Source organism: Idiomarina sp. 29L (assembly GCF_004123135.1).
Taxonomy (GTDB): Bacteria; Pseudomonadota; Gammaproteobacteria; order Enterobacterales; family Alteromonadaceae; genus Idiomarina.
Genome location: NZ_SDJS01000005.1, coordinates 228,538 through 285,841 on the forward strand (window position 1 = coordinate 228,538; position 57,304 = coordinate 285,841).

The following is a 57,304-nucleotide window of genomic DNA, read 5'->3' on the forward strand; positions in this document are numbered from 1 at the left end:
AGTTTCTGAAAGATGTGTTTTATTCATAAGTTATAAGCATATCAGTTTGCGCTTGTATTCAAAAACAGAAATAATACTATTCTATATTTCCACGCGAAAGAATTTAGCGGAGAGTACCATGAGTGACGCAATTGTTCAGCTAAGCGATGACAGTTTTGATGAAGATGTCATCAAATCCGATAAACCTGTACTGGTCGACTTCTGGGCCGAGTGGTGTGGGCCGTGTAAAATGGTCGCGCCAATTCTGGACGACATTGCCGAAGAGTACAAAGGTAAGTTGGTTATTGGGAAGCTGAACGTGGATCATAACGAGCAAACCCCACCGAAATTTAATATTCGCGGCATTCCTACATTGCTGCTGTTTAAAGACGGCGATGTCATTGCAACGAAAGTGGGTGCACTGTCTCGTGCACAGCTGATCGAATTTTTAGAACAGCACATTTAATCGGTATCAAAAAGCGGCGCATTATGCGCCGTTTTTGTTAGCAAAACTGGACGAATTCTAATTTTGGTGATACCTTCTGTTTATTAACTATTCAAGCAGGCTTGCCAACTCCACCGGCGCGCCTTGTTAAGTAAGAGAAACTTCTGTTTCTGACTTCGCAACTCGCGAAATCCGAACGTTCCATTTGTTTTAATATTCTAGAGTCAATAAAAAGGCTTTGTGTTCAATCGATAACTCGAAAACCCTCCTATGAATCTAACTGAACTTAAAGATAAACCCGTAAACGAGCTCGTTGAGCTCGCGGACTCAATGGGCCTTGAGAATATGGCCCGTCTGCGTAAGCAGGACATCATTTTTGCTATTTTAAAAGCCCACGCGAAAAGCGGTGAAGACATATACGGCGGTGGTGTGTTGGAAATATTGCAGGACGGCTTCGGCTTCTTGCGATCGGCCGACTCGTCATATTTGGCCGGTCCCGATGACATTTATGTATCGCCTAGCCAAATTCGTCGCTTTAACTTGCGCACGGGTGACACGATTGGCGGCAAAATTCGCCCGCCGAAAGACAGCGAACGTTATTTTGCCCTCCTGAAAATTCGCGAAGTCAATTTCGACAAACCTGAAAACTCCCGTAATAAAATTCTTTTTGAAAACCTGACACCATTGCATGCAGATGAGCGTTTTCGTTTAGAGCGTGGTAACGGCAGTACGGAAGATATTACGGCGCGTGTTCTTGATTTGTCGGCCCCGATTGGTAAGGGGCAGCGTGGTCTTATTGTGGCGCCACCGAAAGCGGGTAAAACGCTATTACTACAAAACGTTGCGACGTCTATTGCGGCGAATCATCCTGAAGCAGAGCTTATTGTACTGCTTATCGATGAACGTCCGGAAGAAGTAACGGAAATGCACCGTTTGGTACAGGGCGAAGTGGTTGCTTCAACCTTCGATGAGCCAGCCAGCCGCCACGTACAGGTCGCTGAAATGGTTATCGAAAAGGCGAAGCGTTTGGTTGAGCACAAAAAAGATGTCGTCATCTTATTGGACTCGATTACTCGTTTGGCGCGTGCTTACAACACCGTTATCCCAAGCTCAGGTAAAGTCCTGACCGGCGGTGTGGACGCTAACGCGCTACACAAGCCAAAACGTTTCTTTGGTGCAGCACGTAACGTTGAAGAAGGCGGCAGCTTAACCATTATTGCAACCGCGCTTATCGACACCGGCTCAAAGATGGATGAAGTTATCTACGAAGAGTTTAAAGGTACCGGTAACATGGAATTGCACTTGAACCGTAAGTTGGCAGAGAAGCGTGTTTTCCCTGCAATCGACTTTAACCGTTCAGGTACACGTCGTGAAGAATTGCTGACGTCTCAGGACGAGCTTCAGAAAATGTGGATCCTGCGGAAAATTATGAACCCAATGGGCGAAGTTGAAGCCATGGAGTTTTTGATTGACCGTTTGCAAATGACTAAGACCAACGACGAATTCTTCGAATCGATGAAGCGTCAACGCAACAGCTAAGCGGCGTATGAAATATCAAGATCTGCGAGATTTCATCGCGCTCCTCGAGGAGCGCGGTGAACTTAAACGCATCCAGCAAGAAATAGACCCCTACCTTGAAATTACCGAAATATCTGACCGTACGTTAAAAGCAGAAGGCCCGGCCTTATTGTTTGAGAACGTGAAAGGTCATGACATGCCGGTGTTGACGAACCTTTTTGGTACGCCAGAGCGGGTGGCTTTGGGTATGGGGCAAGAGTCGGTCACAGCGCTACGCGATGTTGGTAAGCTTTTGGCTTTTTTAAAAGAGCCGGAGCCACCGAAAGGCTTCCGAGATGCGTTGAATTTGTTGCCTACCTACAAGAAAGTGCTGAGTATGTCGCCGAAAAAACTGAAAAAGGCGCCGTGTCAGCAGGTCGTCATGAGCGGTGACGAGGTCGACTTAACTAAGTTACCTATTCAGCATTGTTGGCCGGGCGATGTAGCGCCGTTAGTCACATGGGGGCTTACGGTGACTCGGGGACCACATAAAGAGCGCCAGAACTTAGGTATTTATCGCCAGCAACTTTTGGGACCGAATAAGCTCATTATGCGTTGGCTGTCGCATCGTGGCGGCGCGCTGGACTTTCAGGAGTGGTGCCAGCAGCATCCTGGGGAAAAGTTCCCGGTTTCCGTTGCATTAGGCGCTGACCCCGCCACGATTTTAGGTGCGGTGACGCCCGTACCGGATAGCCTTTCTGAATACGCCTTTGCTGGCTTGCTGCGCGACAGTAAAACCGAAGTGACACAGTGCCTAAGCAATGATTTACAAGTTCCGGCGCACGCAGAAATTATTCTGGAAGGTTACATTGAGCCGGGTGAAACAGCGCCCGAAGGGCCGTACGGTGACCATACCGGCTACTATAACGAAGTGGATGAGTTTCCGGTGTTTACCGTGACTCATGTCACCCATCGTAAAGACCCGATTTACCACAGCACTTATACCGGTCGGCCGCCAGATGAGCCCGCAGTATTGGGTGTGGCTTTGAACGAAGTTTTCATTCCGTTACTGCAAAAGCAGTTTCCGGAAATTGTCGATTTTTATCTGCCGCCGGAAGGCTGTTCGTACCGTTTAGCCGTAGTTACTATGAAGAAGCAGTACTCAGGCCATGCCAAGCGGGTGATGATGGGCGTCTGGTCGTTCTTGCGTCAGTTTATGTACACCAAGTTCGTGATTGTGTGTGACGACGATGTGAATGCACGTGACTGGAAAGATGTAATTTGGGCAATGACGACCCGAATGGATCCGGCGCGTGACACTACATTGGTTGAGAATACGCCAATTGATTACCTCGACTTCGCCTCTCCGGTGTCGGGTCTTGGCTCAAAAATGGGCATGGACGCAACCAACAAATGGCCCGGTGAAACTGACCGCGAATGGGGCGAGCCTATTGTCATGAGTGAAGAAGTTAAGCAGCGTGTCGACCAGCTGTGGGACGAACTGAACATTATGGAGTCGTGAATGAGTCAACAAATGACCTGTAAAGCCGAAATTTCGCGCCAGTTAGCGGACGCTGTGTGGGAAGTGCGTTTGCAGTTGCCGCAGCCGGTTGAGTTTAAAGCAGGCCAATATATGATGGCGGTTATGGGCGAGAGAGATAAGCGACCTTTTAGTATCGCATCATGCCCATCGAAGGAAAGTGAGTGGTTACTTCATGTAGGAGCGACGCCAGACAACGCCTATGCGATGGAAGTGTTGGATAAAATACGCGCAGAGGGAGAGCTGGAAGTCGACGGACCCGACGGCATTGCGTTTTATCGACAAGACAGCGATAAGCCTGCTGTCATCATTGCCGGCGGTACGGGCTTTTCTTATGCTTATTCAATTTTACAGCAACATTTACGAGCAACGCCGGAGCGTCCATTAACGTTATATTGGGGCGCAAAGAGCCTGGCCGATTTGTACCTGCATGACGAGCTTGAGCAATTAGCAAAACAATATGAACACTTTGACTATCACCCGGTGGTTGAAGACGCCGCTGGCGACTGGCCGTATTCTATTGGGTTAGTCCACCAGGCGGTAATGGCGCGTCAACAGGACTTGCAAGACTGTGAAGTTTACATGGCAGGCCGTTTTGAAATGGTGCGCGTTATTAGAGACGATTTTGTCGCTCAAGGCGTACTGTTAGAAAACCTTTACGGTGACGCTCTGTCGTTTATTTAAAGACAATTTGTTAATGCAATAAGCTGCGTTATACTGACGCCGCTTTACCAAGGGGTGCCGGCAACGGCTGAGATGCGAAAGCGAACCCTTTAAACCTGATCCGGTTAATACTGGCGTAGGGATGGTAGAAAACCCGTCTAATACAGCCTTACCGGATCGTTTCTGACTTTGTTTTGAGGAAATGATCCATGCAAAAATTCACATCTTACTTAGCAGCCAGTATTGGCTTAGCATTATTACAAACGCCGGTTCTGGCTTATGGTCAGGATAACGCCAGCGATTTCGAAATCATTGAAGTCAGCGGCGACTTTCACAAACGCACGCTGAATGAAACCACCAGCAGTGTGTCAATTATGGACCAAAATGCGATGCAGCAGCGTAATGCGCAGCATTTGCAGGATACGCTCAACAGCTTTGCCAACGTCAACTTCTCCGGGGGGACATCGACCGCACGCTTTATCCAGATTCGCGGCATGGGCGAGCGTTCTCAATTTGTTGATCCGATTAGCCCGTCTGTCGGTCTTATTATAGATGGTATTGATTACAGCGGCTTAGGTACGGCCGCCTCGCTTTTCGATATCAACCAGGTTGAGGTATTTCGAGGGCCCCAAAGCGGTCGTTTTGGCGTGAACGCAATGGCAGGCTTGGTGTTGATGGATAGTGTACAGCCCTCGGGTGACTTTAGCGGTCAGTTTGAGTTGTCAGCCGGCAATTACGACGAACGCATGGGGGGCTTAGCATTAGGCGGGCAACTGGGCGTACTGGGTAAGGCTCGCTTTTCTGTCAGTCAGTTTAAGCAAGACGGCTACATTGAGAATACCTATTTAGATCGAGACGACACGAACAATCGGGATGAACTTGGCGTACGGCTTTTGTTGAACACCGAATTTACCAAGAACTGGACGTTAGACACCGTCCTGCACTACAACGATGTTGATAACGGTTACGATGCCTTTAGCCTTGATAACAACCGAACGACGTTGTCAGATGAGCCGGGGTACGATCGCCTGGAAAGTGAAGCGGTAAAAACGACTCTGAATTATCTAGGCTGGGATAACAGCCGGCTTGAGTTGTCAGCCAGTGTTTTAAACGCAGATACTGCTTACGCCTTTGACGAAGACTGGACGTATGTTGGGATTGCTCCTGGTTGGGAGTACTCGTCATTTGATGCCTACCTTCGAGACAGAAAAGACAAAACAGCCGAGGTTAGTTGGTTATCAATCGATCCTGAAGCGTTATTTGGGGTAGCCACTGAGTGGGTAGCGGGAGCCTATTACTATGAAAAAGACGTAGCGCTGACGCGTGATTACTTTAATTGGGACTTAGGCCAGCCGGATATTTTCCAAAGTGATTATCGCAGTCAACATGCCGCGGTCTATGGCGAATTAACGCAGCACTGGAGTGAGAAATTCTCCACTATTAGCGGCTTGCGTATTGAACAGTATGACAATGACTACACCGACAGCCGTAATATAGACGCGCAGCCGGAAGATACCATGGTGGGTGGTAGTTTTAGTGCACGTTACCAGGCAGCACCAAACAGCTATTGGTATGCGACCGTGTCACGAGGCTATAAGTCCGGTGGTGTTAATGGCGAAGCGCTGGGTAAAGCGGACGACCAAGGCCTGGACGAACTCAAAGACTATCTGCTTGAGCGCGCGACTTTTGAGCCTGAAATTCTATGGAGTGCTGAGTTTGGTGTTAAAGGGAGCAGCCCAAGTGGGGACTTAACCTCGCGAGTGAGTACTTTTTACCATTGGCGTGACGATGTTCAGCTGAAAAGCTGGGTGAACCGTAATCAATCGTTTGTCGGTTATATTGAAAATGCCGCAGAAGGTAAAGGTTATGGCCTTGAGGCTGAAATCCGTAACAAACTGACGGACTGGTTGACACTATTTGCTTCTGCGAGTTGGCTGGAAACTGAAATAGAAGGCTTTGTGACAGAGGACGGCATGGATATGACCGGTCGTGAGCAAGCTCATGCGCCTCAGTATCAATTCAATGTTGGTCTCGAAGGCTGGTATGGCGAGAATGTTCAATGGGTGCTGCAGGCTGACGGAAAAGATGAGTTTTATTTCTCGAACTCTCATAATCAGAAATCTGAGTCTATGACATTGGTGCACCTTGCCGTGAATTACTACATCGATGACTGGCGTGTGAGTTTATGGGGACGGAACTTAACGGATGAAGATTACGAAGTGCGCGGTTTCTACTTTGCGAATGACCCCAGAACTCAGTACGCGAATGACGAAACCTACGTACAGTACGGTGAGCCGCGTCGCTTCGGTGTCACTGTTAGCAAATCGTTCTAAGGAAAAGCCGTGATAGAAACCCTGTTAGAACAGTTAATGATGAGCTCTTTGTGGGAGTTAGCCGCACTGTTATTTGCGCTGGGGTACCTAGTGCTTGCGGCGCATCAGAAACAATGGTGTTGGCTGTCGGCAACCATAAGCTGCAGTATTTACGCGGTGTTGTTCTGGCAGGGTAAGTTGTATATGGAGTCGGTACTGCAGGCTATTTATGTCGTCATGGCCGGTTACGGCTGGTGGCAGTGGCGCTTCCAAAAGTCTGCTGCCGAAGAAAGCCCCGGTGGTGCTAAATACTCGTTGAAGTGGCATCTTTTACAGTGGGCTTGGCTGATACCTTTGGCTGCTATAATTGCCTATACTCTTTCTGTGTTTACTGACGCCGACGCCGTGTGGCTCGATACTTATACTACCGTGTTTAGCTTGCTGGCGACTTGGCTGGTGACTAAAAAAGCGTATGAAACCTGGTGGTACTGGCTGGTTATTGACAGCGTTTATGTGTATTTATACGCCAGTAAGGGGTTTGTCGCTACAGCATTATTGTTTGTGGTCTACCTGGGACTGGTGTTGTATGCCATGTGGCGCTGGCATCAGGATAATCAACAGCCAGAGCCGGTAAAGAGAGCCGGATGATACCTGCACCTAAAAAAGTCACTCGGTTAACCAGTGGGCAGTCAAACCAAACGCTGCGGCTTAAATCCGATGACTCTGATCTCGTATTAAAGCGGTGGCAAAATGATGGCTTATTTCAGGTTGATAGAGGCCTGGAGGTTGCGGTACAGAAAACGCTTGCCGAAAGCGGAGCTGCTCCTGAAGTGTTGGACTGGAATGAAGCAGAAGGCTGGTTACTGCAGCCTTACTTAGAGGCGCCGTCATTAAATCAGGTAACGTTATCGCCCGCTATTAAAGCGACGGTATTAGCCGAGGTTCTCGCTAAAATCCACTCTTTTAAACCAAGCATTCCTCACTGGCGATTGAACGACAAAGTAGAGCATTACCTGCAGCAGCTTTCCAACTATGAACCTTCCCTGGCTCAGTCTTTTCGTGAAGAGAAAAGCCAGCACCAGCAGGCGATTGATCAATGGCTGGAGTACCCGGTGCTTTGTCACAATGACCTGTCGATGAATCATATTCTTATGACGGCTCCCATTAAAGTCATTGACTGGGAGTATGCGGGAATAGGGCATCCACTGTTTGATATTGCCAATACAATCGTTATGAACAAGCTTGACGACGCTATGGCCGAGCGGCTGCTGACAGACTATGCACGATTAACGCGTTATGACGTCGAGCTTGCTGATATGGCCGAATGGCTTGATTTGGTGGATTGGCTGAATAACTTATGGCAGCATTTACTTTCCTATTCTAAATAAAGTTGAAAGTAGCATGACCGACAAACAGTTGACTGAAAAGGTTTACGGCTATTTAGCGGAAGATGAAGACGCGCGGGTGTGTAAGGACATCCCGGAATCGGCATGTCACCATCAGCCAAAATCGTTTGTGTTAATGCTGCTGTCTCTGACGTTAACCAAACTGGGTGACAGCCTGGTCAGCGCACGTTTAGTCTTGCCTTGGATGTTAAGTTCGTTAGGCGCTCCTGCCATATTCATTAGTGCGTTAGTTCCCTTGCGTGAGTCATTGGCACTATTACCTCAACTATTTGTTGCCCAGCAATTACGCCAACAACCCGTTAGAAAATGGTTTTGGGTTGCCGGCAGCGTGGGGCAGGCTATTTCTTTGCTCTTAATGCTGCTTGCGGTGGCCACGCTGAATAACAGTGCGCTGGGCTGGAGTGTCGTGTTACTGCTCGCGTTATTCAGCTTGTCCCGCGGTATCTGCTCTGTTGCCAATAAGGACGTTACCGGTAAAACGGTGTCTAAAACACGCCGAGGCCGACTATCGGGTGTCGCAGCCTCTTCTGCTGGTTTACTGACATTGTTGACCGCTTTGGTTATTGTTTTTTCGCCAGAAGTGGAAGGTCAACGTTGGCTATTTTTAGCCTTGCTGGGAGCGGGTGTTGTTTTATGGCTTTTAGCGGCTGCTTTGTACGCCGGTATTCCAGAGGTTGCTGGCGCTACCGAAGGTGGTGGTAATGCAGTCTCTGAAGCCGTTAAGTCAATTTCTCTGCTTTGGCGGAACGGTCAGTTTGGGCATTTCGTTTTGACTCGCGCCTTGCTCGTCGCGGCTGCTTTTGCCATTCCTTATATTGTTGTGCTTATTCAGCGCCAGGGCGATACCGAATTAACCAGTCTGGGTAGCCTTATGCTGGCCAGTGGCCTTGCTGGCTTGCTGGCTGGGCGCTTTTGGGGACGTTGGTCTGATTCAGCCAGCCATCATGTTATGGCAGCAGCATCGGTCATGTCGACGTTCGTCATGGCGGCAGCACTGGCTATATTCTATTGGGCACCAAATTGGCTCGGTCTTGAGTGGATTGCTGCTTTATTGTTGTTTGCGTCCGCAGTCGCCCACCACGGTGCGCGGGTTGGTCGTAAAACGTATTTGGTCGATATGGCAAATCAGGATAATAGAGCACAACTGACCGCTGTTTCAAATACCGTTATGGGAGTTGTTTTATTAGCGGGGTTGTTACTTGGCTGGGTTGACTCAGCGTATGGAGCTCATGCTGTTTTATGGGTTCTTATTGCGGTAGGTATACTTGCAACGTTAAGCGCATTGAAACTACCCGACGTGTCCGAAGACACGTCAGCATAGCTTACAAAAACTTCTGCAGATTTTACTTTCCTCGAATGGTGGCGTAGAGACCAATAATTACTGCGGCAACGCCACCAATTAGGTACCAGATGGTGTTGTCTGTTGGTTCATTGGTTGCCATTTCCGATACTTCCGACGCAATGGATTGTGACGCTTCATAAGAGAAGTACAGCAAGATAGCGCCAACGATAATTAAAACAATACCAACTATGCGAGTCATAACGGTTTCCTTTTGTTGCGTTAACAGTTTCTCAATATATCGCACTGTTATTTAAGCGCAAGCCCTCATTTTTTTGTTGATTTATATCATACGGCATATTCCTTAACGATTATTGTAAGTGTAATTGTTAATAAGCGCACCGTTTAAAACTAAAATAACAAGGTTGGGGAAGAACTATGACTAGAGCGCCTTTCAAGCTAGGTTTTTTATCGCTGTCTCTGGCTGCTGCGTTTGTGGCGCCAGGAACGGCTATGGCTCAAGATGCCGTTAATGCCGAAACCGGCGAGTCGATTGAACGCATTGTGACGTTGGGTTCACGCGTAAACGGTCGAACGGCGACCGAATCGGCCTCGCCTATTGATATTATTTCAGCCGATCAGCTTGTTGATACTGGTGCAACTGAGCTGGGTAAAGCGCTGCAAATGAGCGCTCCGTCATTTAATTTCTCATCGACGACTATTTCAGATGGTTCGGATATTATTCGTCCGGCTACTTTGCGTGGTCTGAACCCGGATCAGGTATTGGTGTTGGTGAACGGTAAGCGCCGTCACCAGCAGGCGCTGGTTAACGTACAAGAAACCATCGGTAAAGGCTCTGCCGGGTATGACATTAACGCGATTCCAATTACGGCGGTTGAGCGTGTTGAAATTCTCCGCGATGGTGCAGCAGCACAATATGGCTCAGATGCGATTGCCGGTGTTATTAACATTACGCTGAAAAGCTCAGAAGGCGGTATGATTTCCGCTGAAGTTGGACAAACGTATGAAAAAGACGGTGAAGTGAATACCGTTGGTATTAACTTTGGTAAAGAATTCGATAACGGCTTCTTCAACGGAACGTTAGAATACCGTGACCGCGGTATGACCAATCGAGCCTCGCCGGCTGAAGCATCACTTATTGGTGAATGGCTTTCGCCAAGTGGTGAACCGGTTGTCCGTTTGCATGTTGGCGACGCTGATTCTGAGAACATGTACGCTTGGTTTAACGCTGGCTACAATTTAGGAAATACGACCGAGCTTTACGCATTTGGGGGTATTTCAAATCGTGATGGTGGCTCTTCTGGTTTCTTCCGTGGACGCGGTCATCCAAGAACAATAGAGGCGATTTATCCTGACGGATTTTTACCAAGGCTGGAAACTGAAGCCGATGACCAATCAATAGCGGTGGGTGTTCGTGGTGATTTGCCTAACGCCTGGTTATGGGACGCGAGTGTGGTTTACGGTAAAAATGAGTTTGGATTTAACTCCTCTAACTCGGCGAACGTAAGCTGGTACTACGAGCCACATCCCGATGGCGGCATATACGGTGAGACACCAACCGAGGCTTTCGACGGTGAGTTAGTCTTTGAGCAGACCACATTCAACTTTGACGTCAATGGTACCGTCGACGTGGCTAATGAACTTCTTTATCTCGCACTCGGTGTCGAGCTGCGTCAGGACAGCTACCAAATTAACCCGGGCGATCCAGTATCTTGGGCTTATGGCCGAGCGAATGATCCTGACGTGGAAATTTTAACGCCTTACGGAACCGTCGCAGAAGCAGGCATCCAGGGCTTCCCAGGGTTTAGTCCAAGTCAGGCGGTAGACGCTGACCGTGATAGCTACGGTGCCTATGTCGATGCTGAATACTACGTAACTCCGGACTTTTTGTTAGCTGGTGCGCTTCGCTATGAAGACTATGATATTGCCGGTGACAATATTTCCGGAAAATTGTCGGCTCGCTACGATATTGATAATGACTTCTCCTTGCGTGGAACCGTAGCAACTGGTTTCCGGGCGCCGGGCGTTCAGCAAATATACTACAGCCAAGTTTTGACTAACGTGGTAAACGGTACGCTGGTTGAGACCGGAACCATAGCCAACGACGACGAGTTAGCACGACAATTCGGCATCAAAGAGCTAGAAGAAGAAACCTCAGAAAGCGTCAGCCTTGGATTAATTAAGCGTTTTGATAACGGTTTTGACCTGACGATGGATGCCTACCAAATCAACATCAATGACCGCATTGTTTTATCGGAGTCCTTAACGGCTTCCGTCGGAGCTGAGTTTGGTGAAATTTTGGAGGATAACAACTTAGGTGCCGCACAATTCTTTACTAACTCAGTGGATACCAAAACCACGGGGCTGGATGTTATTGCCTCTTACCCGACGGAATTAATGGAAGGTGAACTAAAACTGACCGCTGCAATGAGCTTCATGAACACGGAAGTTGAGCGGGTGAATTCCGTTTCATCATTGATCCCTGGTGATGAAATATTCAGCGAGACGCAAATCCTGCGTTTAGAAGAAGGTCAGCCAAGTGAGAAAGCAACCATCACTGCAGATTGGACTCGAAATGCCTGGAATGTGAATGTGGCGTTTAACTACTTCGGGGCTGTTGAAGGTCAGGCGTTTACCGGCGTTAAGAAAGAGTGGGGGGGGAAATGGTTGACGGACGCGTCCGTTGGTTATGACTTCACTGATAACCTGAACGTACGTATTGGTGCAAACAACTTGTTTGATACTTACCCGGACGAGTGGGGCAGTGAAGGCTCACCATTCTCCGATGCGGGCTTCAAATACGGCTGGGAAACGCTCCCGTTTGGTATCAACGGTGGTTACTATTACGCGCGCTTGAACTACACATTCTAAAAAATCTTATGTGCATAAAAAACGCCCCTTTTAAAGGGGCGTTTTTATTTGGAGGTTACTGACCGAGACGACCAACACGTTTCATTGTTCCCCAATTGTGTCTGCGCCCTCGTATGAATTGCCAGAATCCCCGTAAACGCCACCAACTGTTCAGTTGCCGGTAGCCAAAGTTCTCCAGTACGGCGGTAAAAATAAGCCACATGAGATCTCTTTTGGATTGATAGGTTCTGAAGGTCAGTTCCTCTAAAATAAGAGAAAATATGGAAATAAAGACACCCAGTCCGAAAGCAGCAAGCAAAAAAGTCAGTGTAAAATTGAGATCAACCAGGCCGGCAAAAAAGAAGTAGGCTGTTAGTAAATAAGCCAATACTTCGATCAGTGGGCCTATTCCCTCAAAAAACAGCATGAAAGGGTAAGCTATCCAGCCAGCAGCTTTGCCGCGCAATGAAAATAAAAGCCCTATGTTTTTTGTCAGGCTTTCCATTAAGCCTCGCTGCCATCGAATGCGCTGGTTTTTTAAGGTGGTTAGATCTTCAGGGGCCTCTGTCCAGCAGACTGGATCGGGTATAAAGGCGATACGGTAAGGGATCTTCTTGTTATTCATATGGTGATGTAGCCGTGTCACTAGCTCCATATCTTCGCCGACAGTATTGGCCTGATACCCGCCACATTCGATGACACGCTGCTTGCGGAACACCCCGAAGGCGCCTGAAATAATGAGCATACCGTTGAGTGGTGACCAGCCCATTCGTCCAAATAAAAAAGCGCGTAAGTATTCGACTATTTGCAGACGGGCGAGCCACGAGCCCGGTAAGCCAACTTTGGTTAGCAGCCCTTGCCTTATGGTTGATCCGTTAGCGACTCGAATTGAACCACCAACGGCAACGGTTTCTGGTTCGTCAATAAAAGGGCGCACAATTCTATCTAAGCTATCCCGCTGTAAAATAGAATCGGCATCCACCGCACAAAATAGTGGGTTACGAGATGCATTTATACCCGCATTTAAGGCATCGGCTTTACCGCCATTGTCTTTGTCGATGACCCGAAGCTGCGGGTGTTTTTTTGAGCGGTAGACTTGCCGGATGGGTTGAGTGGTCAGCTGATTCCGGTACGCCTCGTGATACACCTGGAGATCAAATGCGCTGATAAGCGTTGCCATGGTGTCATCGCGAGAACCGTCATTAATGACAATAATTTCATATTTGGGGTACTCGAGCTGCAGAATGCTTTTAACCGACGATACAATGCCAACAGCTTCGTTATAGGCAGGAACAATGACGGAGACTGGCGGTAGCAACGGACCAAAACTCATGGGTAGTAACTGATTATCATATCGCCGCATATACCGACGGATAACTACAAAACTAATGATGTTGAGTATAAGGTAAACAACGGTTAAGGCGACGAAGTAACCAATAAAACTCAGCTGTGCTATTTCAATCCAGGGTTGCCAATTATCAAGCATCGATTATCTCCAAATTCATTTCGTTCGCTACTTGCATCAACATGTTCCTGGCAAATGGATCGGCCAGTTCAGTCAGTTGTTCTTTAAGGTAGTCTGGCGAAAATTCTGGGTGTGAAAAAATTCCTCGAGCAGCTCGGTAACGAACCCACCAAGCCGAATCTTGCAACAGCTGCCATAGGCGCTCTAAATCTTGTTTGTTACGTGCCAGCTCACCCAACATTCGGGTAGCCTGAACCCTGATGCTCAATTCGGCTGACTGAGTCAAACGTCTAATTAATGGCAGGTGGTGCGGGTGATCAAGCAGAGGTATCAGTTGTGCTGTCGCCTCAGGTTGCGACTTAAAATGGCGAATTAAGGTTTCGGCTTCACTGCTGGAGAGAGGTGCATTCACTCCTTGCAGCACCTTAAGCAGATAAACGGCATGTTCAGCCGTGGTTTCAAGTAGAATTTTCTGAGCCTGCTGAATGAGGTAACGTGAGTCACATTCTTTGGCTATCGTAACCAAACGTTCTGGCGCAACGAAACGTTTCAACTGAAGCAGTATTGGCACTGCAATGGTTTGATCATTACGCATTAGAGCGCGCAGTGCTGTAAGAACAACCATACTGCTGGAATGCTGAGTGAGCTCTTTTAAACGTCTTATGGTAGCGGGAGAAAGCTTTTGCAGATCGCCCATGGCAATCGCTGTTGCAATCAACGTTCTGACATCTTGACCGCGCATTAGCTCGAGCGCCTGACGTTCTAGACGAATGTGTTCGGCTAAGCGTTCAAGGCCATCATCGGCATCGCCGCGGACATAACGATGCATAAGGGACCACAGTTGGATGAACCACAAAAAAGCCTGGGTATCCTGCCACAGCTGCTTTATTTGGGCACGCTCGGGTAATTCTGCTTGTGGATTTGCACAACATTCGAATAGGAATTGGCGCCATTGTCGTTGTAATTCATTGCGCTTTTTCTCATCCTCCTGATGAATAATGCGCAGGATGAACAACCACGACCAAACCAATAGAACGAAAACAACAATAACCAGCAGGGCACTGTGCATCCATTGCAAGAGTTGTTCAGAATCGATAGCGAAGTCCAAGCAACACCCCCCGGCGATCGTAAAAGTCGCCTTGCTGATTAAAGCTCATTGCCCAGCGCAGACCCCAGCTGGGTGAAAGCTGATGTAAACCGTAAACGCTGATGCCTTTTACATTGGTTATCAGAACCTGTTGAGGGGCGATTTTTTCTGCCTCCTCACCTTGATTGAGAGCCAGTGTTATGGCACTCCAGTCATCATAAAAGTAGCTAAGGGTTGCGGCGTGAGACAGAGCTGAGTCACCACCTAGAAGGTGATCCTGACGAATTCGGTAAGACCAGCGCCATTGTGAAAAGTAACGTTCTAACTGAAGACTATAACCTTGAGTGGTGCTTGTCGGCCAGCGGCTTCTGTGAGCCCCTACACTGATAAGGTAACCATTATTCAGCGCGCGGCTGAGTATAATCTGACCTTGTAACTCGGGACGAACCCGGGACGTTCCTGAACCGCCAAGCTCGCCAAATAATTGCCAGTTTTCGTTAAGCTCAGTGTAAAATCCGGTCAACACCTCGTTATCGCTGAGGTCAAAACGGCGGGTTTGGTTAAAACGCAAATAGCCTAGCGTCTCATCTGATAATGACCGTTCATATTGAATGTAAGCACTTTGCCAGTTGTCATAATTACCCGTCAGACTATCGAAACCCACTCCGGCCTCGAGCGCCTGATTATAGGACTGAGCTTGTAGTGGCATACTTAACAAAAAAAACAACGCGGTCAGTACACTGAGCTTCATGAAAAACTCCTTTTCTGACTTTGGATATTAAGCAGTTTACGGAGCCGAGCCTGCAATTCTTTTGGCTGAAAGGGCTTTACCATGTAGTCGTTGGCACCTGAATCCAGAGCGTTGGCAATATCATCGTCGTCTTGTAAGCTGGTTAATACCAAGATGGGAATCGCACGGCTTGGTTCGCGATTGCGGAGCCATTGGATGAGCTGTGCCCCTGATATGATGGGTAATTGCAAGTCAAGGAGCACCAAGTCCGGAGTCGAACCACGTAACCAATCTTGAGCTTCGGAGCCGTTATTACAGCAGTGAGTTTCATACCCTTCGCGCTGTAATAAAAATTCTAATAGTTCACGTAAAACTACGTCGTCTTCAACAATTAAAATTTTGAACTTGCTCATATACGTGTCTCCTCGCTTAATTCAAGCATAAGTAGCTTAGGCGTTGGGAGCAAGGAAAAACCTCTTTAAAGAACAAGCAATAAGTGCTTTACACACAAAAAAAGACCGAGTAATTCTTTACTCGGTCTTGGTTGTTAGCAGTCATTACAGGCGTCGAATTTCTGCCATTAATTACCTAAGTAAGAAGTCAGCATCCACGCTGTTTTCTCTTGCTCTTTAATGTAGTCACTCATCAACGCGTTGGTGCCTTCATCACCGGCTTCTCCTGCGAGGTCTAAAATCTCACGTTGCAGGCGAATCGTTGTTTGATAACTGTCCAGAATATTTGCGACACAAGCGCGACCTTCATGGACGTCTTTTACTTCTTCAATTTCGCTATTCTTAATATAGGTCGAATAAGCGTGTTGAGGACGTTGACCCAAGGTCAAAATGCGTTCTGCAATCTCATCAATCTTCAGCAATAAGTCATCGTAGGTTTCTTCAAACTTCGCATGCAGTTCGAAGAAGCGCTCGCCTTTAATGTTCCAATGGAAACCACGAACGTTCATGTAAAACACTTGATAGTTCGACAACAGCTCGTTCAGCTTGTCGCCAAGTTGCTCGGCTTTTTTCTTGTCTAAACCAATAACGCTTAACTGTTTCATAAAACCCTCCTTTGTCATCGTTATGCATTAACCATAGTCCATTCATGAGGTTAAAGAAAGCGATGAAAATCGATGAAGCTGACAGTTAAATTCGATAACTGTCAGCTTTAGCTTACATCAAGGAGTGCAGTTTTGAAGCGATTTAGATCAACTCAAAGACTCAACTTTACCATCGCGAATGTGCTTTTCGCCGCGCGCTTTGGCAAGCTGAATTTGGCGCTCACGCTCTGCGAAACGCTCTTTTTGTTCTGCGGATGTTTGGTCGAAGCAATGCGGGCAGCTAACCCCTTTCTGATAATGCTCGGATTGCATTTCTTCTTTGGTAATTGGCATGCGGCAGGCGTAACACTGGTCGTATTCGCCTTGTTCAAGCCCGTGCTTAACGGTGACTCGCTGGTCAAAAACGAAACACTCGCCGTTCCAGCGGCTGTTGTCTTCCGGCACCAGCTCAAGGTATTTCAATATCCCGCCTTTTAAGTGATACACCTCGTCGAAGCCCTGCTCTTTTAAATACGCCGTTGATTTCTCACAGCGAATGCCTCCGGTGCAAAACATAGCAACCTTTTTATGTTTCTCCGGGTCGAGGTGTTCTTTTACGTAATCAGGAAATTCGCGAAAGGTGTCGGTTTTTGGATTTACGGCACCTTCGAACGTACCCACCGCATATTCATACTCATTACGGGTATCAATAACCAATACTTCTGGGTCAGAAATGAGGTCGTTCCACTTTTCCGGTTCAACGTAGGTGCCCACGGTATTTTTAGGATCGACCCAGTCGATGCCCATGGTCACAATTTCTTTCTTCAGCTTAACCTTGGTGCGGTAGAAGGCTTGCTCATCACTCGGTGATTCTTTGTGATCAAGATCAGCAAACCGGTCATCTGAACGCAGATAAGCCAAGACCTTATCAATGGCTTCACGAGTACCACAAATCGTACCGTTAATGCCTTCGCGGGCCAGCAAAAGTGTGCCTTTGACGTCGTTGTCGATAAGGGTTTGATAGAGTGGTTCGCGAATTTGCTCATAGTCATTGAGCTCGACAAACTTATACAATGCCGCACAAATATACATATCGTGTTACCTTCTTCAGCGGTTCGGAACGCAAATCCGAAGCCTTGTTTGGAAATAGTCGATTTAAAAATCGAGCGCGAATTATACGTATTGATCCAGATCAGCGCAAACCAGGAGTCGAAGTCAGTGGTCAGTGAGTCGTTATTCTATGGGTTAGTGTTGCTCTCCGCGGCAACGTCTTTATTAAGTGCGGTAGCCGGTGCTGGCGGCGGCGCGGTATTAATTGGCGTTATTGCGTTGGTGTTGCCTGGTAGTGCCGTTATTCCGGTTCATGGTTTAGTGCAAATGGGTTCTAACGTAGGGCGTGCCTCTTTGTCATGGCGACATATTCACTGGCCGACTATTGCTTGGTTTGTGCCTTTTGGGCTATTGGGTACCTTTCTTGGAAGTCTGTTACTGGTTCAGTTACCTACAGAAATACTGCAAATTACTATTGGCCTGTTTCTGTTATGGCTAACTTGGGGGCCCAAATTGCCACAAAGTCTTTCTGGCCGGGCAGGCCTTGTCGGCGGAGGCTTGTTAACTGGGTTTTTAGCATTATTTGTTGGCGCATCAGGACCTTTGGTGGCGGCTTTCGTAAAAGCCCGTTTCAGCGAGAGGATGCAAACCGTGGCTACCTTTGCGGCAGTAATGACGTTTCAACATGGTCCAAAAGCCATTGTGTTTGGTATGGCTGGCTTTGTTTTCAAAGACTGGCTGCCTTTAATTGGGGCAATGATAGCGGCTGGTTTTGCCGGTACCTGGATAGGTTTGCACTGGCTCAAAAAAATTACGAACCAGCGCTTTGATCAACTATTCCGAATCATTATTACCTTGCTGGCGCTGCGCTTGCTTTGGGTCGCGTTTAAGGCGCTTATCCCAGCGCTGTCTGGCGTAGCGGCGTAGGCTGGCAATGTTGTCAGTTTCATCCATTATTGGCGTGCCCAAAATGGTCTCAATAATATCTTCCAGAGTAATAAGCCCTAACCAGCTGCCGTGTTCGTCGTAAACTAATGCCATGTGTTGTCGTGTCGATATCAGGTGGCTCATTAGCGCTTCCACGCTCACGGTTTCGGTGACGACCTCTACCTGGCGAACAATGTCGAGAATGGAGGTGCCTTCGTCGGCATCAAAGACATCGCTTCGAAACAGGATGCCGTAAGGCTCTTCTTCCGAATCTATGACCGGATAACGGGAAAATGGCAGTTCTCGAATTTTTTGGCTGACGTCCATGATGTCTTCGTCAGGTCGTATTGACTCGCAGACGGTTCGTGGCGTCATGACTTCTTTTACCCGGATATCGTGGAGGTCGAGAATGTTTAAAATAACGCGTCTTTCGTCGGCATCCAGGGCTTCTTCCTCATGACCAATGGTTGCCATGGCTTTTATTTCAGAGCGCACGTCAATGTCTTCCTCTGTGCCACCAATGCGTTTCGTTATTTGGTCTGACAGCCAAATAAAGGGCTTAAGCGTTAGAATCATGAGGTTCAAAATTGGCGGAAGCCAGGGCGCCAATGGCCGCCAAAATTTGGCACCAATGGTTTTTGGTATAATCTCGGACAAAATGAGGATGAGTAACGTCATAACTGCCGACGCAACGCCCAGGTAACCATCACCAAAAACCACACCAACTTGTGCGCCGACACCTGCCGCTCCGGCGGTATGAGCGACGGTATTTAAGGTTAAAATAGCGGCCAGGGGTTTATCGATGCCATCTTTGAGTTTACGTAGTTGCTTATGCGTTTTTGGTCTGGATTCTTTTAGGTGAGCAATGTAACTCGGTGTTACTGACAGTATTGCCGCCTCCAGAACCGAGCATATAAAAGATACGCCAATAGCCAAAAACGCAAAAAGTATAAGAAGAGTCATCGGGCTCCGAGTGAATAACTGTTGATTATAAAAACTGTATCAACAATATAACAGAAACCGCAGCAATAAGTATGGACCATCCGGCGGGGCCCGAATAACGTTCCCAGATATCTTCCGCTTGTGGGCCGAGCCAGAACACTAAGGCGGCCAGAATGTAGTAACGTAACGCTCGGGCGATACCGGCAGCTAGTAAAAACAAGGCTAAAGGGTATTTGCCAGCCCCGGCAGCAAGCATCGCCACCTGAAAAGGAACAGGCGTAACGCCAACCAGGAATATTGACCAGAAGCCGTTATTTTCCAGAGTCGATTGAAACTCGTCGTATTGCTCCTGAACGGATAAGTAGTCAATAAACCATTGGCCGATGGTATCGAACAACGCATAACCAATGTAATAACCGCCGACTGAGCCCGCCATGAACCCAGCTAATGCGACGGATGCAATTAACCAAATACGCTCTCGCTCCAGCACCATATAAGGTACCAGGATAAGCTCTAGCGGAATTGGTAAAACAGTCGCTTCTAGTGCCGAAAGAAAGAACAGAAGCACCAGCGCGTGTGGTGAGTTGGCCAGCTTCTTGTACCACTTTTCACGAGTAGATGTTGTCGACATATAAAATGGGTCAAGCAAATATTTTAGATAGCGTGTATCGTTACAGTGTAACCTGATTTTTTTGCAAATAGGGATCGAACCCGTTAAAAATTACGTAAATTTCGCGTTATTCCCAAGCAAAAACAGAATTTTAAGGTAAAAGCAGATGAAATATCGTGGTAGTTCTTCGTTTTCCCACCACCAAGCTGACAAAATAGGTGTGCTTGTCACCAATTTAGGCACACCCGAGGCCCCGACAAAGAAAGCCTTGAAGCCTTATTTGAAAGAGTTTCTGTCAGACCCTCGGGTGGTCGAGGTGCCACGGTTGCTTTGGTCGTTGATTTTAAATGGTGTTATTTTGCGCATTCGACCGAAGCGCTCAGCAGAAGCCTATAAAACGGTTTGGACGGACCGAGGCTCGCCACTATTATTTCATACGGAAGACCAAGCCAAAGGCATAGAAGCAAAACTAAAAGAAACCTGGGGTGAGGACATTGTTGTCGACTTTGCCATGCGCTACGGAAACCCAGCAATTTCCGATGTTATTGAACGGATGCTAGAAAAAGGCGTGCGTAAGCTGCTGGTTTTGCCTCTTTACCCGCAATACAGTGCATCAACTACGGCTTCGACGTTCGATGCGTTGGCGAAAGACTTTACCCAACGGCGTTGGTTACCGGAGCTGCGTTTTGTCACGCATTACCATGACTACCCGCCTTTTATAGAAGCAGCCGCTAAGCGTATTGAACGTCACTGGAATGAACATGGGCGTGCTGACAAATTACTGCTCTCCTACCATGGCATACCGCTGCGTTACTTGAAAAACGGTGACCCGTATCATTGTGAGTGCTACAAAACCTCGCGACTGCTGGCAGAGCGCCTAGGACTGAAACAAGATGAGTATTTAACCACTTTCCAGTCGCGCTTTGGTCGTGAAGAGTGGTTGCAGCCATACACCGACATGACCATGAAAGCCTTACCGAAAAAAGGCATTAAATCAGTACAGGTTTTTTGTCCGGGGTTCAGTGCTGACTGTCTGGAAACTATTGAAGAAATTGGTGAGGAAAACCGCGAGTACTTTATGGAAAGCGGCGGAGAGCGTTATGAGTACATTAGCGCATTGAATGCTGAGCCTGATCATATTGCAGCGCTAACAGAGTTAGTGAATACTCACTTGCAGGGTTGGTCCTTTGAAAAAGTGACTGAACAACGCCAGGCATTAGCGGACAAGGTCGAAAAGCAAACATTGCCTTATAGCCAATAAGGAACTTAGTAATGGAAAAAGAATTTTCAGTATCAATGGAGTTGGTTGATAAGTACAAATTTCTTATCGACTTCGGTGAATTTGGAGAAGTGACATCAGATGAGCCTGAGCCATTAGGTGATGGTAGTGGACCGAACCCCTCTCGTTTGTTGGCGGCATCGGTCGCTAACTGTCTATCGGCTAGCTTAATGTTTGCCTTACGAAAGTTTAAAGACGACCCGGGTAAAGTCAGTGCAATGGTGAAAGGTGAGCTAGACAGAATTGATGGGCGCTGGCGTATTGTTGGTATGAATGTGAGCATTACGCTTGGAAACACGGCTGAACAACTTGAACATTTGGACAGAGCGCTTGAGCAGTTTGAGGATTTCTGTGTCGTTACTCAGAGCGTGCGTAGTGGTATTGATGTTACCGTTACTGTCGAGGACAGTAACGGTAACAAGGTAAAAAACTAAAATGGCAGCCGGTAACTCTTTTGGAAAGCCCTTCATGTTCATTGCGTGGGGGCTGGCAATTGCTCTATTAGTTTGGTTTTTTCAAGATCAGCTTCAGGAGCAGTTTAACCCGAATTCAAACATCCAGAGCCATCGCAGTAGTGGTGAAGTGACCGTTGTTCTCGAGCAAAACCGTATGGGGCATTATGTGGCCAGAGGAAAAATAAATGGTCAACAGGTGACGTTTCTTTTAGACACCGGAGCGACGCTGGTGGCGGTTCCTGAAGAGCTTGCACGTCAATTAGGCTTACAAAAAGGGCGGCAAGGTATGTCACAAACCGCCAACGGCCGGGTTATTACCTATCGAACGGAAATTGATACATTGGAACTGGGTGAAATACGACTTAACAACGTTGACGCGTCTATTACGCCGGGTATGGACGGAAACGTTATTCTTTTAGGAATGAGCGCATTAAAAGAATTTGAGTTAACCCAAAAAAACGATACGCTAAGGTTAACGTATTAAAACGAATCAAATTTATAGGAAGAATAAATCATGCATAAGTTGTTTATTGGAATGGCAGCGGTTGCCTTCAGTGCTACAAGTTTTGCTCAACAGTCAGGATTAGAGGCCTGTGCCGAAATTGAAGATTCGTTAGAGCGTTTGGTGTGTTATGATAATTTAGCTAAGAAAGAACGAGCTGGAGAGCGAAAACGTCAGGACAGAGAGCTTCCGGAGCAGGCCCGTAAAGGTAAACAGAAGGCCGCCGAGATGAAGGAAAAGGCTCAAGAGCGACGCGAAAGTGCCAATGATCGTTTCGGATTTGAGCATAAAGAAAAAGAAGGGACGGAAGATGAGCGTATTAGCGTGACCTTGGCCGATCGCGAAGAAGGCCCCTATGGAAAGTGGCGCATAACGTTAACCAATGGTCAGGTTTGGAAGCAAACCGATAGTGGTTATTTTTCATGGGATGGAGATTCATACTACATTGAGCGGGGTGCACTGAATTCATTCTTCTTTGGTCGTGAAGGTTCCAATCGCCGTATGCGGGTTCAACGCGTTAAGTAAAATGGATGAAGCGGGAGAGTTTGCTCTGCAAGCTTAAGCTGCTGGACGAACTGCTCAGTTGGGCAGAGCGCCAGCAGTCTCTGGATAACGAACTTTAGCTGATTCGGAATTGACGCAACTCGCGTTGTAAGTCAGACGATAATTTCGCTAAATTATCACTCGACTCCTTAACTTGAGCGGATGCCTGGGCCGACTGATCAGAAATATTGCTAATCGTATTAATGTTCTGGTTAATTTCTTCGGTTACAGAGCTTTGCTCGTCAGCCGCGCTCGCAATATGGCTGTTCATATCATTAATTTCGTCGACAGCCTGAGTGATAGATTGTAGTGACTCATCGGCCTCCTGCGCTCTGTCGACTGTATGATCGGCTTCTTTTTTACCGGTTTGCATTGATTGTACAGCTTCTTTAGTCGCCGCTTGCAGCCGCTCTATCATTTCCTGAATTTCCTGCGTGGACTCTTGAGTGCGGCTAGCCAACGTTCTGACCTCATCAGCGACTACTGAGAAACCACGACCATGTTCACCAGCGCGTGCTGACTCAATAGCGGCATTTAACGCCAGCAGGTTGGTTTGTTCGGCAATACTGCCAATGACATCTAATACTTTGCCAATGTTATCACTGTCTTCGGCCACTTTTGTGATGGTTTGCGTGGTTCGATTCACGTGGTTCGCTAAATTTTTGATAGCTGTAACGGTTGCATTGACAACATCCCGGCCTTGCTTGGTGTGATCGTCTGCTGTGCGCGCAGAATTAGCCGCCTCGTTGGCACTTTTCGCAATTTCATCCACCGTCGTCGACATTTCATGAATGGCCGTTGCGACTTGTTCGACGGCTTGATGTTGTTCCCTAACACTGGCGTTGGATTGCTCGGAAATGCTGGATAGCTCTTCAGATGATGTAGCCAACTGTTCTGTCATGGAGTTTATTTTGGTAATAGTACGTTGTAGCTTGGCGACAAACTCATTAAAGGCGTCGGCGACTAGGCCTAACTCATCGCTTCTATCCAGATTGACACGCGCAGTTAAATCCCCTTCACCTTTCGCCATGTCTTCAAAGCGTTCAAGCATTAAGTTTAAGGGCTTGGTAATTAAAGGTGGGAAGAACAGCGCAAGCAGCACACAAATAGCTAAACCGACAACAAGGACAACCATTTGTGTCCAGTTACTTTGGATAATAATTCCATCTATCAACTCCGATTGACTAAGAGCTGCTTCTTCTTTTCGTTGCTCGAGCTGATCCAGTACATTGCGCATCGTTTCGAATTGCGGACCACTATCAGTTTGACTGAGCTGAATGGCTTGTTGAACACTACCTTGTCGGTGTAATTCAATCACCCGCTGAGCGGTGGTTGTCCATATTTCGTTTTTTGTTTTGTAGTCCTCAACCATACGACGCTCTTCGACACTGGAGGTAAGGCTTAAGAATCGATTTACCCGCTGCTCGGCTTGCTCTAGGTTTTCGTTATGGGTATCGATAAGCTGTTGTTGGAGGGAAGAGCCTGGCTCAACTGAGAGTAATGTTCTTTCGGCAACTTGGGCCTGATGAAGATCACGGTCAGCTTGAAGTAGGTAATTAAGCCCGGGTAAGTGCTCACTGGCTATTTTATCAACACTGTTTGCGACAGATTTAAAATTAACGGCGCTGACAGCAGCGATACCTATCAATACCATTGCCAGCAGGACAATGGGCAGTAATAGCTTATAGCGGAATCGAAGGTTATTGAACCAGCTCATATTATTCGCCCTTTTTGCTTTACGACTAAAGTCTAATGACTTGTTATCGTAAGCTAAGCAGCTTTACTTTAGCTGGTCAATAAATAAACGCCGAGCTCTCGCGAGCCCAGCGTTTGGGTTGACGTTATTTTATATCGGTTAGGCGAAGATAGGGTTTTAGTGTTTTCCAGCCTTGTGGAAATTTCTCTTTTGCATCATCGTCACTGACATTAGGACGAATAATGACGGAGTCTCCTGGTGTCCAGTCCGCAGGGCAAGCGACTTCCTCGCGATCTGTTGTTTGTAACGCATCAATCACGCGCAAAATCTCGTTGAAGTTACGACCAACCGTCATTGGGTAAGTCATTATCAGACGAACTTTCTGGTTCGGATCGATAATAAATACCGAGCGAACCGTCGCTGTAGCACTCTCATTCGGGTGAATCATGTCGTACTTTTGCGCGACTTCCAGCTCTTTGTCCGCAACAATGGGAAACTCCAGAACGGTATTTTGAGTTTCGTTAATGTCGTTGATCCAGCCTTTGTGCGCGTCAACTGAGTCGGTAGAAAGCCCTAATGGTTTTACGTTACGTTTTTCAAACTCTGGCGCTAACTGCGATGTGCGCCCCATTTCTGTCGTACAAACTGGCGTGTAGTCAGCGGGGTGGCTGAAGAAAAAGACCCAAGAACCCTTGGCCCAGTCATGAAAATTGATAGAACCTTCTGTGGTATCAATCGTAAAATCGGGTGCGGTATCACCAATACGTAATGTCATAGAGCTACTCCTAGTGTGTCTTTTTAAGACGAAAATAGATAACCTTTAAATAGTAGCTGATTGCCCGCTTTGCAAGGTGGTTAACTTATAACCTTTTACTCTACGTTAGACAGCTGAGTTATTAGCAGGAGTTGCGTTTGTCTTTAGTTGTTTTTTTGCCTCTGGTCGCATGGTTTATATTGGGCTTTTTTGCGCCGACGATACTGACGAGTGTTGACTTACCGGTGCCAGAGAGTGTTATTGCCTCTTTGAGTTTGGTCGTCGTTGTTGCGGGTTTTTTCCGGCAATGGCAATGGTTTTACTGGTGCGCCTGGACAGCGGGGTTTTATGCGGTTATTCAGTTGGGTTTGCAGCAGCCACTGAGCCAACAGCCTGTGACGGTTTTATATGAAGCGTTGCCGGTTTGGCTGTCGCTAACGGCTTTGCTGTTGGCGCTTATCAAGTTGCCGGTACTGTTTTCTATGAACGGCTTCCTGCTGTTTATTGCTGGTGGTCTTTCCCCCTTCTTATTGCTTATAGAACCATTTTCTGGTGCTGTGGCTCTGTTAAATCCTTCTGAAATGCTAAGCCTGGCTGGCGAATTTCCCGGTGTAGGCACGGCGCTATGGATGATTGTTATTGGGGGGGGATGGGCCACTATCTTGCTCTATAGACAAGCATCGGCGTTTCGCTGGAGTCAGTTAGTGGCCTGGTTAACTTTTATGGTGTTTGTTATCGGCGTTAAGCAAACTGAAGCGTCAATGTGGGCTGTGCTGGTTGTTTCAGTTAGTTTCTTGCTGGCACTAGCCGACAGAATGTTAAAGCTGGCTTATATCGACGAGCTCACCGGATTACCGCAACGCCGAGCGCTTATGAGTGAGCTACAACATCTACGCAAGCGAAGCGCCGTATGTATGCTCGACGTTGATCATTTTAAGAAATTCAATGATCGCTACGGGCATGAGGTTGGCGATCAGGTGCTTAGGCTACTTGGTCGTATTTTAAAAAGTGTCAGCGGATTTAAAGCTTACCGATATGGGGGCGAAGAGTTCACTTTAGTGTTTTCACACAACAACGAAGAAAAGTTAAAAGACGTACTGGAAACTGTACGCTCAAAGGTGGCTAATTATCCGCTTGCTTTACGAGACCCTTCCCGACCTGAAAAGTCACGAAAAGGTAAAGAAAAACGTGGCAAGCAAAGCGACAAAAAAACGGTGAAAGTTACCATCAGTTTAGGAGCGACGACAAAAGCGCCCGGCGATACGCCCGACAGTATTCTGAAGCGAGCGGATGAAAACCTGTATGCAGCCAAAAAGGCGGGGCGGAATCGTTATGTAATGAGGTAAATGTAAAGAATTATTACAAAATTGGACAAATTGTAATCATAATAGTAGCGTTATTGTTGAGGGCAATCCTCAATCCTTAAATTTTCTATAACAAAAACAAGATGTACGTACACTTTGCTAGTGGCGTTTGTTTAAGGAGAGAACAATAATGCTAAGACTTAAAAGAACGCTCACGGCGTTATCGGTCGCTGCCGCTCTCGGTGTTGCGTCCTCAGCTTACGCTCAGGATACCGGTACGCTTCGTATTCAAATCACAGATAGTCAGGGTAACCCTGTTCCTAATGCAACGGTTAGTGTCAGCGCTCCAGATACATTAGTCTCACGGACAGCTGAAACTGATGAAGACGGTTATGTTCGCTTAGGCGGCTTACAGCCATCTCGTGAGTATCAGGTTGAAGTTGTTGAAGAGGGTTACTCGGACTTTGAATCTGGTAATGTTCGTGTTTCATCAGGCCAAACGTTTGAACTAAACTATGCGTTGAGCCGTGCGGGTGGTGATATTGAAACCATCGAGGTTACCGGTCGCGCGATGTCGACAATTGATACGACTTCCTCTACAACGGGGACTTCCGTTACACTCGATATGACGGAATCATTGCCAACGGCTCGTAGCTTCCAGGATTACTTGCAACTCGCACCAAGTACCAAGCCTTCACTTGATGGCAACCCATCGTCCAAGTCAGGTGTTAACTATTCCGACATCGGCGGTGAGTATGGCTCTTCTTCAGATAACGTGTACTACCTTGATGGTGTTAATGTTACCGACAACCAGACCGGCACCTTTGGCGCAAATATCAACTCTGAAATTATTCAGGAGCAGCGTATCTTAACCGGTGGTATTCCTGCAGAATATGCCGGTGGTCAGGGCTTGGTGACTCGAGTTATCACGAAGTCTGGTAGTAACGAGTGGAGCGGCTCAGTTAACTACTATTTCCAGAACGATAGCTTGGTCGCTGATAACGAGCACCTTTCTCAAAATAGCTTTGATACTTTTGATACTGCGGTCACTTTAGGTGGTCCAATCATCAAAGATGAACTTTGGTTCTTTGGTTCATACCAAATTAAAGAGCGCGAAGAAGACGTGACTGATCCGGTTACGGATACGAAGTTACGTAGCATCAGCGATGAGCAAGATCTTGGCTTCTTTAAATTAACCTGGCAGCCAACCGCGAATGACCGGTTTGTGGCGAGCTGGTTTAATGACCCTAGAGAAATTAGTGGTTCAGATGACCCGACGGTATTGAATAACAGGGATAGAGCTCAGGAGCAAGGTGGGGATAACTACCGGATAGAATATTCTCGTTACTGGGACAACTTTATTCTTACTTTAAAGGCTTCAAGTCATGAAGGTGAAGTCTCAAATTTAGCTGCGGATAATTCGACTCGAAATGACGTTGCTTATCGAACTAACGGCGGTTTTGAACCAACGAACGCTGATACCGATAAAGGCGGTTACGGTGTTAACTCAATTAATTTCCGTAATAAAGACGAGTATCAGGCAACACTTGAATACTTCCTGGATACTTATGACTATGGTAGCCATGAGTTGAAAGCTGGCTTTGTCTATACGGTCAACGAAAATATCCAGGACAGTCAAGTTACGGGTGATGGTGCTCAGTATACGTCTATTGGTGCTAGAGAAAGTGGTACAACAATGGATGAGTATCTCAGTGGTGAAAATTGGGTTGGTGAAATTAGCTTATCAGCTGACGACCTGGAACGACTGATAACCGGTATGCAAGAAAGTGAAGACGCTGCTTTGTACGAATCTCGCTATGACAGCAATGGCGATGGCACTATAACGCCTGACGAACTGCGTAATGGTGTCGTTTTTGACTCGACTGAAGGAAACCCGACAGGAGATGTCAACGTTTACCGTTATAACGAGATTGAAACAGCTCAGGTTCAGATGGAAACAAAAGGCAAAACGTTCTTTGTTCAAGATACCTGGACAATTGATCAATGGACAGTCAATGCCGGCCTTCGCGCTGAAACTTGGGAACACTTCTCGTCTAAAGGCGATAAAATTGCTGAATTTGATTGGGAAGTTGCGCCGCGTTTCAGTGTTGTATACGACATAGATGGTTCGAGTAAAGTGTGGGGCTTTGTTGGTCGTTACTACGATCCAATTCGTACCAACATGACAGACTTTGCCGGTAACTTAACTGGTCCTGTTCGTCATGAACAAATTTACCTGGAAGATCGCTGGTTAACTTATCGCGTGCGCGGTGGTGAGCAAGTTCAGGATGCGTTTTTCGCGCCAACCACAAAAACCCCGTATACCGATGAGATCTTGCTTGGTTACGCCACAAATATTGCGGATAACATGAGCGTAGAAGTGACTTATACGGATCGTACAACCAAAGATATCCTGGAAGATTATGACCTTGGTTTATATACCGAGCAATTAGAGGGAACAGAGTTCTACTTGCCACTTTCATACTTTGGTTATGAGGAGAACCCAGGTTCTAACTACGTGATTGGAACGTTAGCAGGCGCTAAGCGTGACTACCAAGGTTTGCAGGTAGCGTTCACTAAGCATAGAACGCCATCAGACAACTGGTTCTTCAATGCGTCGTGGACTTACAACGATGCTAAAGGTAACAGTAACTCGGATAGTAATGCCGACTTCCAGGGTGACGTTGTATGGTTAGATCCAAGAGCTCCAGGAACTTATGGTGATCAACCAGGTAATATGGAACACTTGGTTAAATTATTCGGTAGCTATAAGTTTGATAACGGTATTGAAGTGGGTGCTGTTTATAACTGGAATTCAGGTACCATCTATAGCCGTACATGGTCAATTTACGGTCGACACTTACCGTTGCAAGGGGATGCTTACGAGTATGGCGGTGTGACCACAAACTGGTTAGCCGAGGACTCTATTGGCTCTCAAGAGTCTCCTGCTTATGGCACTTTGGATCTTCGTGTTAAATACACCCATAACTTCGGTGAAGATTATAAAGCTGAATTCTTCCTGGATGTCTTTAACGCACTGGATGATCAAGCGGTACGCCGCGAGCAAGATCTTGTTGCTGGTGACGGTGTTTATGCCTTTGGCGAAGGAGTTGACTGGGTTAAACCCCGTCGTTTCTACTTAGGCGCACGTTTATCGTTCTAGTCTCCCTGCTGGAGCGTTTTGTAACCCGGTGGCTTGCTACCGGGTTTTTTTGTTTTAAGTACTTGGCGATCTAAATTTAACGGAGTACGTTAAATTAAATACTATTAATTAATAAAAAGGGCGGACATGAGCTATATAAAAGACACTATCGAGACATTAAAGCAAACCAGCCCGGCGCAGTCGGAGTTTTATCAGGCGGTGGAAGATGTACTTGAATCGATAGAGCCTTTGTTAGAGGAGCGCCCTAAATATCGAGAACAAGCGATTATTGAGCGTCTGGTTGAGCCGGAAAGGCAAGTGATGTTTCGTGTACCCTGGGTGGACGATAGCGGTCAGATACAGGTCAATAAAGGGTATCGTATTGAATTTAATTCGGCATTAGGCCCTTACAAAGGCGGTTTGCGCTTTCATCCAAGCGTTAATGCCGGAATTATAAAGTTTCTTGGTTTTGAACAAATATTTAAGAATGCGCTGACAGGCCTGCCTATTGGCGGCGGTAAGGGAGGCTCCAACTTTGATCCTAAAGGTAAGTCGGACGCTGAAATCATGCGTTTTTGCCAATCGTTTATGAGCGAATTGTATCGCCACATTGGGCCAAATACGGATGTTCCTGCTGGGGATATTGGTGTCGGAACACGGGAAATTGGCTATCTGTTTGGCCAATATAAACGCTTAGCGAATCGATTCGACGGTGTTCTTACGGGTAAAAGCACGCTCTGGGGTGGTTCCTTTGTTCGTAAAGAAGCGACGGGTTATGGGGCCGTTTATTTTGCCGAATGCATGCTGGACGATAAAGATGACTCATTAGAAGGGAAGCGTTGTCTGGTATCCGGTTCTGGCAATGTGGCTATTTACGCGATGGAAAAGCTCTACGAACTTGGTGCTAAGCCAGTGACTTGTAGTGACTCAAGTGGAACGATTTACCATGACAACGGCATCGACTTAGACTTAGTAAAACGTATAAAAGAAGAGCAAAATGGGCGTTTAGAGGAGTATTTAGAAACTCATAGTAACGCCGAGTACACGCCACGAGATGACTATCCGGAAGATGGTCATACCGTCTGGCGTTACAAAGCGGATATCGCATTTCCGTGCGCTACACAAAATGAACTGACCGAGAAAGACGCCCAATCGCTATTGGAGAACGGATGCAAATATGTGGTGGAAGGCGCCAATATGCCGTCAACACAAGCAGCTGTCGACTTGTTCATTGAAAGCAATACCGCTTACGGTCCGGGTAAAGCCGCGAATGCGGGAGGAGTTGCTACCAGTCAGCTGGAAATGATGCAAAATGCCAGTATGTTGCGCTGGTCGTTTGAAGAAGTGGATGAAAAGCTCAAAGGCATTATGCGTAACATTTTCAAAGACGCGAAACGTACGGCTGAGGAATTCGGTCATCCGTCAAACCTGGTATTGGGTGCCAACGTAGCCGGCTTCCGTAAAGTCGCTGACGCCATGATTGAACAAGGCGTGGTTTAATTCTCGTTCTTGGATGTTTCAGTCAGTAGCGAAAGAGCATCACTGTTCACGTTAACTGACTGAGCATTTAGAACGACAACCCCTCGGCTACCGTCTAAATAAAAGCCAACAAAACTGCTAAAGCCGGCCGTTTGACCGTTGTGCCAAGCATATGGCTTACCGTTACTGTCTTCACTGATCATCCAGCTTAAGGCTTGTTGGCAGCAGCCTTCGATAGTTTTCCGGGGTGTGAGTAATGTTGATACAACCTTATTGTCGTTAGCGCTTTTTCCCATGACCGTTTGAATATAGCGAGCCATGTCATTGGGGGTTGAAACCACTGCGCCAGCGCCGGCCAGTGCTTTGAAGTGCCAATGAGGCACCGCTTCACCGAGTACATTGTGTCCAGCCGTCAGGCTTTCCGGTTTATAGTCACTGTTTAATGCGACATAACTGTCGGTCATACCAAATGGCTCAAAAATTCGTGCTTGTAATAAGTCCGAAAATGATGTGTCAGAGTGCTTAGCCAAAGCTTCTGCGAGCACTCCATAGCCAAAATTCGAATACTCGTAAGCTTTTTCGCCAACAGATGTGCCCGTCAGTGAAGACGCTAGCATGGAGTCATCAAAATGAGCGTAAGGGTCACTCTGGTCAGCCTCGTCAAACAGATTAGCCGGTAAACGAGGCAGCCCACTATGGTGCACCGCTAACTCTTTTAAAGTGGCCTCTGTCGGGGCCTTTGACCAAAACTCATTAATGGACGTATTCAGATCCAGGTTGTCGTTAATTGCGGCCTCAGCTAATAAATACCCCACCATCGTCTTAGTGACAGAACCAATCTCATAAAGCGTATTGTCATCATGGTCACCATAGAATTGTTTCTCTACTTTGTCCGGCGTTATAACGACGACGCTGGCGCCGTGCTTGCCAAGCTGGGGTGCGTCTGCGTTAGCCTGTTCCGCTCCCGTCGCTAATTTCTTTAAGGTGAGTGAGAAATCTTTGCCTTGCGTAAAAGTACCGGCGTATCCGTCCTCAGTCAGTTCACCGGAGAAGCTGGCTTGCAGCATAGGAGACTTAAAGCTGAGCTCACTGTCATTGATAACAAGCTCAGTTAGAGGAATGCCATAGCTTTGCTGGGCAGGGCTATCAAGCGTGCCTATGTAACCATCGTGAACAACAGCGACATTAAGTCGAAGCGGAAGTGCGCTGTTTTCGCTAACTGTTAGGTTGCCGGCATAGGTCGCTTCATACTTTAAACGGGCTTTATCACTCTCAGTCAGCTTGTGCATGTCCAGGTTAAACGACTTACCTTGTTTAAAGGTGCCTTTCAAAACGCCTTCGCTCAACTTTCCCTGGTAACTGGCGTTTAAACTTTTGTCGGAAAAGCTGACTGTATTTTCAGTAATAGAAAACTCAGTCGGTTTATGTTCAAACATGCTTTGATTAGGGCTGTCCAAAGTTAGCTGACCGTCTTTTATTAAAAGGCCAATGGTCAGGCTAACGCCGTCTTGTACTTCTAACTCCCCACGCCACATGCCATTAAGATCAGAATCATGCTGGCTAGCGAAAGACGCTGGGTGGCAGAGACCTGCCACCGCTATAACAGTAAATAATACCCACTGAGTTAGTGTTTTCATGATATATCCTCAAATATTATTGAGTCTCCATGGTTCGATGAAACGAAGCCAAATCCTTCACAATTGTTTGATTCGGGAGGTCGGCATATGGCTCGTCAGAGAATTTAGCGCCGCGAAGCTGTACGGAAATGCGAGCGGCGTCTGGGTTCATTAGCGTATCTTTATAGAAAGCCTTAGCGTCTGCCAGTGTTGTGCTTTCAACGGCTTTAATTAGCTGCTCTTTACTGTCAAAGTCATAACGTTCAAGCGCTAAGTCTGACAGTATTGGAGCGACTTCTTCGCGCATATTCTTCGGTGTTTCTTTTAACGTGATCAAGGCGCTTTGTTTTAATTGAGCGAACTCGTCTTCGGTCATTGCTTCAAGTTGCGCCCAGTATTCGTCTTTGAACTTGTCAAAGCGCGCCTGCATATCCGCCACGCTTTTAACCGGCGTTTGAATGTATAGACCAAAGCCTGCGTAATGATCAAGCGATGGTGCAAAAGCGCCCACTGCATAGGCCAGCTGTTCTTCGGTACGCAAGGTATCAAAAGCTGCCGTGCGGAAATGGCTTTGTAATACTGTACCCGCAGCTTGGGCTTTGAAGCCAGGCTCTGGATGAATGTGCGCATCGACTAAGGCAACGTCGGCCACCTCAAGATTTCTGCGTAGTACAACGGCCTTGTTTGATTGAGGAGCCCAGAATTCGGCGGTCTCAAAGTCAGTGACTTCCCGGTTCTCAGGTAAGCTGGCTTTAACGCGCTTAACGGCTTCTGTTAAATCGGACTTGTCGTAATTACCAAAAGCAAACACGCGAATGGAATTATTACCTAACAGAGTGTCCATATAAGCTTCTAATTCTTCATTGGTAAGTGACTGAGCTGTGTCTATTAAGTCTGACTGCTCAAAACCACCTTCGCGAATTAACTGCCCATAGGCATCGAAGCTTTGGTAAATAGGGAACTGCTGACCTTTATTCTTAAGCGCACGAACATAGCGGTCAACGGCTTGTTTAAAGGCTTGTGGTTCAACCTCAAAGCTTAAGCCTTCAATAGCACGCTCAAGCAACTGTGGCTGCTTGTCGGTAAAGCCTGACACGGTCAGCGTCATACCGGTGGTGTCATTTAAGCTTAAATTCATACCGGCAATGTTGGCTTCGGTGTCCAGTGCACTAACATTCATGTTGTACAAATCTTTCCACAAAGCGCCTAATACGTTGGCTTTAATATTCTGAAGCGACGCAGGGTTATTTATTTGAATAGTGAAAATGCCGCGTGGTTGGTCGCCGTATAACTGACTTGGGTACTGCCATACCTGCAGGCCTTCTTCTTCAATAACCACTTGAGGTTTCTCAAACGCATCGTTATTTTTAATCTCGAAGCTTTCCGGCAGAAGCGTGTTGACCTTAGGCAAGTTAATGGCCATTTTTGGCTCTTGTTTCCAGCTCGCAATTTCTTCGGCGGTTATGTCTGTGACTTTGTACTTACCATCGTAGTAGTCAAGTTCGCTGTCATGTGGCTCGTCTTGGCTTATGTACCAAACTCTTAAGCGTTCAGGGGTTAACTGCGACAGCACCGATCGAATGGCCTCAGGGTCAAACTCCTGGTATTCGTAAGGAGCACTAATCGCGTATTCAGCGGGGTAATTTTGCATGGCTTGCGCAAGATTAGACACATAACTAAACTCATCACCCTTTTCCAGGAAGCGGAAACGGTTGTTTAGACTGGTTTTAATTTCATTGAAATACTTTTTGTCGACCCCTTCAGCCCGCACTTTGTCAATATACTGCATGATGAGAGCGACAATATCGTCACGCTGTTGCATGCCGCTGTCAGTCAGTTCAATGTCCAGGCGCATAACGCCGTAGTTTCCGTAAAACGTCGGTTGCGCAGAGGCATTTAAATTCGAAATAAGCCCGGCTTCTTTTAGCTGCTGAGCTGGCGTGCCTGGCATCTCAGAACCTAACAAGTAGCTCACGTAACGGTTCGGTTTTACCTTAAATTGGTCTTGATTATTATTGATGATGAACTCGAGTTTGAGTTGCTTCACATCTTCATTTGGCACGTAGTGAATCCGCTTTTTACCGACATCATCAAAGTTGATTTGTGCGGTCACTTCCGGCTCTTCAATCTTGTCATCTTCAATACTGGCAAAATGCTTACGTGCTAGCGCTTCCATGTCATCAAGCGAGCGGTTGCTTATCATCGCCACTTTCATAATGTTTGACGAGTAAAAGCGGTTATAGAAGTCGACAGTTTCCTGGTGCAGCTTACTGTCTTCTTTATCACTTAAGCTTTCCAGGTTGCCAATAAGGAAGCGGTTAGAAGGGTGAGAGCCAAGCAATAAACGACCGAGTTTAAATTGACCAAAAAAGTCCATCTCACGGCGCATCGACCATTCGGCGTTTACCGCATTACGCTCTTTATCCACATACTCAGGGTAAAGTTTTGGCGCTTTGAAGAAGTCAGAAAAGCGATCCAGACCCTCGTCGTAAGCCTCGTTATTCACCTTGAACATGTAGTTAGTAATGTCCAGCCATGTGGACGCGTTTTGGCTGCCGCCATTATTGCTCATAAACTCGCTGTAGCCGTTGGTGTCCGGGTATTTTTCCGTACCCAAAAACAGCATATGTTCCAGGTAATGGGCCATGCCTTGTTGTGATTTAGGGTCTTGCAACAGACCGACACCAACACTTAAGGAAGCCGCTGACTTATCAACATCAGGGTCTGACACCAGCATAACTTCAATGTTGTTATCGAGTTTCAACACGCGATAGCCACGCTCGTCGTTTGGGCTTTTAATCACTTTACCCGCGACAATACTTTGCGTATTCGGTGTTTCAGTAACGGTCTGGCCGCAGCCTGTTAGTAGCAGGGCAGAGCTAATAGCGCTCGCCAGGAGTAGCTTTTTCATGTTGGAGTCCCCGTTTATTCTTTAATGACTCAATGATACTCGGGCACTTCAGAGGCTTGAAGTTATTTTGTTAGTAATTTGTAACAGAGTGTTTAAGTGAGAAACCGGATGTGGCCAATAAAGCTTCTGGCGACCGGGCCGACACTGTCTGCATCTTCGAAATTAAGGTAAATGGGCATAGAGCGAGTGGCGCCTCGCTCAAGGTTTAATGTTACCAAGCTACCGTCGTCAATATGGGCTTTCACTGCCGACTCAGGCAGCCAGGCGAAGCCGAGATTTTTGCGAATCAGCTCAACAGACGTGGTTAAATGGCTGACGGTCCAGCGCTGCTCAGAACCCAGCCAACCTATGTCAGAGCTTTTCTCGATACCTGAGTCTCGTAGGACTATTTGACGACTATTCTTCAAGTCTTCGAGAGTGACAGACGCTTTTGATGCAAGTGCATGGCCTTTGCCGCATACGGCAATGAAGGTAACGTCGCTAAGCGCCTCGCTGAGTTCGTTATCGAGCATGAAAGGCGATAGAGAAACGGTTGCTAACCCTTTTCGTAAAAGCTCGTCGGCACCGGTTAATATGGTTTCAATAACTTCTATGTGCACCAGCGGGAATTCTTCAGAGACTTTTTCTAGCGCCTCGTACAGCACTTCTTTCGGAAACGCTTCATCAACAGCAATGTTCAGTGTCGACTCCACGCCCTCTTTCAGGTTCTGCGCGACATTTTCAAAACGCTCGGCTTCCGATAACAGATAATTAATACGGCGTAGCAAGAGTTTGCCGGCATGGGTTAACACCGTTTTGCGGCCATCGACCTCAAACAAATTAACACCTAATTGCTCTTCCATTTTATTAACAGCGTGATGAATGCTCGACTGGCTTTTGTGGACCTGCTGAGCCGCTTGCATAAAGCCACCATGATCAGCCACTGCTTTAAACATGCGCCATTGTTCGAGAGTTGATTTCGCCATTTACCAGTCTCTTGCTCGGTGTATTAGTTAGGATGATATTATGCTTTGAGTGGGTTGGGTAGGCTTACCAACCATCGAGCTCTATTTCTTAGAACACCCAGCATAGACCTCAGCGTAAGTCTGGCCAAAGCAGCGAATAAAGCTATCAACGATATTTAAATTAGGAGGCCACGGCACGTCGACAGGGTTTCCCTCAGCATCTCTTGGGTTAAACCCGGCGGGTTTTGGAACCATAGCCAGCTTTTCCCTGTAAGCTTTCAGTTTATTTAAATCAGATTCTAAAAACGCGATTGTTGCGTTAACGTAATGATTCCATCCGGAATTGTCTTGTTCAGCAGGTTTGGTTGCTTTCTCCATTAGCTCAATAGCGCGCTGATATTGCCTCGTTTCAGCGCGAAGTTGCCCTTCGTGCCATACCAATGTTCTCATGGCGCCTTCCGAGACTTTGTTCTTAGTGTAATAAAGGTGGATAAGATCCGCTGCTGGTTTCAGGCATTCACCATTTTTAGCTAATGAGGGCCAGCCTTCGTCATAGTTTTGATCAAATGCTCTGGGGCTTAGCTTCAGCATTTTTTCTTTATCATAACTGCATTCGGGCTCTACTGGTGCGGCTTTAGCAACGCTCAGAGAGAGCAGAGTAAAAGCTAAGAACCAACTGGAGAGAAAGGTGTTGTATGTCATTATTTCTTTTATAGTAGAACGCATAATTTAATTTCCCTATCTAAAGGCGCTGACTATGTCTGCTTTATTAGTCACTAAAACGCTCGGACTGTTTTTTTATAACCGCTATTGCTGAAATTGTAGGCTGCTACTTACCTTACCTGTGGTTGAAAAAAGATGGAAGCGCATGGTTATTGATACCTGCGGCAATTAGCCGAGTTTATGCAGCTTATGGCGGTGTATATGTGGTTACTGCTTTTACTTTAACTGGTATGGCAGTAATAGCTGCCGGTTGGAAAGCTTAATATCTTATTAGGTTATCTATTCGAGAATATCACCCCTCTCGTAATACCCTCCGTTGTCGCTTTCTTCAAAGGACGTCAGCTCCTTATGTAACCGTTTTTAGTTACTTTTTCAAATGTAACTGAATTTAGTTATATTCCAAGCGATATAAATATTAGGATAATAGTAAAGAATATAATTCCAAATATGACCCCTCCTAAATGGGACACTTTTTCAGAGGTCATATCCGCTGAGTCGTATATAGAGCGTCCCAGTTGCCTTTCATATTCACTTTTAAATTGCTCTAGTGTGCTCTCCATAGCTGAAGCCTGGGCTTCTAAATCAGCTTTACTGAAGTCACCTTGAAAGTCCTTTTTAGCTACTAAACAGGCCTCAGCAGTTACACGGTAAACATGGTAAATGTAGCTGTTATGGTCCGATTTCCTTTTATCTTTTTGCTGTTGTTTAGACAGAAGAGCATTTGCTCCGAGCTTTAAAGCAAACTGACGAACATCGGACTCCGCTTCCTCAATAGTTTTAAACCATTGGGAAACAACAGGGAGGCGGATAAAAACAATCTTGTTGTCTATGTCTTTCTTGTTACTCTCTAATAGACCATATTCTTTTTTATACAAACGTAGTGTCGAGGGCTCCTCTAAGAGAGCAATATTTACAGCCTCTAACCCTTTATAAGTTACCTTTATTTCAAACCTTAATGGTTGTCCTATTTTTAAGGAGTTAAATTGCGTCTTCCCTATTGAGGTCTCATGAAAAAAAACATCAGCTCCAAAGCCTGTTTCGATAAAACCATAGCCACTTACTGGTTTCAGCGACTTTACTATACCTTCCTTGCAACTCATCAGATATCCATTAGATTATTTTTAAATAAACTTAGCCGCAAAAAGCGACTAAGTTGTTAGCCTATCTTTTATCGACGCTTTTTACCTTTAACGCATAGTAACAAACTCTTCTGCGCTCGTAGGGTGCAGCGCCACAGTTGAGTCTAAATCAGCTTTGGTAGCCCCCATTTTCAGCGCGGTGGCGAAGCCTTGTAAAATTTCATCCATACCTTCGCCAATACCGTGAATGCCAACCACTTTTTCTTCTTTACCGTGGCAAACCAGCTTAAAGTAGCTGAGGGCGCGGTGTGGGGTGACAGCGTTGTACATAGCCGCGAACGAGGACTTATAAACGGTAATATTCTCTTCACCGAACTTCAGTTTGGCGTCTTCTTCGCTCAAACCAACAGTACCAATGGTTGGGTGACTGAACACAACGGTAGGAATATTTTCGTAGTCCATGTGCGCGTTTGGCATGTTGTTAAACAGGCGCTCTGCTAATTGGCGACCTGCTTTAATCGCGACGGGTGTTAGCGCTGCGGCGCCAGTATTATCACCGACCGCATAAATGCCTTGCACATTGGTGTTCTGGAATTTGTCGACTTGAATGAAGCCGTCTTTGTCGAGTTCAACACCGGTGCACTCCAGGTTGATGTTGTCAGTAGACGGCACGCGGCCAATGGCCCATACCAGGCAATCAACACCTTCCATTGTTTTGCCGTTTTCAAAATGCAGGGTCAGTGTCCCGTCGTCCTGTTTAACGACTTCACGTACGGTGGTTTCGGTATGCAGCTCAGGGCCGTCTTGTTTCATGCGTTCAAGCAAGCCATCAGTAATGTCTTTGTCGAAGGTGCGCAGCGGGCGATCGCGACGAACCAGCAAGTGCGTGTCCGTGCCTAAGGCATGGAAAACACCGGCAATTTCAACCGCGATATAGCCGGCACCGACAACGGCCGCCTTTTTAGGCTGCTCGGTTAACGCAAAAAAGCCGTCAGAATCGATGCCATGCTCAGCACCTGGAATTTCAGGAATCATCGGGCGGCCGCCGGTCGCAATGGTAATATGGTCGGCAGTAATTTTCTCGCCATTAACTTCAACCGTTTGGTGGTCGACAAACTTGGCAAAGCCTTCTATGAACTCAACGCCATTGCTTTGGAAACCACGATGATAGCCTCCGTGAATACGTTCAATGTACGCTTCCCGGTTTTTCACCATAGTTGCCCAGTCAAAGCCCTTTTGCTCCAGGTTAAAGCCATACGAGGGTGAGTATTTAACGGCTTCGGCAATATGAGCGCCATACCACATGACTTTCTTAGGCACGCAGCCCACGTTTACGCAGGTGCCACCAACGAATTTAGCTTCAATAACGGCGGCTTTTGCACCACGAATAGCGGCGCGGTTGGCTGAGGCAATACCGCCACTGCCGGCACCTATCGCCAGATAGTCATAATGTCTGCTCATACTGCTTAACTCCTGTGCTTAATTCAAAAACTGCGCATATCTTGAATAAAAACCCCGTATCTTGCAAATAAAGACACGGGGTTGTCACGTTGTTTATACCGATAGAGGTAATCGAAAGATCAGTTTATAAAGCTGCTCTTAGCGACCGCCTGCCGGCAAGTTCTCTTTCACGAACTCGGTCATCATGGTGCGCAGGTGTAAGGTGGTGCCTTCACCTTCATAAATACCATGAGAGCGGTTCGGGTAGGCGAAAAACTCGAATTGCTTACCGTGTTTAATCAGCTCGTTAACTAAGCGCTCACTGCCCTGGAAGTGGACGTTGTCGTCCCCTGTGCCATGTACTAACAATAAGTCGCCTTCCAGGTTCTCGGCGTGTGTAATCGCCGATGTTTCTTTGTAACGCTCCGCTGACTCAGGCAATAACCCAGAGTAACGCTCCTGATAAATGGTGTCGTACAAGGTTAAGTCTGGCACCGGTGCCAGTGCCATACCCATGTCGTAGGCGTCCGGGTAACGGAACAGCGCATTCAGTGTTTGTGAGCCGCCGCCACTGTGGCCCCAGATACCAACGCGGCTTTCATCAATAAAGTCCCAGCGTTCCAGTATTTGCTGAAGTGCGTCGTACTGGTCGCGTACAGTGACAACACCGAGATTTTTATAGATAGAACGACGCCAGTCAAAACCGCGTGGTGATTTAGTGCCCCGGTTATCTATTGAGGCAACAATATAGCCCTGCTGTGTCAGCATGGTGTGCCACAAATACAACGAGCCACCCCAGCGGTTAGCTACTGTCTGTCCCCAGGGTTCGCCGTAAACGTAGAACAAAATGGGATACTCTTTACTGGGGTCGAAGTCAGTTGGCTTCATAATGTAGCCGTCCAGCTCTAAACCGTCGCGAGCTTCTACCCGGAAAAATTCAACCGGTTGTTTCTCAACGTTTTTGACCGCTTTTTGGACATCATTGTTATCAACGACCGTACGAATCACTTTATGATCTGGCAAAGAGATCATCGTAGTCACCGGTACTTGGTTAACTGCACTGAAGGTGTGCTCCGCGTATTTGGCGTCTTGCGAAATACTGTAGCTGTGCGTCCCGTCCATGTCTGGTGTCAGGCGTTCTAAGCGACCGCTACCATCTAAGCTGGCGCGGAACAAATAACGTTCTAAAGGAGTTTCAGGTGACGCAATAAAGTACACCCAACCGTCTGCTTCGTTGACACGCAGTACATCGACAACGTCCCAGTTGCCGCGGGTAATAGCGCTAATGCGTCCACTGTCACGGTACACGCGATAAATATGACGATAGCCGCTGCGTTCACTTAACCAGGTAAACTCTTTACCATTATTCAGGAAGTGAATGTCATCGACGTACTCAGCCCATGAGTCTGTACTTTCACGCAGCAGCTCCTGTGCGCTGCCAGAATCTATATTAGCGATGAACGCGCGGTTAATGTGTTGTTTGCGAGTCAGTTGCTGAATAAGCAGTTGCTTACTGTTGCCCGCCCATTGCATGCGCACCAGGTAATGTTGGCGCGGGTCACCCGGAATATCCATCCACTGTGTTTTCCCACCGCTGGCAGGCATAACACCAATACGCATAGCTGCGTTGGTTTCACCGACTTTCGGGTAAGGAAATTCTTTTAGCGTCGGGTAGAGTTCGTCGGTGTTATTAATCATGGTGAACACCGGCGTGCCCTCGGTATCCAACTGCCAGTAGGCAATGTGCTGCCCGTCCGGGCTCCAGCGGAAACCGTCGCGCAGGAAGAATTCTTCCTCATTCACCCAGTCGAAAGTACCGTTTACGATGGTGTCACTACCGTCGTTGGTCAGTTTGTTAATGCGGAAGTTGTTTAAGTCCTGCACGTAAATGTTGTTCTGCATGACGTAGGCAACTCTGGTTCCTTGCGGGTTAAACTTGGCAAACTGCAGCGTGGACTCTGGCGCATTGCCACCCAGCTGTTTCAGCTCATTATTGCTACGGTTTAAGACCCAATAGTCACCCAACGTATGCGTGCGCCATGAGCGCTTTGTATTGGTAAAAATTAAGACTTTGTTGCCATCGTCAGACCAGACGTAGTCAGCAATATCCAATGCTTGATCTTTGCCACTCGGGGTGAGTTGTTCGGCGCTGACTAGCACCGTGCGCTCATTCGTTTCCGGATGGTAGCGGACAATATCGCGGCCTTTGGCAGACTCGGATTCTTCCAACGTTGTATAACCCGAGCCATCTTCCAGCCAACGAGTCGGCGCGGGGCGCTCAACGTTAAAGGTGTCGCTGGCAAAGATCTTTTCAGGTGTTAACTGGCCAGTACCGGTAACTTCCGCCGGCTTAGATTCACTGGTTGGTTGTGTACCACTCAGGTTACTACAGGCGCTTAAAGTGATAATGGCGGTAATTCCCGCCATTAGGCGCAAAGAGCGAAAAGAGGTGTCAGACATGACATTTACCTTTATTCTGATTTATTAACGATTTGATAATACCGTAAAAAACGAAGGAAACCATACAAGCGTGCTTGAAGATTAGCCTAAAGCCCCAATATCCACTGTAAGCATTTTGAAAAAATTGAGGTAACAATGAGCCAGAACCCGCTACTTGAACAAGGTCAACTTCCTGACTTTGAAAGCATTAAGCCAGAGCATGTAAAACCTGCGGTGGAGCAGCGTATTAATGACGCGCGACAAACGATTGAAGACGTGCTGGCGAGAGGAGATTTCAGCTGGAACGGCTTAATTGAGCCTTTAACCGACGCTGATGAAAAGTTAGAGCATGTGTGGGCGCCGGTGTCGCATTTAAATTCGGTTGTCAGCACGCCTGAGTTGCGTGAAGCGCATGATGCTTGCTTGCCATTATTGTCTGACTATGCGACTTATGTGGGTCAGCACAAAGGCCTGTTTGATGCCTATGAAACGCTACGTAACAGTGGCGAGTTTCCAGAACTGACTGAAGCCCAGCAAAAGCTTATTAACGATACCCTACGTGACTTTCGTTTGTCGGGTGTGGATTTACCAGCAGACAAAAAGAAACGCTACGCTGAAATTTCGTCGCGGCTGTCTGATTTATCCTCAACCTTCAGTAACAACTTGCTGGATGCGACTCATGCCTGGACTTGCTTAATTACGGAGGAAAGTCGCTTATCCGGGTTGCCTGACAGCATTAAAGAAGCGGCGAAAGAAACAGCCGAAGATCAGGAAAAAGAAGGCTGGTTATTTACTCTGGACATTCCGAGCTACCTACCTGTGATGCTGTATGCCGAAGACAGAGAACTTCGCAAAGAAATGTATCAGGCCTTCGTGACGCGCGCTTCAGAAACCGGCCCTAACGGCGGTAAATTCGATAACTCGGCGGTTATGGATGAGACCCTGGCTTTACGTCATGAAATGGCTAAGTTGCTTGGCTTTAATGACTTTGCCGAAATGTCGTTAGCAACAAAAATGGCGGAGTCACCAGAGCAGGTGCTGGACTTTGTAAAAGACTTAGCCGGCAAATCTATGCCACAGGCAAAAGAAGAATATGCTGAGGTGGAAGCTTTTGCCAAAGAGCAGGGCGTCGAAAAAATGGAAGCCTGGGACGTGCCGTATTTCAGTGAGCAACTGAAGCAGCAACGTTATTCGATTTCCGATGAGTTACTGCGTCCATACTTCCCGGAACAGCAAGTGTTAAATGGCTTGTTTGAAGTGGTTAAGCGCTTGTTTGGCATGACAGTGAGTGAACAAAAAGACGTAAAAACCTGGCATGACAACGTGCGTTTTTTCCGTATTCACGACGCCGATGGTCACTTGCGTGGCAGCTTCTATTTAGATTTGTACGCCCGTCAGGGAAAACGTGGAGGAGCTTGGATGGCTGACTTTGTTGGTCGCCGAGTGCATGCCGACGGTGAACTGCAAAACCCGGTAGCGTTTTTAACCTGTAACTTTAATAAGCCCGTGGGCGGTAAACCGGCGCTCTTTACTCATGACGAAGTGCTGACGTTATTCCATGAGTTTGGTCATGGCTTGCATCACATGTTAACTCAGGTGGATACTGCTGGTTTGTCTGGTATTAACGGTGTTGAATGGGATGCCGTAGAGCTGCCAAGTCAGTTTTTAGAAAATTGGTGTTGGGAGCCTGAGGCACTGGCACTGATTTCTGGCCATTATGAAACCGGAGAACCATTACCACAGGAATTGCTGGATAAAATGCTGGCGGCACGTAACTACCAGTCGGCTATGCAAATGATGCGTCAATTAGAGTTTTCGTTGTTTGATATGCGCATTCACCACGAGTTTGATGAAAGCAAAGGCGCGCGTATCAGCGAAATTTTGAGTGAAGTTCGTGAGCAGACGTCGGTTCGCATTCCGCCAGAGTACAATCGGTTCCAGCACAGCTTTGGTCATATCTTCGCCGGTGGTTATGCTGCGGGGTACTACAGCTACAAATGGGCGGAAGTACTGTCGTCAGATGCATTTGCACGCTTTGAAGAAGAAGGCATTTTCAGTGCCGCAACCGGGCGTGACTTCCTGCAAGTTATTCTGGAGCGCGGTGGCAGCCGCAAAGCCGCTGACTTATTCCAGGAGTTCCGTGGTCGCGAACCTAGCGTGGAACCGTTGCTACGTCATAGTGGCATCAAGGCTGCCTAACACTGAGGCGCTGAGGCTATAAGTACCCGTAGCCTGACGTTATTTACGTCAGGTGCGGGATGGTCACTTGCGCCAATGCTCAATTATTGAGACTTTCTTTAACGCTCATAGCTCTCACCTGATGCAGTAGCATCAGGCTACAGGTGGATTACGCCACGTTGGCCATGACCAGATTTACAATGCCAACCAGACCTAAAACAAACAGGATGGTCAGAACAACGCCAATGATGATGTAGGCTTTTGGGTTACCATGTTGGAAATCTCGTTGGCGGTTTTTTTCGGTTTGTACACCCAAAAACGCAGCCAGTACACTGATAACCATGCTAATAAAACCGGGTTTTTGGTGTGTGTTTTCTTGCTGTTCAGACATGCATGTACGTCTTAACGAGAGTAGTTGTTTTTGTAGCGTTCTTTTTGAGCATCGCTAGAGCTCGAGAAAAGCTCTATTAAATCGAAGAAATGAAACTGTACTGAACGACTGTGGCCTTTTAGCCAGTCACCCCAGGTGACTTCTTCGGCTGCCAGTTCACATTCTTTTTTTGCTTGAGAGTTTTCGCTACCAGCCAGAAGCTGCTGGCATTGCTGAGTGGCATTTTGCTGGGCAAACAGAGTGCTAGGCGTTACCGCTGCAACTGAGGCAAGAGCCATCAGTGTCAGTGATAGAGTAACTATAGATAAGCGCATAACGTCCCCCAAAAGCATTAGACTGAACAATTTATCAGCGATTTTGTAAAAATTCTAGTCATCGATACGAATTTTTTTGTCCTCGGTTAGCTGCTACAATAGCCGCCACTTTTGACACCTTGGGATAAATAACGATGAAGCCTTTAATTGCCCCTTCTATTCTGTCCGCAGATTTTGCGCGTTTAGGTGAAGAAGTTGAGTCCGTATTAAATGCTGGCGCCGATGTTGTCCACTTCGACGTAATGGACAATCATTATGTGCCGAACCTGACCATTGGTCCGATGGTGTGCAAGGCATTGCGGGACTATGGCATTGAAGCGCCCATCGACGTGCACCTAATGGTAAAGCCGGTGGATAGAATCATTCCCGACTTTGCAAAGGCCGGCGCTTCTATCATCACTTTTCATCCAGAAGCGTCTGAGCATGTTGATCGCACACTGCAGATAATCCATGAGCATGACTGTCAAGCGGGTTTAGTTTTGAATCCGGCGACCCCATTACATTACTTAGATCATGTTATGGACAAACTTGATGTGATTTTGCTGATGTCGGTGAATCCCGGATTTGGCGGTCAATCGTTTATTCCGTCAACGTTAGATAAGCTCAAAGCGGTGCGCAAGCGAATTAATGACAGTGGTCGTGATATTCGCTTAGAAGTGGACGGCGGTGTCAAAGTTTCAAATATTGGTGAAATAGCAGAAGCGGGCGCAGATATGTTTGTGGCAGGCTCAGCTATTTTTAATGCGGATGATTATGCCAGTGTCATACAGACCATGCGTGATGAAATTGCTGCAGTAACAGGCTCGTAGAGGAAAGAAGAAGAATGTCGAAACCAATTGTATTAAGTGGTTGTCAGCCGTCAGGGCAGTTGTCTATTGGGAACTATATTGGTGCGTTGCGTCAATGGGTGAATATGCAGGACACGCATGACTGTAAGTTTATGCTCGTTGATCAGCATGCAATAACGGTTCGGCAGGAGCCGGAGCAGCTGCAGCAAGCAACCTTAGACGGTTTAGCGCTTTATTTGGCATGCGGTTTAGATCCAGAGAAAAGCACCGTTTTTATTCAGTCGCACGTACCGGAGCATGCCCAGTTGGCCTGGGTGTTGAACTGCTACACGCAAATGGGCGAGCTGAATCGTATGACTCAGTTTAAAGATAAGTCGCAGCGTCATGCGAATAATATCAATGCAGGCTTGTTTACCTACCCCGCATTAATGGCGGCTGATATTTTGTTGTATCAGGCAAATGAAGTGCCGGTGGGGGACGACCAAAAACAGCATCTGGAAATGACGCGTAATGTCGCGGAGCGCTTCAACAATTTGTATGGTGATATTTTCACGATTCCTGAGCCGATGATTCCGAAAGTGGGCGCGCGAGTTATGTCGCTGCAAGATCCAACTAAGAAAATGTCTAAGTCGGACGACAACCCGAACAACTTTGTGGGCCTGTTGGAAGAGCCGAAGAAAATCCTTAAGAAAATTAAGAAAGCGGTGACTGACTCGGATGAACAGGCGCGTATTTACTTTGATCCAACTGAAAAGCCTGGCGTATCTAACTTACTGAGCATTATGTCTGCCGCAACAGGTAAGTCGATAGACGAGTTAGTGCCTGAGTATGAAGACAAAATGTACGGGCACTTGAAAGTGGATGTGGCGGAGTCAGTGGTTGCTATGCTAGAGCCTGTTCAGCAACGTTACCATGAGATGCGCAACGATCAGGCATTCTTGCAAAGTGTTATGAAGCAAGGCGCTGATAAAGCACGCGAAGCTGCTGCAAAAACCTTAAAAGATGTTTATAACGCCGTCGGATTTGTACCTTACCCAGAGGCGTAATGCCGGTACATGATTGTACTCATTGATAACTTTGATTCGTTTACTCATAACCTGGCTCGCTATTTTTGCGAGCTGGGCGAGTCTGTTGAGGTTTTCCGCAATAATGAAATTAGCGTAGCAGACATTGAGCGCTTAAACCCAGAGGCCCTAGTTATTTCTCCGGGACCTTGCACTCCCGACGAGTCTGGAATTTCATTAGAAGCCATTGCTGCCTTTAAAGACAGGCTTCCCATATTGGGTGTCTGCCTGGGACATCAGGCATTAGCTCAAGTGTTTGGCTCAACCGTTGTTCGTGCGGAGCGAGTAATGCACGGCAAAGTGTCTAGTCTGAGGCATAATCGCCAGGGGCTGTTCAAGGAGTTACCCACTCCCATGGACGTGACGCGGTATCATTCACTGGTTGTTGCGCCGGATACACTCTCTCAAGAGTTTATTGTTGATGCCGAAACAAGAAGCTTAACAGGGCTGCAAGAGATCATGGCGATTCGACATAAGACACTGCCACTTTTTGGTGTTCAGTTTCATCCCGAGTCGGTAATGACTAAACAGGGACATAATCTGTTAGCGAATTTTTTACGTTATATACGATGATTGGTAACTGTTGCTAAGCGCTGAAATTGCCGATACTTACGCTAGTAAACACTTCATAGGCGAGCATTGATGTTTCATTTTTTTTCAAATACCACGGAAGGTGGCAGTAAAGACCCCGCATTGCGGCTTGAGAAACGGTTTATTAACTATTTAATTAGCTTTCCGTTTGCGCGTAAAGCTCGCTCTGCGGCCGATGGTATTGAAGATGAGGAGAAGGAGCAGCGCCGTCAATTACTTGAGGTAGAGCGTCTAAACTACGAAGAGCGTGACAGAAAGGCGCAAGCACGCCAACGTTTTTCAGATAAAATTTCAGCAGAATTGCATGAGGAAATTTATCACCGTGCCTTGAAAACAATTGAAGACGGTGACTATGTTCGCGAGCGTTTAATCCCTCTTCCGGAAAAGCTGCCTGAACTTCTCGATACCCTCAGTTTAAAAGCCGCTTCAATGCGTCGTATTGAGTCTATCGTGCAGGGCATGGATTGGTTTCATACTGGCTTGCTGCGTACCGTTAATCAACCTCCGTTTATTGATCGTAACAAGCAGGTAAAATTGGATAACTTGCGGGTGGCAATGAGTTTTGTGGGTACCGAGAATCTTCGGCTACTGGCACCAGCTTACATTATGCAAAACTGGTTACCGCCGTCGACACAGCCGTTTACGTTGTTTCGCAGAAAAGTCTGGGAGCATTCTCTGGGTACCGCTATAGCGGCTCATAACATTGCGGTGGAAAGAAAGTTAAAAGATCCGATTTTGGCTTACACCATGGGGATGTTCCATGAGCTGGGCAAAATCGCGCTAACTAAGCTGTACTTGAAGCTGTTTGATGACGTGCAGCGTGAGTTCGCGATGGCCTCAGTTAACGACAAGTCTCCGGAACGACATAATGCGCTTGTTCAGTTAACGCCGGACGAGCGTTTTTTGCGGGACTTGATGTTAGAGAAAGATAAAGAAGTGAGTTATTTGGTTGCCGAAGGCTGGGGGTTGAAGCGGGTGCCAGTCAGCAAGCATTTGCTCGATTTTACCCAAGCAGACAGAACAACACCTCACTATGATTCCGAGTATGCTGAGGTATTAGCTCAGGCAAACGCTTATTGTGAATTCCGCATGATGCGGGAAGTCGACTTAGCGAGTCTGGAAGAAGGTAAGCACATATTGAACAAGTATTCGGTGTCGGCGGAAACGCTCGCCCGGCTAAATAACGTGAGTTTAAAACGTCCGCCAATCATTGTTCCTGACTAACATTCGAAGTCGGTGTCAATGAGCAGGTGACTAAACACTTCGGTTATATGCTCTTCCGGGTCGGTAAAACGAACACCAATACCGATTCGGCCCACTTCTTTACGCTGGTTCATAATTTGGCCGGACAGTGTCAACGGCTCTCTTTGCGACCCTGAGCCAATGTTTACCTTGATATTCATGTGCGTCACATTGCCTGCTGCGTTTTGAGCTTTAAAGAGTATTCTGCAACCTGCTGAGGAAATATCGACAATGACACCACTGGCAAGCTTTTTACGCTCTCCCGGTTGAGCGGCTGCTGAGGTAACATCAACGGGGATGTGCGTGCTGACGCGCTTTTGAGCCCGCAGTGCGCGCTGTTCAACTTCTTTAGGGTAGTCAAGGTAAACGAGTCGAAAAGGAAAGTTGGTTACCGCTCGTATTTTACTTTTAAAGGCAATGCACTCACCAGCTTCACCTTCCAGAACCAAGCGAACAATGACCGGGTTTCCTTCATACAAAACGTCAACATAGCTCCCATCGGTTTTGGGGTTGGGCTGCTTCAACAATAAGTAGCGACCGCTGTCAAAGCCGATAAGCTGGAGTTTCGTGCGTACTTTGGTGGCAGATGCAAACTCAACGTCGATCATATCGCCCGGACGTAAGTAATTTAACTTCATATGGGGCTGAGATGATTCTGGTATTGTCGGTGTTTCTTTTTCCATAGCCTCTGCCGAAGTTGTATAGGACTAGTTTCAGGCTAAAAGAAGAACGAACAAAAAGCAATGCAATTCATGATAAAGAGTTGTTAATAAGTTTTACAACACGAAACTTAAAGAAAAAAGTGTGAGTAAAGATTCAGTCACTATTCGCGCTTAAGCATAACTATTCAGTTAAAACGCAATAAATTCCCAAATGCTGATATGAAAAGGGGTTTGAAAGGAATTAACACAGACAAGCTGGTCAAATTTTGGCATAATAGCGCCCTTTTCAAGACATTCATTTGTTGACACCTTTGTTAATTCGCATGAGCGATAAGGACGAGAGTAATGACAGACAAAATGGCAGTAAATCGCGAAATGTTTAACGACGTTATGGTTCCAAACTACAACCCAGCGTCAATGATCCCAGTTAAAGGCGAAGGCGCCCGAGTGTGGGATCAAGACGGCCGCGAGTATGTGGATTTTGCCGGCGGTATTGCTGTTAACTGTTTAGGTCATTGTCACCCGGCAATGGTGTCAGCGTTACAAGAGCAAAGCCAAAAGTTGTGGCACTTAAGTAACGTATTTACTAATGAGCCGGCTATTCGCTTGGCTAAAAAATTAACAGACGCTACTTTTGCTGACCGTGTTTACTACGCAAACTCTGGCGCAGAAGCCAACGAAGCGGCACTTAAGCTGGCGCGTCGCTGGGCCATTGAAAAGCACGGCGAGCATAAGCAAAAAATTATTGCTTTTACTAAAGGTTTTCACGGTCGTACTTTCTTTACGGTAACCGTTGGTGGTCAACCGGCGTACTCAGACGGCTTTGGTCCAAAACCAGGCGCTGTTGAACACGTTGACTATAACGATGCTGAAGCGTTGAAAGCACTTATTTCTGACGACACGTGTGCCGTTATGATGGAGCCGCTGCAGGGTGAAGGTGGTGTGGTAGCGCCAGACGTTGAGTTCGTGAAAACTGTGCGTGAATTGTGTGACCAGAATAACGCACTGCTTATTTTCGACGAAGTTCAAACGGGTTTTGGCCGTACCGGCACACTTTACGCTTACGAGCAGTTAGGCGTAACACCTGACATTTTAACTTCTGCTAAAGCATTGGGCGGCGGTTTCCCAATTGGCGCTATGTTAACGACTAAAGAAATTGCAGAGCACCTGAAACCAGGAACGCATGGCAGTACTTATGGTGGTAACCCGTTAGCTTGTGCTGTTTCTGAAGCGGTATTCGATATTGTGAACACCAAAGAAACGTTGGACGGCGTTAAAAAACGCGAGCAGCTTTTTAAAGAAGAACTGCAGCGCATCAATGAAAAGTATAATGTCTTCAGTGAAGTTCGTGGCCAGGGCTTGTTGCTGGGCGCGGCGCTCAACGAGCAATATGAAGGTAAAGCACGTGAGTTCTTGTTAGCGGGACAAGAGCACGGCGTGATGGTATTGGTAGCGGGTGCAAACGTTGTACGTTTTACCCCATCGCTCATCATCTCTGAAGACGATATCAAAGAAGGCCTGCAACGCTTTGAAAAAGCCGTTGCTCAGGTTGCTGGTTAATTACTGAGGCGTTTTTATGTTGCTAATCAGACCCATTAAGCCGTCAGATTACGAAGCGCTTTATCAGTGTGCGATTGAGTCGGGGCACGGGTTTACCTCGTTGCCCGTCGATCAGTCGTTATTAGAGCGCCGTATTGATCGTGCCCAAAAAGCTTTTCGAAAGGAAAGCGTCGAAACACCGGGTGACGAAAGTTACTTATTTGTGATGGAAGACACCGAAACCGGAACCATCGCGGGTGTGAGTGGTATTGAAGCTGCGGTGGGTCTGGATGAAGCATTTTGGCATTACCGTCTCGGTAAAGTCGTGCATCATTCAGAAAAGCTTAATATCTATAATGCATTGGAAACTTTGACCTTGTGTAACGACTACACGGGTGTGTCAGAGTTGTGCACTTTGTTCTTGCGCGAGCCCTATCGCCACAATATGAACGGTCGCACGTTGTCGCGTTTCCGTATGTTGTTTTTGGCTCAGTTTAAGCAGCGTTTTAGCGACTGGGTGATTGCAGAAATGCGTGGGGTTTCCGACGACAATGGCGATTCACCGTTTTGGACCTGGTTGGAAGATAATTTCTTTTCCATGGATTTTCCAAAAGCGGATTACCTAAGCGGTATCGGCGATAAAACCTTTATTGCTGAGCTGATGCCACGCTTTCCAATTTACACGAACTTGTTGAGTGAAGACGCTCGTGCGGTTGTCGGAAAAGTACATGACAACACGCGACCAGCGCTTAAATTGCTGGAGTCGGAAGGTTTCCGTTTCCGTGGCTTTGTCGATATTTTTGATGCGGGCCCAACGGTAGAAGCCGAGGTCTGCAACTTAAACAGTGTAAGAAACAGCAAAGTGGTAACTGTGAGTGTTAAAGAACAAGTGCCTGAAGTTGAAGCAGCGGTGCCACATATTGTCTGTAATACTCAGCTTGAAAACTTTCGAGCCACCAAACTGTTGTTAGCAGAAGGTGCAGATGAGCTGATTCTCGATAACGAGCAAGCCGAAAAAATGCATTTAAGTGACGGCGACGACGTTCGAGTTGTCGCACTTTAAGCAGGAGTTAAATTTATGACAAACAGTATTCAATTTATTAATGGAGCTTGGGAAGCGGGCGAAGGTCAGAAGTTCGACTCGGTCGACCCAGCTCGAAATGAAGTTATTTGGTCTGGTGAATCAGCCAGTGCCAACCAAGTTGAAAAGGCGGTAATGGCCGCTCGTGAAGCGTTTCCTGAGTGGGCTGATAAGTCTGTCGACGAGCGCTTGGCAATTTGTAAAAAATTCTCGGAGTTACTGGAAGAAAATAAAGAACACTTGGCGCGCACAATGGCGAAGGAAACGGGCAAACCCGTTTGGGAAACTCGCACGGAAGTCGGCGCAATGATGGGCAAAGTAGCGATTTCAGAAAAGGCTTACCATGAGCGCACTGGCACAGTTGAAAATGAAATGCCCGGCGCGAAAGCTTTTATTCGTCACAAGCCTCACGGTGTTGTTGCTGTTTATGGGCCTTATAACTTCCCCGGGCATCTGCCAAATGGTCATATTGTGCCAGCGTTAATCGCCGGAAACACCATTGTCTTTAAACCGAGTGAGTTGACCCCAATGGTGGCTCAGGAAACGGTTAAGCTTTGGGAAAAAGCGGGCATACCTGCTGGCGTAATCAACTTGGTACAAGGCGAAGTTGAGACTGGTAAAGCGCTGTCTGCGCACCCACAAATTGACGGCTTGTACTTTACTGGCTCGTCGAATACTGGGCACTTGCTGCACAAGCAGTTTGGTGGACGCCCGGACAAGATCTTAGCGCTGGAAATGGGGGGGAATAACCCGTTACTGGTGAAAAATGTGTCCGACATTGACGCCGCGGTTCACAATATTGTGCAGTCCGCTTTTATCACCTCAGGTCAGCGTTGTACTTGTGCGCGCCGTCTGTTTATTGAAGACTCAGAACAAGGTCGTGCAGTGCTGAAACGCTTGGTGGAAGTCACAGAAAATATTCTGGTTGATGACTACGAGGCAGATCCGCAGCCTTTCATGGGCGCCATGATTTCTGCTAAAGCTGCCGGCGAAATGGTCGATGCACAGAATGAGCTTTTGCATAAAGGTGCGAAGTCACTGGTTCGTATGAAACAGGAAGACCCTAAAAAAGGGTTTGTGACACCGGGTATTGTTGATGTAACCGGCGTTGAAGGTCTTGAAGATGAAGAGCACTTTGGCCCGCTGCTAAAAGTGTATCGTTATAAAGAGCTTGATGGCGCGATTAAAGAAGCGAATAACACGCGTTATGGTTTGTCGGCAGGCATTTTGTGTGACGACGAGCAGACCTATCGCCACTTCTTTAAGCACATTCGGGCAGGCATTGTGAACTGGAATAAGCCAATTACAGGTGCGAGTAGCGCTGCACCATTTGGCGGCATTGGTGCGAGTGGCAACCACAGAGCAAGCGCTTACTACGCGGCTGACTACTGTGCATACCCAGTTGCCTCTGTTGAGGCTGACTCGATGACGTTACCTGAGTCATTAGCGCCGGGACTTAAATTCTAGTCACAATCTGTGCTACTTTAGCGGTTGGGCAATTTGAATGGTTGTCCAACCGCATACATAAAGAGAGTCAGATGATAGTAGAAAACGACGGATACATTGAGCTGATTCAGTACTTAACGGGGCAGTTACCGTTATTTTCTGACCAAAGCGCTCAGGAAAAAACCGCAGACTATACGCTGCGGGACTTAATGGAAGAAAAGCTTTCCATGAGCATGATGGCGGTTTTTGAGCAAAACGAACTGAGTCAGGAACAACGGCTCGACATAGTCCGTGAAACCGACGCTATCGTTTATGACCTAGAAGAAGTTCTCTCCAAAGTGCTGGATACTCACCCTACCTCAGAGCAGGAAGCCTTCATTGATGAGTTTGTTGGGTTGGTCAAAAACTTGTTTGACGAACACCTGCGAGAATACCGCGTATAAACCTTTTTAAGATGACAAGGAACAATAATGGCTGATAACACGATGAACGCAAGAGTGAGCTGGCATGAAGATATGACGTTTGTGGCGACTTCCGGCAGCGGTCATCAAGTCATTATGGATGGAGATTCGCCCGGTAAAGCACCCAGCCCAATGGAAATGGTGCTAATGTCCGCTGGCAGCTGCGCCTCTGTTGATGTTGTCAGTATTCTACAAAAAGCCCGTCAGGACTTCAGCGAGTGCTACTGTGAGCTTTCTGGTAAGCGCGCTGACTCAACTCCCAAAGTGTTTACAGACATTCATATTGAGTTTGTGGTGGTTGGAAAAAGCGTCAGCGAAAGTCATGTTGAGCGTGCGGTCAAACTGTCAGCTGACAAATACTGCTCGGTGGCTAAAATGCTGGAAGCCTCAGTCAACATCACTCATAGTTATCGTATCGAAGAAGCGTAGAATTACTGTTGGCTGGAAATCCAGTCGACCTGTCGGCGAACTTGGTTTTTTCTATCCATTATTTGTTCAATCAATGGCGTTAGAATTAGCTCCATTGCCAACGCCATTTTCCCACCCGGAACGACTAATGTGTTGGTCCGGGACATAAATGACCCCTCTATCATTTGTAAGTAAAACGGGAAGTCGACGTTTTTAATTCCGCGGAAACGAATGACCACGAAGCTTTCGTCCAGTGACGGTATGTCCTTCGCACTAAATGGGTTAGAGGTATCGACAGTAGGTACGCGCTGGAAGTTAATATGGGTACGTGAGAACTGCGGCACAATATGGTGAATGTAGTCTTCCATACTGCGAACAATGCTTGTGGTCACTGCTTCCCGGGAGTGGCCGCGCTCTGAGGTGTCACGAATTAACTTCTGAATCCACTCCAAGTTAACAATGGGCACCATGCCAATGAGCAAGTCGACATATTGCGCCACATCATAACTGTCGCCGCAAACACCACCGTGTAAACCTTCGTAGAAAAGCGCATCGGTGTTTTCCGGCAGCTCCTCCCAAGGTGTAAAGGTGCCGGGCATTTGATTATAAGGCACAGCATCATCAAAACTGTGTAAGTAACGGCGGATTTTACCTTGGCCGGTTTGCGAGTACGAGCGGAAAAGCGACTCTAAGCGGTCAAAGTCATTCGCTTCAGAACCAAAATAGCTAATATGGCGACCTTGTTCCTGCGCTTTGCGAATAGCTAAGTCCATTTCCGGGCGGGAATAGCGGTGGAAACTGTCACCTTCGACAAAAGCCGCGCTCACGTCTAGCGAACGGAAGATATGCCGAACGGCTTGACCAGTCGTTGTCGTACCGGCACCCGAAGATCCAGTAACCGCTATAATTGGATGTTTTGATGACATAACATTCCCGCAAACTAAAACAGAACAGTTGTTATACGTTGCTTAGCCCGCAAGATCAATATTAGTAATGTGGTGGCGGCGGTTCGTTGGCGGGGTCGGAATCCGTGCTATTTTGTTCCTGCATCTGCTTCAGACGCTTACCAAGCCAACGAATTTGACGTTGCATCTCGGTCATTTGATGGGTCTGCTCAGTGACTAATTGATTCAGTGATTCAATGGTGTCTTCCTGAAACGTTAATTGCGTTTCAAGATTAGCCATTTGTTCTTCAACTTTTTTTAAATCCATTATTTACTACCTGTTACGTCAATTTCCCACCATTCAGCCAGCCCTGCCGAGCTCTCGCTAACGACGGTGTTTTCCTTTTCGTCGAATACCACCGCTAGAACTGCCGCATTACTCGGACGTCCGCCGTCCCGTAAGGCGACTCGCCAATCACTCAAAAGTTTGCCCGTGGCCGTATCCCACAAAGCAATTCGGCGTGACGGGGCACCGGTAATTAAGTAGTCACCCGACTGGCTGAATCGAGCGGCACTGAAAATACGTTGGCGGTCAGGAAACTTAAGGCGGCTAACTTCCTCTCCGCCTGGTAATGCTCTTATAACCGCGTTGTCAGTAGAGTCAGCTGCAAATGCGTATTTTCCGCCAGGGTGTAAGGCAACTTGTGTCATGCGACCTTCGTACTCCCACCGGTGTACTATTTGGCCGCTGCGTGTGTCCCATAAAATAGCCGTGTAGTCGTTAGAGGCACTGAGTACATAGAAGCCATTAGGTGAAATATCCAGAGCATTGACGGCTTCTGTGTGGCCATAAAACTCAATACGTCGTCCGGACTGTGGATTAAATGCGACTTGCGTGCCGTCACGCTTACCTAAAACCACCGTGCCACCGGACTTGCTGACAACGATGTTTTGGATTCGACCATTACCTATGCTCCAAAAGCCTAGATTTTTGCCGGTTTCTATGTCCCACATAGAAAATTCGTAACGTGATGCCGCAACGGCGACACTATTGTCGGCAGCGATATCGACATCAATAATTTGTGAGACTTCGCCTTCTTCGTGTTCCCACTGATACTTAGCATTATTGGCATAGCGAGGCCACAACAGGAGCCCGGTTTCGTCTGTGGATACCAAGCTGTATGATGCATCATCGGAGATATCGGCCGCGTAGGTGCCGTTTTCAGCATGAACTTTTTTATGAATTTTGTCAGGGGAAGGCTGACAGGCACTTGCCGCTAAAGTGAATAGCAGTATAGCGCTAAGCTTTATAAAAGGCATAGGCAACTCCCCTGTGGTTGTGTAGTATGGTTCTGTTCACTAACACTATTATGACATAGTCCGAAAGGATGCAAGACGATAATTGGAGAAAACAATGAAACATCTGATGAAGCCGTTGGCAGTATCAGCGGTCGCCCTGGCGTTAGCCGCTTGCTCACAAGAGAAGTTTCCGGCAAACGACACTCAGTTGCAGACAGAAAAAGACAAACAAGCGTACGCATTGGGCTCATCGGTTGGTGGCTTTATTGCTCGTAACTTAGAACGTCAGGAAGAAGCTGACTTTATTCTTGAACGCGATGTCATCATCGCTGGCTTTGTCGACGCTATTAAAGGTGACCCTCAATTGAGCGACGAAGAAGCGGAAGAAATTCTGACGGCAATGCGCCAGGAAGTGATGGAACAACGTCAAAATGTTTTAGGGCAGAAATCTGCTGAAGAAGGTAAAGCGTACCTTGAAGAGAACAAGAAAAAAGAAGGCGTTCAAGTAACTGAGTCAGGTCTTCAGTACGAAGTTCTTGAGGAAGGTGAAGGTGACAGTCCTTCTGAAACGGACATGGTGGAAGTTCATTATGAAGGCACGCTAATTAACGGTGAAGTGTTTGATAGCTCTTACGAGCGCGGAGAACCAACGTCATTCCCGTTAAACCGTGTCATTCAAGGCTGGACCGAAGGCCTTCAGTTGATGAAAGAAGGCGCAAAATATCGTTTCGTTATTCCGGCTGAGCTTGCTTACGGTGAGCGCGAAGTGGGTGGTGGTCAAATCCCACCGAACTCGACATTAATTTTCACG

At 47.1% G+C, this 57,304-nt stretch carries 53 protein-coding genes, 1 pseudogene and 1 riboswitch (2 of these 55 running past the window's edge); of the genes and pseudogenes, 29 read left to right on the plus strand and 25 right to left on the minus strand.

Annotated elements, in window-relative coordinates:
* Window positions 1–27 carry the 5' end (the start) of an ATP-dependent RNA helicase RhlB gene (rhlB, locus tag EST55_RS11800; RefSeq protein WP_100691346.1) on the minus strand. 1,245 nt of this gene lie to the left of the window's left edge, so 27 of the gene's 1,272 nt are visible here — the first part of the coding sequence; the start codon lies at window positions 25–27; the stop codon falls past the left edge of the window.
* Window positions 28–118: 91 nt separating this feature from the next.
* Between rhlB and trxA the strand changes: the two genes are divergently transcribed.
* From trxA to EST55_RS11840, 8 genes are all read left to right on the plus strand, one after another.
* Window positions 119–445 (plus strand): thioredoxin TrxA, encoded by a 327-nt coding sequence (gene trxA, locus EST55_RS11805; RefSeq protein WP_129497613.1) that lies wholly within the window; start codon window positions 119–121, stop codon window positions 443–445.
* 249 nt (window positions 446–694) lie between these two features.
* Entirely contained in the window at window positions 695–1,963 is a 1,269-nt protein-coding gene (rho, locus tag EST55_RS11810) for a transcription termination factor Rho (RefSeq protein ID WP_053953284.1), read from the plus strand.
* Between the two features lie 7 nt (window positions 1,964–1,970).
* Window positions 1,971–3,443 carry a 4-hydroxy-3-polyprenylbenzoate decarboxylase gene (gene ubiD / locus EST55_RS11815; RefSeq protein WP_129497614.1) on the plus strand — a complete coding sequence of 491 codons (1,473 nt, stop codon included), beginning with the start codon at window positions 1,971–1,973 and terminating at the stop codon, window positions 3,441–3,443.
* Window positions 3,444–4,145, plus strand: a complete 702-nt coding sequence (gene fre / locus EST55_RS11820; protein WP_129497615.1) for an NAD(P)H-flavin reductase — start codon at window positions 3,444–3,446, stop codon at window positions 4,143–4,145.
* A gap of 40 nt (window positions 4,146–4,185) precedes the next feature.
* Window positions 4,186–4,284, plus strand: a riboswitch (TPP riboswitch).
* Window positions 4,285–4,333: 49 nt separating this feature from the next.
* Window positions 4,334–6,457: a TonB-dependent receptor gene (locus EST55_RS11825; protein ID WP_129497616.1), complete on the plus strand. Its 2,124-nt coding sequence runs from the start codon at window positions 4,334–4,336 to the stop codon at window positions 6,455–6,457.
* A gap of 9 nt (window positions 6,458–6,466) precedes the next feature.
* A complete protein-coding gene (gene pnuC, locus EST55_RS11830; protein ID WP_240665310.1) occupies window positions 6,467–7,084 on the plus strand; it encodes a nicotinamide riboside transporter PnuC in 618 nt (205 codons plus the stop codon).
* Entirely contained in the window at window positions 7,081–7,824 is a 744-nt protein-coding gene (locus EST55_RS11835) for a phosphotransferase (protein WP_129497617.1), read from the plus strand. The genes pnuC and EST55_RS11835 overlap by 4 nt, the downstream gene beginning before the upstream one ends.
* Before the next feature lie 13 nt (window positions 7,825–7,837).
* Window positions 7,838–9,163: an MFS transporter gene (locus EST55_RS11840; RefSeq protein ID WP_129497618.1), complete on the plus strand. Its 1,326-nt coding sequence runs from the start codon at window positions 7,838–7,840 to the stop codon at window positions 9,161–9,163.
* A 22-nt stretch (window positions 9,164–9,185) separates the two neighbouring features.
* Here the strand turns inward: EST55_RS11840 and EST55_RS11845 are convergent, their stop codons facing one another.
* Window positions 9,186–9,383: a DUF3185 family protein gene (locus EST55_RS11845; RefSeq protein ID WP_053953278.1), complete on the minus strand. Its 198-nt coding sequence runs from the start codon at window positions 9,381–9,383 to the stop codon at window positions 9,186–9,188.
* 176 nt (window positions 9,384–9,559) lie between these two features.
* Here EST55_RS11845 and EST55_RS11850 point away from each other — a divergent pair, with 176 nt between their 5' ends.
* Window positions 9,560–12,013 carry a TonB-dependent receptor gene (locus EST55_RS11850; protein WP_129497619.1) on the plus strand — a complete coding sequence of 818 codons (2,454 nt, stop codon included), beginning with the start codon at window positions 9,560–9,562 and terminating at the stop codon, window positions 12,011–12,013.
* Window positions 12,014–12,068: 55 nt separating this feature from the next.
* On the opposite strand, the gene EST55_RS11855 is transcribed toward EST55_RS11850, so the two are convergent.
* From EST55_RS11855 to EST55_RS11880, 6 genes are all read right to left on the minus strand, one after another.
* A complete protein-coding gene (locus EST55_RS11855) occupies window positions 12,069–13,478 on the minus strand; it encodes a glycosyltransferase (protein ID WP_129497620.1) in 1,410 nt (469 codons plus the stop codon).
* Window positions 13,471–14,565, minus strand: coding sequence for a hypothetical protein (locus EST55_RS11860; RefSeq protein ID WP_129497621.1), 1,095 nt, complete (start codon window positions 14,563–14,565; stop codon window positions 13,471–13,473). The genes EST55_RS11855 and EST55_RS11860 overlap by 8 nt, the downstream gene beginning before the upstream one ends.
* On the minus strand, window positions 14,543–15,295 hold the full coding sequence (locus EST55_RS11865; RefSeq protein ID WP_129497622.1) for a YaiO family outer membrane beta-barrel protein: 753 nt from the start codon (window positions 15,293–15,295) through the stop codon (window positions 14,543–14,545). The genes EST55_RS11860 and EST55_RS11865 overlap by 23 nt, the downstream gene beginning before the upstream one ends.
* Window positions 15,292–15,687 carry a response regulator transcription factor gene (locus tag EST55_RS11870; RefSeq protein ID WP_129497623.1) on the minus strand — a complete coding sequence of 132 codons (396 nt, stop codon included), beginning with the start codon at window positions 15,685–15,687 and terminating at the stop codon, window positions 15,292–15,294. Before EST55_RS11870 ends, EST55_RS11865 begins: the two co-directional genes overlap by 4 nt.
* A gap of 167 nt (window positions 15,688–15,854) precedes the next feature.
* A complete protein-coding gene (locus EST55_RS11875) occupies window positions 15,855–16,331 on the minus strand; it encodes a Dps family protein (RefSeq protein ID WP_100691357.1) in 477 nt (158 codons plus the stop codon).
* A 147-nt stretch (window positions 16,332–16,478) separates the two neighbouring features.
* Window positions 16,479–17,402, minus strand: coding sequence for a rhodanese-related sulfurtransferase (locus tag EST55_RS11880; RefSeq protein ID WP_129497624.1), 924 nt, complete (start codon window positions 17,400–17,402; stop codon window positions 16,479–16,481).
* Between the two features lie 48 nt (window positions 17,403–17,450).
* Here EST55_RS11880 and EST55_RS11885 point away from each other — a divergent pair, with 48 nt between their 5' ends.
* Window positions 17,451–18,287 carry a sulfite exporter TauE/SafE family protein gene (locus EST55_RS11885; protein ID WP_240665311.1) on the plus strand — a complete coding sequence of 279 codons (837 nt, stop codon included), beginning with the start codon at window positions 17,451–17,453 and terminating at the stop codon, window positions 18,285–18,287.
* Here EST55_RS11885 and EST55_RS11890 read toward each other — a convergent pair.
* Both EST55_RS11890 and EST55_RS11895 read right to left on the minus strand, forming a co-directional pair.
* Window positions 18,195–19,250: a CNNM domain-containing protein gene (locus tag EST55_RS11890; RefSeq protein WP_129497626.1), complete on the minus strand. Its 1,056-nt coding sequence runs from the start codon at window positions 19,248–19,250 to the stop codon at window positions 18,195–18,197. The genes EST55_RS11885 and EST55_RS11890 overlap by 93 nt on opposite strands.
* A gap of 25 nt (window positions 19,251–19,275) precedes the next feature.
* A complete protein-coding gene (locus tag EST55_RS11895) occupies window positions 19,276–19,860 on the minus strand; it encodes a VTT domain-containing protein (protein ID WP_129497627.1) in 585 nt (194 codons plus the stop codon).
* 145 nt (window positions 19,861–20,005) lie between these two features.
* On the opposite strand from EST55_RS11895, the gene hemH reads away from it, so the two are divergent.
* Genes hemH through EST55_RS11915 form a run of 4 tightly spaced genes read left to right on the plus strand, consistent with a single transcriptional unit; the run spans window position 20,006 to window position 22,600 of the window.
* Window positions 20,006–21,100 carry a ferrochelatase gene (hemH, locus tag EST55_RS11900; protein WP_129497628.1) on the plus strand — a complete coding sequence of 365 codons (1,095 nt, stop codon included), beginning with the start codon at window positions 20,006–20,008 and terminating at the stop codon, window positions 21,098–21,100.
* Window positions 21,101–21,111: 11 nt separating this feature from the next.
* Entirely contained in the window at window positions 21,112–21,552 is a 441-nt protein-coding gene (locus tag EST55_RS11905) for an OsmC family protein (protein WP_129497629.1), read from the plus strand.
* 1 nt (window position 21,553) lies between these two features.
* Window positions 21,554–22,057, plus strand: coding sequence for a TIGR02281 family clan AA aspartic protease (locus tag EST55_RS11910; RefSeq protein ID WP_129497630.1), 504 nt, complete (start codon window positions 21,554–21,556; stop codon window positions 22,055–22,057).
* A 30-nt stretch (window positions 22,058–22,087) separates the two neighbouring features.
* On the plus strand, window positions 22,088–22,600 hold the full coding sequence (locus tag EST55_RS11915) for a hypothetical protein (RefSeq protein ID WP_129497631.1): 513 nt from the start codon (window positions 22,088–22,090) through the stop codon (window positions 22,598–22,600).
* Window positions 22,601–22,694: 94 nt separating this feature from the next.
* Here EST55_RS11915 and EST55_RS11920 read toward each other — a convergent pair whose 3' ends face one another.
* Together EST55_RS11920 and EST55_RS11925 are read right to left on the minus strand one after the other, a co-directional pair.
* Window positions 22,695–24,335, minus strand: a complete 1,641-nt coding sequence (locus tag EST55_RS11920; protein WP_129497632.1) for a methyl-accepting chemotaxis protein — start codon at window positions 24,333–24,335, stop codon at window positions 22,695–22,697.
* Window positions 24,336–24,459: 124 nt separating this feature from the next.
* Window positions 24,460–25,089, minus strand: coding sequence for a peroxiredoxin (locus EST55_RS11925; protein WP_129497633.1), 630 nt, complete (start codon window positions 25,087–25,089; stop codon window positions 24,460–24,462).
* 137 nt (window positions 25,090–25,226) lie between these two features.
* On the opposite strand from EST55_RS11925, the gene EST55_RS11930 reads away from it, so the two are divergent.
* The 3 genes from EST55_RS11930 to gdhA all read left to right on the plus strand — a co-directional run bounded on the left by EST55_RS11930 (window position 25,227) and on the right by gdhA (window position 31,014).
* Entirely contained in the window at window positions 25,227–26,414 is a 1,188-nt protein-coding gene (locus EST55_RS11930) for a GGDEF domain-containing protein (protein WP_129497634.1), read from the plus strand.
* Window positions 26,415–26,562: 148 nt separating this feature from the next.
* Entirely contained in the window at window positions 26,563–29,535 is a 2,973-nt protein-coding gene (locus EST55_RS11935) for a TonB-dependent receptor (RefSeq protein WP_100691367.1), read from the plus strand.
* Window positions 29,536–29,661: 126 nt separating this feature from the next.
* Window positions 29,662–31,014, plus strand: a complete 1,353-nt coding sequence (gene gdhA / locus EST55_RS11940) for an NADP-specific glutamate dehydrogenase (RefSeq protein WP_129497635.1) — start codon at window positions 29,662–29,664, stop codon at window positions 31,012–31,014.
* Here the strand turns inward: gdhA and EST55_RS11945 are convergent.
* The 4 genes from EST55_RS11945 to EST55_RS11960 all read right to left on the minus strand — a co-directional run bounded on the left by EST55_RS11945 (window position 31,011) and on the right by EST55_RS11960 (window position 37,190).
* Window positions 31,011–32,630 carry a serine hydrolase domain-containing protein gene (locus EST55_RS11945; protein ID WP_129497636.1) on the minus strand — a complete coding sequence of 540 codons (1,620 nt, stop codon included), beginning with the start codon at window positions 32,628–32,630 and terminating at the stop codon, window positions 31,011–31,013. The genes gdhA and EST55_RS11945 overlap by 4 nt on opposite strands.
* 16 nt (window positions 32,631–32,646) lie before the next feature.
* The gene (locus tag EST55_RS11950; protein WP_129497637.1) at window positions 32,647–35,520 is read right to left on the minus strand and encodes an insulinase family protein; all 2,874 of its coding nucleotides are present in this window, start codon (window positions 35,518–35,520) and stop codon (window positions 32,647–32,649) included.
* 92 nt (window positions 35,521–35,612) lie between these two features.
* Window positions 35,613–36,485 (minus strand): LysR family transcriptional regulator, encoded by an 873-nt coding sequence (locus EST55_RS11955; protein WP_100691371.1) that lies wholly within the window; start codon window positions 36,483–36,485, stop codon window positions 35,613–35,615.
* A gap of 81 nt (window positions 36,486–36,566) precedes the next feature.
* Window positions 36,567–37,190 (minus strand): hypothetical protein, encoded by a 624-nt coding sequence (locus tag EST55_RS11960; protein ID WP_129497638.1) that lies wholly within the window; start codon window positions 37,188–37,190, stop codon window positions 36,567–36,569.
* Window positions 37,191–37,221: 31 nt separating this feature from the next.
* On the opposite strand from EST55_RS11960, the pseudogene EST55_RS12425 reads away from it, so the two are divergent.
* Window positions 37,222–37,360 (plus strand): annotated as a pseudogene (locus tag EST55_RS12425) (hypothetical protein); the annotation flags it as partial.
* A gap of 219 nt (window positions 37,361–37,579) precedes the next feature.
* Here the strand turns inward: EST55_RS12425 and EST55_RS11970 are convergent.
* The 3 genes from EST55_RS11970 to EST55_RS11980 form a co-directional block, all read right to left on the minus strand.
* Window positions 37,580–38,287: a cold shock domain-containing protein gene (locus tag EST55_RS11970; RefSeq protein ID WP_129497639.1), complete on the minus strand. Its 708-nt coding sequence runs from the start codon at window positions 38,285–38,287 to the stop codon at window positions 37,580–37,582.
* A gap of 87 nt (window positions 38,288–38,374) precedes the next feature.
* Entirely contained in the window at window positions 38,375–39,727 is a 1,353-nt protein-coding gene (gorA, locus tag EST55_RS11975; RefSeq protein WP_129497640.1) for a glutathione-disulfide reductase, read from the minus strand.
* Between the two features lie 138 nt (window positions 39,728–39,865).
* Window positions 39,866–42,166: a S9 family peptidase gene (locus EST55_RS11980; RefSeq protein ID WP_129497641.1), complete on the minus strand. Its 2,301-nt coding sequence runs from the start codon at window positions 42,164–42,166 to the stop codon at window positions 39,866–39,868.
* A 135-nt stretch (window positions 42,167–42,301) separates the two neighbouring features.
* Between EST55_RS11980 and prlC the strand changes: the two genes are divergently transcribed.
* Entirely contained in the window at window positions 42,302–44,344 is a 2,043-nt protein-coding gene (prlC, locus tag EST55_RS11985) for an oligopeptidase A (RefSeq protein ID WP_129497642.1), read from the plus strand.
* Window positions 44,345–44,492: 148 nt separating this feature from the next.
* Here prlC and EST55_RS11990 read toward each other — a convergent pair whose 3' ends face one another.
* Entirely contained in the window at window positions 44,493–44,714 is a 222-nt protein-coding gene (locus EST55_RS11990) for a DUF2970 domain-containing protein (RefSeq protein ID WP_129497643.1), read from the minus strand.
* Between the two features lie 11 nt (window positions 44,715–44,725).
* Window positions 44,726–45,028, minus strand: coding sequence for a hypothetical protein (locus tag EST55_RS11995; RefSeq protein WP_129497644.1), 303 nt, complete (start codon window positions 45,026–45,028; stop codon window positions 44,726–44,728).
* A gap of 134 nt (window positions 45,029–45,162) precedes the next feature.
* Here EST55_RS11995 and rpe point away from each other — a divergent pair, with 134 nt between their 5' ends.
* The 4 genes from rpe (at window position 45,163) to EST55_RS12015 (ending at window position 48,695) form a co-directional block, all read left to right on the plus strand.
* A complete protein-coding gene (rpe, locus tag EST55_RS12000) occupies window positions 45,163–45,837 on the plus strand; it encodes a ribulose-phosphate 3-epimerase (protein ID WP_129497645.1) in 675 nt (224 codons plus the stop codon).
* 14 nt (window positions 45,838–45,851) lie between these two features.
* Entirely contained in the window at window positions 45,852–46,862 is a 1,011-nt protein-coding gene (gene trpS, locus EST55_RS12005) for a tryptophan--tRNA ligase (RefSeq protein WP_088767361.1), read from the plus strand.
* A gap of 9 nt (window positions 46,863–46,871) precedes the next feature.
* Window positions 46,872–47,453 carry an aminodeoxychorismate/anthranilate synthase component II gene (locus tag EST55_RS12010; RefSeq protein WP_129497646.1) on the plus strand — a complete coding sequence of 194 codons (582 nt, stop codon included), beginning with the start codon at window positions 46,872–46,874 and terminating at the stop codon, window positions 47,451–47,453.
* 69 nt (window positions 47,454–47,522) lie between these two features.
* On the plus strand, window positions 47,523–48,695 hold the full coding sequence (locus EST55_RS12015; protein ID WP_100691378.1) for an HDOD domain-containing protein: 1,173 nt from the start codon (window positions 47,523–47,525) through the stop codon (window positions 48,693–48,695).
* On the opposite strand, the gene EST55_RS12020 is transcribed toward EST55_RS12015, so the two are convergent.
* Window positions 48,692–49,396 (minus strand): flagellar brake protein, encoded by a 705-nt coding sequence (locus EST55_RS12020; protein WP_129497647.1) that lies wholly within the window; start codon window positions 49,394–49,396, stop codon window positions 48,692–48,694. The genes EST55_RS12015 and EST55_RS12020 overlap by 4 nt on opposite strands.
* Window positions 49,397–49,732: 336 nt before the next feature.
* Here EST55_RS12020 and EST55_RS12025 point away from each other — a divergent pair, with 336 nt between their 5' ends.
* From EST55_RS12025 to EST55_RS12045, 5 genes are all read left to right on the plus strand, one after another.
* Complete coding sequence (locus EST55_RS12025; protein WP_205702595.1) at window positions 49,733–50,935, plus strand: aspartate aminotransferase family protein; 1,203 nt, start codon at window positions 49,733–49,735, stop codon at window positions 50,933–50,935.
* 16 nt (window positions 50,936–50,951) lie between these two features.
* Window positions 50,952–51,977, plus strand: coding sequence for an arginine N-succinyltransferase (gene astA / locus EST55_RS12030; RefSeq protein ID WP_129497649.1), 1,026 nt, complete (start codon window positions 50,952–50,954; stop codon window positions 51,975–51,977).
* A gap of 15 nt (window positions 51,978–51,992) precedes the next feature.
* Complete coding sequence (gene astD, locus EST55_RS12035; protein ID WP_129497650.1) at window positions 51,993–53,462, plus strand: succinylglutamate-semialdehyde dehydrogenase; 1,470 nt, start codon at window positions 51,993–51,995, stop codon at window positions 53,460–53,462.
* A gap of 71 nt (window positions 53,463–53,533) precedes the next feature.
* Window positions 53,534–53,884, plus strand: a complete 351-nt coding sequence (locus EST55_RS12040; protein ID WP_088767368.1) for a DUF3802 family protein — start codon at window positions 53,534–53,536, stop codon at window positions 53,882–53,884.
* A 42-nt stretch (window positions 53,885–53,926) separates the two neighbouring features.
* Window positions 53,927–54,331: an OsmC family protein gene (locus EST55_RS12045; RefSeq protein WP_198511848.1), complete on the plus strand. Its 405-nt coding sequence runs from the start codon at window positions 53,927–53,929 to the stop codon at window positions 54,329–54,331.
* A 2-nt stretch (window positions 54,332–54,333) separates the two neighbouring features.
* Here the strand turns inward: EST55_RS12045 and EST55_RS12050 are convergent, their stop codons facing one another.
* The 3 genes from EST55_RS12050 to EST55_RS12060 form a co-directional block, all read right to left on the minus strand.
* On the minus strand, window positions 54,334–55,236 hold the full coding sequence (locus tag EST55_RS12050) for a phosphoribulokinase (RefSeq protein ID WP_088767370.1): 903 nt from the start codon (window positions 55,234–55,236) through the stop codon (window positions 54,334–54,336).
* Between the two features lie 61 nt (window positions 55,237–55,297).
* Window positions 55,298–55,522 (minus strand): SlyX family protein, encoded by a 225-nt coding sequence (locus tag EST55_RS12055; protein WP_088767371.1) that lies wholly within the window; start codon window positions 55,520–55,522, stop codon window positions 55,298–55,300.
* Entirely contained in the window at window positions 55,522–56,514 is a 993-nt protein-coding gene (locus EST55_RS12060) for a PQQ-binding-like beta-propeller repeat protein (RefSeq protein ID WP_129497651.1), read from the minus strand. The genes EST55_RS12055 and EST55_RS12060 overlap by 1 nt, the downstream gene beginning before the upstream one ends.
* A gap of 94 nt (window positions 56,515–56,608) precedes the next feature.
* Here EST55_RS12060 and fkpA point away from each other — a divergent pair, with 94 nt between their 5' ends.
* Window positions 56,609–57,304, plus strand: partial view of an FKBP-type peptidyl-prolyl cis-trans isomerase gene (fkpA, locus tag EST55_RS12065; RefSeq protein WP_129497652.1) — the 5' portion only. It continues 60 nt past the right edge of the window; 696 of the gene's 756 nt are visible here — the first part of the coding sequence; the start codon lies at window positions 56,609–56,611; the stop codon falls past the right edge of the window.

Bases quoted from the DNA above. Each gene is read 5' to 3' on its own strand.
- EST55_RS11895 (WP_129497627.1), bottom strand. From the start codon at position 19,860: ATGTCGACAACATCTACTCGTGAAAAGTGGTACAAGAAGCTGGCCAAC.
- EST55_RS12060 (WP_129497651.1), bottom strand. From the start codon at position 56,514: ATGCCTTTTATAAAGCTTAGCGCTATACTGCTATTCACTTTAGCGGCA.
- EST55_RS12025 (WP_205702595.1), top strand. From the start codon at position 49,733: ATGGCAGTAAATCGCGAAATGTTTAACGACGTTATGGTTCCAAACTAC.
- hemH (WP_129497628.1), top strand. From the start codon at position 20,006: ATGAAATATCGTGGTAGTTCTTCGTTTTCCCACCACCAAGCTGACAAA.
- EST55_RS11840 (WP_129497618.1), top strand. From the start codon at position 7,838: ATGACCGACAAACAGTTGACTGAAAAGGTTTACGGCTATTTAGCGGAA.
- EST55_RS11995 (WP_129497644.1), bottom strand. From the start codon at position 45,028: ATGCGCTTATCTATAGTTACTCTATCACTGACACTGATGGCTCTTGCC.
- prlC (WP_129497642.1), top strand. From the start codon at position 42,302: ATGAGCCAGAACCCGCTACTTGAACAAGGTCAACTTCCTGACTTTGAA.
- trxA (WP_129497613.1), top strand. From the start codon at position 119: ATGAGTGACGCAATTGTTCAGCTAAGCGATGACAGTTTTGATGAAGAT.
- EST55_RS12045 (WP_198511848.1), top strand. From the start codon at position 53,927: ATGAACGCAAGAGTGAGCTGGCATGAAGATATGACGTTTGTGGCGACT.
- gdhA (WP_129497635.1), top strand. From the start codon at position 29,662: ATGAGCTATATAAAAGACACTATCGAGACATTAAAGCAAACCAGCCCG.
- EST55_RS11990 (WP_129497643.1), bottom strand. From the start codon at position 44,714: ATGTCTGAACAGCAAGAAAACACACACCAAAAACCCGGTTTTATTAGC.
- EST55_RS11955 (WP_100691371.1), bottom strand. From the start codon at position 36,485: ATGGCGAAATCAACTCTCGAACAATGGCGCATGTTTAAAGCAGTGGCT.
- trpS (WP_088767361.1), top strand. From the start codon at position 45,852: ATGTCGAAACCAATTGTATTAAGTGGTTGTCAGCCGTCAGGGCAGTTG.
- rpe (WP_129497645.1), top strand. From the start codon at position 45,163: ATGAAGCCTTTAATTGCCCCTTCTATTCTGTCCGCAGATTTTGCGCGT.
- EST55_RS11845 (WP_053953278.1), bottom strand. From the start codon at position 9,383: ATGACTCGCATAGTTGGTATTGTTTTAATTATCGTTGGCGCTATCTTG.
- EST55_RS12055 (WP_088767371.1), bottom strand. From the start codon at position 55,522: ATGGATTTAAAAAAAGTTGAAGAACAAATGGCTAATCTTGAAACGCAA.
- rho (WP_053953284.1), top strand. From the start codon at position 695: ATGAATCTAACTGAACTTAAAGATAAACCCGTAAACGAGCTCGTTGAG.
- EST55_RS12040 (WP_088767368.1), top strand. From the start codon at position 53,534: ATGATAGTAGAAAACGACGGATACATTGAGCTGATTCAGTACTTAACG.
- EST55_RS11920 (WP_129497632.1), bottom strand. From the start codon at position 24,335: ATGAGCTGGTTCAATAACCTTCGATTCCGCTATAAGCTATTACTGCCC.
- EST55_RS11935 (WP_100691367.1), top strand. From the start codon at position 26,563: ATGCTAAGACTTAAAAGAACGCTCACGGCGTTATCGGTCGCTGCCGCT.
- gorA (WP_129497640.1), bottom strand. From the start codon at position 39,727: ATGAGCAGACATTATGACTATCTGGCGATAGGTGCCGGCAGTGGCGGT.
- EST55_RS11870 (WP_129497623.1), bottom strand. From the start codon at position 15,687: ATGAGCAAGTTCAAAATTTTAATTGTTGAAGACGACGTAGTTTTACGT.
- EST55_RS11865 (WP_129497622.1), bottom strand. From the start codon at position 15,295: ATGAAGCTCAGTGTACTGACCGCGTTGTTTTTTTTGTTAAGTATGCCA.
- fre (WP_129497615.1), top strand. From the start codon at position 3,444: ATGAGTCAACAAATGACCTGTAAAGCCGAAATTTCGCGCCAGTTAGCG.
- EST55_RS11890 (WP_129497626.1), bottom strand. From the start codon at position 19,250: ATGACTCTTCTTATACTTTTTGCGTTTTTGGCTATTGGCGTATCTTTT.
- EST55_RS11945 (WP_129497636.1), bottom strand. From the start codon at position 32,630: ATGAAAACACTAACTCAGTGGGTATTATTTACTGTTATAGCGGTGGCA.
- EST55_RS11825 (WP_129497616.1), top strand. From the start codon at position 4,334: ATGCAAAAATTCACATCTTACTTAGCAGCCAGTATTGGCTTAGCATTA.
- EST55_RS11925 (WP_129497633.1), bottom strand. From the start codon at position 25,089: ATGACATTACGTATTGGTGATACCGCACCCGATTTTACGATTGATACC.
- EST55_RS12015 (WP_100691378.1), top strand. From the start codon at position 47,523: ATGTTTCATTTTTTTTCAAATACCACGGAAGGTGGCAGTAAAGACCCC.
- EST55_RS11875 (WP_100691357.1), bottom strand. From the start codon at position 16,331: ATGAAACAGTTAAGCGTTATTGGTTTAGACAAGAAAAAAGCCGAGCAA.
- EST55_RS11960 (WP_129497638.1), bottom strand. From the start codon at position 37,190: ATGCGTTCTACTATAAAAGAAATAATGACATACAACACCTTTCTCTCC.
- EST55_RS11905 (WP_129497629.1), top strand. From the start codon at position 21,112: ATGGAAAAAGAATTTTCAGTATCAATGGAGTTGGTTGATAAGTACAAA.
- EST55_RS11835 (WP_129497617.1), top strand. From the start codon at position 7,081: ATGATACCTGCACCTAAAAAAGTCACTCGGTTAACCAGTGGGCAGTCA.
- EST55_RS11970 (WP_129497639.1), bottom strand. From the start codon at position 38,287: ATGAGTTGCAAGGAAGGTATAGTAAAGTCGCTGAAACCAGTAAGTGGC.
- astA (WP_129497649.1), top strand. From the start codon at position 50,952: ATGTTGCTAATCAGACCCATTAAGCCGTCAGATTACGAAGCGCTTTAT.
- EST55_RS11910 (WP_129497630.1), top strand. From the start codon at position 21,554: ATGGCAGCCGGTAACTCTTTTGGAAAGCCCTTCATGTTCATTGCGTGG.
- EST55_RS12050 (WP_088767370.1), bottom strand. From the start codon at position 55,236: ATGTCATCAAAACATCCAATTATAGCGGTTACTGGATCTTCGGGTGCC.
- astD (WP_129497650.1), top strand. From the start codon at position 51,993: ATGACAAACAGTATTCAATTTATTAATGGAGCTTGGGAAGCGGGCGAA.
- ubiD (WP_129497614.1), top strand. From the start codon at position 1,971: ATGAAATATCAAGATCTGCGAGATTTCATCGCGCTCCTCGAGGAGCGC.
- EST55_RS11915 (WP_129497631.1), top strand. From the start codon at position 22,088: ATGCATAAGTTGTTTATTGGAATGGCAGCGGTTGCCTTCAGTGCTACA.
- EST55_RS11980 (WP_129497641.1), bottom strand. From the start codon at position 42,166: ATGTCTGACACCTCTTTTCGCTCTTTGCGCCTAATGGCGGGAATTACC.
- EST55_RS11850 (WP_129497619.1), top strand. From the start codon at position 9,560: ATGACTAGAGCGCCTTTCAAGCTAGGTTTTTTATCGCTGTCTCTGGCT.
- EST55_RS11855 (WP_129497620.1), bottom strand. From the start codon at position 13,478: ATGCTTGATAATTGGCAACCCTGGATTGAAATAGCACAGCTGAGTTTT.
- EST55_RS11950 (WP_129497637.1), bottom strand. From the start codon at position 35,520: ATGAAAAAGCTACTCCTGGCGAGCGCTATTAGCTCTGCCCTGCTACTA.
- EST55_RS12020 (WP_129497647.1), bottom strand. From the start codon at position 49,396: ATGGAAAAAGAAACACCGACAATACCAGAATCATCTCAGCCCCATATG.
- EST55_RS11880 (WP_129497624.1), bottom strand. From the start codon at position 17,402: ATGTATATTTGTGCGGCATTGTATAAGTTTGTCGAGCTCAATGACTAT.
- EST55_RS12010 (WP_129497646.1), top strand. From the start codon at position 46,872: ATGATTGTACTCATTGATAACTTTGATTCGTTTACTCATAACCTGGCT.